The sequence below is a fragment of the Faecalibacterium sp. I3-3-89 genome, from assembly GCF_023347275.1.
GTDB classification, from domain to species: domain Bacteria; phylum Bacillota; class Clostridia; order Oscillospirales; family Ruminococcaceae; genus Faecalibacterium; species Faecalibacterium butyricigenerans.
Genome location: NZ_CP094468.1, coordinates 1,089,040 through 1,146,710, shown reverse-complemented (window position 1 = coordinate 1,146,710; position 57,671 = coordinate 1,089,040). Strand labels below are relative to the sequence as shown.

52 protein-coding genes, 1 tRNA gene, 2 pseudogenes and 1 riboswitch (2 of these 56 only partly in view) are annotated in these 57,671 nt (G+C 56.9%); of the genes and pseudogenes, 19 read left to right on the top strand and 36 right to left on the bottom strand.

Annotated features, from left to right (window positions below):
* The 4 genes from MTP38_RS05350 to MTP38_RS05335 all read right to left on the bottom strand — a co-directional run.
* Positions 1-2,090 carry the 5' portion of an acyl-CoA dehydratase activase gene (locus MTP38_RS05350; protein ID WP_249234489.1) on the bottom strand. Its footprint begins 838 nt before the window's first position, so the window shows 2,090 of its 2,928 coding nt (coding positions 1-2,090); it begins with the start codon at positions 2,088-2,090; its stop codon lies beyond the left edge, outside the window.
* A gap of 357 nt (positions 2,091-2,447) precedes the next feature.
* Positions 2,448-3,179 (bottom strand): sensor histidine kinase, encoded by a 732-nt coding sequence (locus tag MTP38_RS05345; RefSeq protein WP_249234488.1) that lies wholly within the window; start codon positions 3,177-3,179, stop codon positions 2,448-2,450.
* 79 nt (positions 3,180-3,258) lie between these two features.
* Positions 3,259-3,993: a hypothetical protein gene (locus MTP38_RS05340; RefSeq protein WP_227620064.1), complete on the bottom strand. Its 735-nt coding sequence runs from the start codon at positions 3,991-3,993 to the stop codon at positions 3,259-3,261.
* A complete protein-coding gene (locus MTP38_RS05335) occupies positions 3,983-4,300 on the bottom strand; it encodes a hypothetical protein (RefSeq protein ID WP_227620065.1) in 318 nt (105 codons plus the stop codon). Before MTP38_RS05335 ends, MTP38_RS05340 begins: the two co-directional genes overlap by 11 nt.
* Before the next feature lie 423 nt (positions 4,301-4,723).
* On the opposite strand from MTP38_RS05335, the gene MTP38_RS05330 reads away from it, so the two are divergent.
* The 8 genes from MTP38_RS05330 (at position 4,724) to MTP38_RS05295 (ending at position 15,199) form a co-directional block, all read left to right on the top strand.
* Entirely contained in the window at positions 4,724-7,963 is a 3,240-nt protein-coding gene (locus MTP38_RS05330; protein ID WP_249234487.1) for an ABC transporter ATP-binding protein/permease, read from the top strand.
* 399 nt (positions 7,964-8,362) lie between these two features.
* A complete protein-coding gene (locus tag MTP38_RS05325) occupies positions 8,363-9,370 on the top strand; it encodes a LacI family DNA-binding transcriptional regulator (RefSeq protein ID WP_249234486.1) in 1,008 nt (335 codons plus the stop codon).
* A gap of 67 nt (positions 9,371-9,437) precedes the next feature.
* Positions 9,438-10,775 (top strand): ABC transporter substrate-binding protein, encoded by a 1,338-nt coding sequence (locus tag MTP38_RS05320; protein WP_249234485.1) that lies wholly within the window; start codon positions 9,438-9,440, stop codon positions 10,773-10,775.
* 83 nt (positions 10,776-10,858) lie between these two features.
* Entirely contained in the window at positions 10,859-11,710 is an 852-nt protein-coding gene (locus MTP38_RS05315; protein WP_227620069.1) for a carbohydrate ABC transporter permease, read from the top strand.
* Positions 11,710-12,552, top strand: coding sequence for a carbohydrate ABC transporter permease (locus MTP38_RS05310; protein ID WP_249234484.1), 843 nt, complete (start codon positions 11,710-11,712; stop codon positions 12,550-12,552). The genes MTP38_RS05315 and MTP38_RS05310 overlap by 1 nt, the downstream gene beginning before the upstream one ends.
* Before the next feature lie 18 nt (positions 12,553-12,570).
* Positions 12,571-14,046: a 4-alpha-glucanotransferase gene (gene malQ / locus MTP38_RS05305; protein WP_249234483.1), complete on the top strand. Its 1,476-nt coding sequence runs from the start codon at positions 12,571-12,573 to the stop codon at positions 14,044-14,046.
* A gap of 323 nt (positions 14,047-14,369) precedes the next feature.
* On the top strand, positions 14,370-14,825 hold the full coding sequence (locus tag MTP38_RS05300; protein WP_249234482.1) for a hypothetical protein: 456 nt from the start codon (positions 14,370-14,372) through the stop codon (positions 14,823-14,825).
* Between the two features lie 44 nt (positions 14,826-14,869).
* Positions 14,870-15,199: a hypothetical protein gene (locus tag MTP38_RS05295; RefSeq protein ID WP_249234481.1), complete on the top strand. Its 330-nt coding sequence runs from the start codon at positions 14,870-14,872 to the stop codon at positions 15,197-15,199.
* Positions 15,200-15,269: 70 nt separating this feature from the next.
* Here the strand turns inward: MTP38_RS05295 and MTP38_RS05290 are convergent, their stop codons facing one another.
* On the bottom strand, positions 15,270-16,562 hold the full coding sequence (locus MTP38_RS05290) for a galactokinase (protein ID WP_249234480.1): 1,293 nt from the start codon (positions 16,560-16,562) through the stop codon (positions 15,270-15,272).
* Positions 16,563-16,765: 203 nt separating this feature from the next.
* Between MTP38_RS05290 and MTP38_RS05285 the strand changes: the two genes are divergently transcribed.
* Both MTP38_RS05285 and rlmD read left to right on the top strand, forming a co-directional pair.
* Positions 16,766-17,629 (top strand): AraC family transcriptional regulator, encoded by an 864-nt coding sequence (locus tag MTP38_RS05285; protein WP_249234479.1) that lies wholly within the window; start codon positions 16,766-16,768, stop codon positions 17,627-17,629.
* 14 nt (positions 17,630-17,643) lie between these two features.
* A complete protein-coding gene (rlmD, locus tag MTP38_RS05280) occupies positions 17,644-19,017 on the top strand; it encodes a 23S rRNA (uracil(1939)-C(5))-methyltransferase RlmD (RefSeq protein ID WP_249234478.1) in 1,374 nt (457 codons plus the stop codon).
* 184 nt (positions 19,018-19,201) lie between these two features.
* On the opposite strand, the gene MTP38_RS05275 is transcribed toward rlmD, so the two are convergent.
* The 18 genes and pseudogenes from MTP38_RS05275 to MTP38_RS05195 form a co-directional block, all read right to left on the bottom strand.
* The gene (locus MTP38_RS05275) at positions 19,202-19,942 is read right to left on the bottom strand and encodes an energy-coupling factor transporter transmembrane component T family protein (protein ID WP_249234477.1); all 741 of its coding nucleotides are present in this window, start codon (positions 19,940-19,942) and stop codon (positions 19,202-19,204) included.
* Entirely contained in the window at positions 19,943-21,454 is a 1,512-nt protein-coding gene (locus tag MTP38_RS05270; RefSeq protein ID WP_249234476.1) for an ABC transporter ATP-binding protein, read from the bottom strand.
* Positions 21,455-21,457: 3 nt separating this feature from the next.
* Positions 21,458-22,057, bottom strand: a complete 600-nt coding sequence (locus MTP38_RS05265; protein WP_227620973.1) for an ECF transporter S component — start codon at positions 22,055-22,057, stop codon at positions 21,458-21,460.
* 1 nt (position 22,058) lies between these two features.
* Positions 22,059-22,703, bottom strand: coding sequence for a Ykof family thiamine-binding protein (locus MTP38_RS05260; RefSeq protein ID WP_249234475.1), 645 nt, complete (start codon positions 22,701-22,703; stop codon positions 22,059-22,061).
* Between the two features lie 94 nt (positions 22,704-22,797).
* Positions 22,798-22,896: riboswitch (TPP riboswitch) on the bottom strand.
* Positions 22,897-23,026: 130 nt separating this feature from the next.
* On the bottom strand, positions 23,027-23,797 hold the full coding sequence (locus MTP38_RS05255; RefSeq protein ID WP_227620971.1) for a TraX family protein: 771 nt from the start codon (positions 23,795-23,797) through the stop codon (positions 23,027-23,029).
* Between the two features lie 36 nt (positions 23,798-23,833).
* A complete protein-coding gene (locus MTP38_RS05250; RefSeq protein WP_249234474.1) occupies positions 23,834-24,640 on the bottom strand; it encodes an AAC(3) family N-acetyltransferase in 807 nt (268 codons plus the stop codon).
* A gap of 178 nt (positions 24,641-24,818) precedes the next feature.
* Positions 24,819-25,289 (bottom strand): GNAT family N-acetyltransferase, encoded by a 471-nt coding sequence (locus MTP38_RS05245; protein WP_249234473.1) that lies wholly within the window; start codon positions 25,287-25,289, stop codon positions 24,819-24,821.
* A gap of 80 nt (positions 25,290-25,369) precedes the next feature.
* A complete protein-coding gene (locus tag MTP38_RS05240) occupies positions 25,370-25,810 on the bottom strand; it encodes a PPC domain-containing DNA-binding protein (protein WP_249234472.1) in 441 nt (146 codons plus the stop codon).
* Between the two features lie 76 nt (positions 25,811-25,886).
* Positions 25,887-26,489, bottom strand: a complete 603-nt coding sequence (locus MTP38_RS05235) for a Type 1 glutamine amidotransferase-like domain-containing protein (protein ID WP_015563755.1) — start codon at positions 26,487-26,489, stop codon at positions 25,887-25,889.
* Positions 26,490-26,684: 195 nt separating this feature from the next.
* Entirely contained in the window at positions 26,685-27,977 is a 1,293-nt protein-coding gene (locus MTP38_RS05230) for a recombinase family protein (protein WP_249234471.1), read from the bottom strand.
* Between the two features lie 18 nt (positions 27,978-27,995).
* Positions 27,996-28,535: a transcriptional regulator gene (locus MTP38_RS05225; protein ID WP_249234662.1), complete on the bottom strand. Its 540-nt coding sequence runs from the start codon at positions 28,533-28,535 to the stop codon at positions 27,996-27,998.
* Positions 28,523-28,651, bottom strand: a complete 129-nt coding sequence (locus MTP38_RS13635) for a hypothetical protein (protein ID WP_256466386.1) — start codon at positions 28,649-28,651, stop codon at positions 28,523-28,525. Before MTP38_RS13635 ends, MTP38_RS05225 begins: the two co-directional genes overlap by 13 nt.
* Positions 28,652-28,771: 120 nt before the next feature.
* A pseudogene (locus MTP38_RS13710) lies at positions 28,772-28,906 on the bottom strand (type I restriction enzyme endonuclease domain-containing protein); the annotation flags it as partial.
* Positions 28,907-29,055: 149 nt separating this feature from the next.
* Complete coding sequence (gnpA, locus tag MTP38_RS05215) at positions 29,056-31,215, bottom strand: 1,3-beta-galactosyl-N-acetylhexosamine phosphorylase (protein ID WP_249234470.1); 2,160 nt, start codon at positions 31,213-31,215, stop codon at positions 29,056-29,058.
* 29 nt (positions 31,216-31,244) lie between these two features.
* On the bottom strand, positions 31,245-31,436 hold the full coding sequence (locus MTP38_RS05210; protein ID WP_149794688.1) for a DUF6903 family protein: 192 nt from the start codon (positions 31,434-31,436) through the stop codon (positions 31,245-31,247).
* Between the two features lie 11 nt (positions 31,437-31,447).
* Positions 31,448-32,344, bottom strand: coding sequence for a carbohydrate ABC transporter permease (locus MTP38_RS05205; protein ID WP_158396891.1), 897 nt, complete (start codon positions 32,342-32,344; stop codon positions 31,448-31,450).
* 12 nt (positions 32,345-32,356) lie between these two features.
* Complete coding sequence (locus tag MTP38_RS05200) at positions 32,357-33,241, bottom strand: carbohydrate ABC transporter permease (protein WP_158396889.1); 885 nt, start codon at positions 33,239-33,241, stop codon at positions 32,357-32,359.
* A gap of 87 nt (positions 33,242-33,328) precedes the next feature.
* Complete coding sequence (locus tag MTP38_RS05195; protein WP_249234469.1) at positions 33,329-34,699, bottom strand: carbohydrate ABC transporter substrate-binding protein; 1,371 nt, start codon at positions 34,697-34,699, stop codon at positions 33,329-33,331.
* Positions 34,700-35,116: 417 nt separating this feature from the next.
* Here MTP38_RS05195 and MTP38_RS05190 point away from each other — a divergent pair, with 417 nt between their 5' ends.
* From MTP38_RS05190 to MTP38_RS05155, 9 genes are all read left to right on the top strand, one after another.
* Complete coding sequence (locus tag MTP38_RS05190; RefSeq protein ID WP_249234468.1) at positions 35,117-35,983, top strand: helix-turn-helix domain-containing protein; 867 nt, start codon at positions 35,117-35,119, stop codon at positions 35,981-35,983.
* A 16-nt stretch (positions 35,984-35,999) separates the two neighbouring features.
* On the top strand, positions 36,000-36,125 hold the full coding sequence (locus MTP38_RS13705; RefSeq protein ID WP_442900556.1) for a hypothetical protein: 126 nt from the start codon (positions 36,000-36,002) through the stop codon (positions 36,123-36,125).
* A 27-nt stretch (positions 36,126-36,152) separates the two neighbouring features.
* Complete coding sequence (locus MTP38_RS05185) at positions 36,153-37,112, top strand: phosphotransferase enzyme family protein (RefSeq protein ID WP_442900554.1); 960 nt, start codon at positions 36,153-36,155, stop codon at positions 37,110-37,112.
* 1,091 nt (positions 37,113-38,203) lie between these two features.
* Positions 38,204-38,638, top strand: coding sequence for a plasmid mobilization protein (locus MTP38_RS05180; RefSeq protein ID WP_249234467.1), 435 nt, complete (start codon positions 38,204-38,206; stop codon positions 38,636-38,638).
* A complete protein-coding gene (locus MTP38_RS05175; RefSeq protein WP_249234466.1) occupies positions 38,610-40,145 on the top strand; it encodes a relaxase/mobilization nuclease domain-containing protein in 1,536 nt (511 codons plus the stop codon). The genes MTP38_RS05180 and MTP38_RS05175 overlap by 29 nt, the downstream gene beginning before the upstream one ends.
* A 12-nt stretch (positions 40,146-40,157) precedes the next feature.
* Positions 40,158-41,093: a hypothetical protein gene (locus MTP38_RS05170; RefSeq protein WP_207685135.1), complete on the top strand. Its 936-nt coding sequence runs from the start codon at positions 40,158-40,160 to the stop codon at positions 41,091-41,093.
* 138 nt (positions 41,094-41,231) lie between these two features.
* Positions 41,232-41,609 carry a hypothetical protein gene (locus MTP38_RS05165; RefSeq protein WP_243130225.1) on the top strand — a complete coding sequence of 126 codons (378 nt, stop codon included), beginning with the start codon at positions 41,232-41,234 and terminating at the stop codon, positions 41,607-41,609.
* A gap of 389 nt (positions 41,610-41,998) precedes the next feature.
* Entirely contained in the window at positions 41,999-42,271 is a 273-nt protein-coding gene (locus tag MTP38_RS05160) for a hypothetical protein (RefSeq protein WP_249234465.1), read from the top strand.
* The gene (locus tag MTP38_RS05155; protein ID WP_249234464.1) at positions 42,201-43,751 is read left to right on the top strand and encodes a recombinase family protein; all 1,551 of its coding nucleotides are present in this window, start codon (positions 42,201-42,203) and stop codon (positions 43,749-43,751) included. The genes MTP38_RS05160 and MTP38_RS05155 overlap by 71 nt, the downstream gene beginning before the upstream one ends.
* Positions 43,752-43,915: 164 nt before the next feature.
* Here the strand turns inward: MTP38_RS05155 and MTP38_RS05150 are convergent, their stop codons facing one another.
* From MTP38_RS05150 to MTP38_RS05090, 13 genes and pseudogenes are all read right to left on the bottom strand, one after another.
* Positions 43,916-45,058 carry a helix-turn-helix domain-containing protein gene (locus MTP38_RS05150; protein WP_249234463.1) on the bottom strand — a complete coding sequence of 381 codons (1,143 nt, stop codon included), beginning with the start codon at positions 45,056-45,058 and terminating at the stop codon, positions 43,916-43,918.
* A gap of 29 nt (positions 45,059-45,087) precedes the next feature.
* A pseudogene (locus MTP38_RS05145) lies at positions 45,088-45,843 on the bottom strand (DUF5986 family protein).
* Positions 45,844-46,061: 218 nt separating this feature from the next.
* Positions 46,062-46,298, bottom strand: coding sequence for a DUF6061 family protein (locus tag MTP38_RS05140; protein ID WP_249234462.1), 237 nt, complete (start codon positions 46,296-46,298; stop codon positions 46,062-46,064).
* Between the two features lie 152 nt (positions 46,299-46,450).
* Positions 46,451-46,528 (bottom strand) — tRNA-Pro (locus MTP38_RS05135).
* A gap of 105 nt (positions 46,529-46,633) precedes the next feature.
* On the bottom strand, positions 46,634-47,398 hold the full coding sequence (locus MTP38_RS05130) for a ComF family protein (protein ID WP_249234461.1): 765 nt from the start codon (positions 47,396-47,398) through the stop codon (positions 46,634-46,636).
* Entirely contained in the window at positions 47,398-49,494 is a 2,097-nt protein-coding gene (locus MTP38_RS05125) for an S-layer homology domain-containing protein (protein ID WP_249234460.1), read from the bottom strand. The genes MTP38_RS05130 and MTP38_RS05125 overlap by 1 nt, the downstream gene beginning before the upstream one ends.
* Before the next feature lie 264 nt (positions 49,495-49,758).
* Positions 49,759-50,961, bottom strand: a complete 1,203-nt coding sequence (locus tag MTP38_RS05120; protein ID WP_249234459.1) for an ABC transporter permease — start codon at positions 50,959-50,961, stop codon at positions 49,759-49,761.
* Positions 50,958-51,704, bottom strand: coding sequence for an ABC transporter ATP-binding protein (locus MTP38_RS05115; protein ID WP_227619782.1), 747 nt, complete (start codon positions 51,702-51,704; stop codon positions 50,958-50,960). Before MTP38_RS05115 ends, MTP38_RS05120 begins: the two co-directional genes overlap by 4 nt.
* Before the next feature lie 11 nt (positions 51,705-51,715).
* A complete protein-coding gene (locus MTP38_RS05110; protein ID WP_249234458.1) occupies positions 51,716-53,344 on the bottom strand; it encodes an HlyD family efflux transporter periplasmic adaptor subunit in 1,629 nt (542 codons plus the stop codon).
* A gap of 211 nt (positions 53,345-53,555) precedes the next feature.
* Positions 53,556-53,960, bottom strand: coding sequence for a NusG domain II-containing protein (locus MTP38_RS05105; RefSeq protein ID WP_249234457.1), 405 nt, complete (start codon positions 53,958-53,960; stop codon positions 53,556-53,558).
* Positions 53,957-55,867 (bottom strand): flavocytochrome c, encoded by a 1,911-nt coding sequence (locus MTP38_RS05100; protein ID WP_249234456.1) that lies wholly within the window; start codon positions 55,865-55,867, stop codon positions 53,957-53,959. Before MTP38_RS05100 ends, MTP38_RS05105 begins: the two co-directional genes overlap by 4 nt.
* Positions 55,868-55,976: 109 nt before the next feature.
* Positions 55,977-56,975, bottom strand: coding sequence for a GGGtGRT protein (locus MTP38_RS05095; protein WP_227619786.1), 999 nt, complete (start codon positions 56,973-56,975; stop codon positions 55,977-55,979).
* Between the two features lie 17 nt (positions 56,976-56,992).
* Positions 56,993-57,671, bottom strand: partial view of an iron-sulfur cluster assembly scaffold protein gene (locus MTP38_RS05090; RefSeq protein ID WP_227619787.1) — the 3' portion only. 23 nt of this gene lie beyond the right edge of the window; the window shows 679 of its 702 coding nt (coding positions 24-702); its start codon lies beyond the right edge, outside the window — the gene reads right to left on this strand; the stop codon is at positions 56,993-56,995.

Here is a 57,671-nt window from a genome sequence, read left to right as displayed (position 1 = left end):
AGATAGAGGCCGCGGCTGGACACCGGGCTGGTGTGGACGGCAAAGCCCAGCTTTGTCCAGAAAGCGTGCCAGAAGGGCAGCAGCTCGTACATATTCAGGCAGAGCGGGATGCCGATGGAGCCGCGCTTACCGGGCACAGGCTTATAGCCTGCCAGAAGCTGCTGCTTGTAGGCGTAGAGGTTGAGGCTGTTGTCCTCGCTCTTACCGGTGACGGGCTTATCGCAGCGGTTGCCGGAGATGAACTTGCGGCCGTCGGCGAAGGTGTTGACGGTGAGCTGGCAGTGGTTGCCGCAGCCGCCGCACTTGACGCTGACCACCTTCTGGTCGAAGCTTTCCAGCTCCTCCTCGCTCATCATGGCGGAGGTGGTCTGGCCGTTCTTGCGGCACTGGCGCAGGCCGAAGAGGGCCGCGCCGTAAGCGCCCATCAGGCCGGCGATGTCGGGGCGGATGACCTCGACGCCCATCTCCTTTTCGAAGGCACGGAGGACGGCTTCGTTGTAGAAGGTGCCGCCCTGCACGACGATCTTCCGGCCCAGCTCCTCGGGGCTGGAGGCGCGGATGACCTTATACAGGGCATTCTTGACGACGCTGATGGACAGGCCCGCCGAGATGTTCTCGATGGATGCGCCATCCTTCTGGGCCTGCTTGACCGAGCTGTTCATGAACACGGTGCAGCGGCTGCCGAGATCCACAGGACGGTCGGCAAAGAGGCCGAGGGCCGCAAACTCCTTGACGTCGTAGCCCAGCGCCTGCGCAAAGGTCTGCAAAAAGCTGCCGCAGCCGGAGGAGCACGCCTCGTTCAGGAAGATGTTGCTGATGGCACCGTCCTCGATCTTGAAGCACTTCATGTCCTGACCGCCGATGTCGATGATGAAATCCACGTCCGGCATGAAGTATTTCGCCGCCGTGAAGTGGGCCACCGTCTCCACGAGGCCGAAGTCGCAGCGGAATGCGTTCTTCACCAGCTCTTCGCCGTAGCCGGTGGTGGTCACGCTGGCCACCTTGAGGCCGGAGTGCTCTTTATAGAGCTTCAGCAGCTGCTCCCGGATGAGGGGCAGCGGGTTGCCGAGGTTGGGCTGATAGTTGGTGTAGAGGATCTGACTCTGCTCGTCCACGACCACCAGCTTGACGGTCGTCGAGCCGGAGTCGATGCCGATGTGCACCGGGCCGCACTGGGCGCTGAATGCCACCCGGGGCACGCTGTGGGACATATGGCGGGCGTGGAAAGCCTCATACTCCTCCTTGCTGGCGAACAGCGGCGGCTCGCTGGCATAGGTGGCCGTAGCGGCGTACTCGTCCAGCGCGGCGGCCACGTCTGACAGGACGAACTCCTTGTCGGCGTAGAGGGCAGCGCCCAGCGCGACATAGAGCAGGCTATGCTCGGGGCAGGTGCCGGTGACGCCCAGTGCCTCATCGAAGCTCTTGCGCAGCACGGTGCTGAAGGTCAGAGGCCCGCCCAGATAGAGGATGTTGCCCTGAATGGGTCGGCCCTGCGCCAGACCGGCGATGGTCTGGTTGACCACGGCCTTGTAGATGCTGGCGGCGACGTCCTCGGTCCTCGCGCCCTGATTGATGAGGGGCTGCACGTCGCTCTTGGCAAAGACGCCGCAGCGGGAGGCGATGGTGTATGTACGGGTGGCCTGTTCCGCCGCCTTGTTCATCTCATCTGCGCTCATCTTGAGCAGGGTCGCCATCTGGTCGATAAAAGCACCCGTACCGCCGGCACAGCTTCCGTTCATCCGGACTTCGGTGCCGTTGGTCAGGAACAGGATCTTCGCATCCTCACCGCCCAGCTCGATGACGCAGTCCGTCGCCGGGACGAACTTTTTGACCGCCACCCGGGTGGAGAACACCTCCTGCACGAAGGGCACGCCGCAGCTGTCGGCCAGACCCATGCCTGCCGAGCCGGAGATGCTGAGCAGCGCTTTCCGGCCGTGCAGCTGCTCTGCGTCGATGCGGCGCAGCAGCTCCTGCGCCTTCTCCAGAATATGGCTGTAGTGGCGCTCATATGTCGAATATAAAAGGGTATCGTTTTCATCCAGCACCACGCACTTGATGGTAGTGCTGCCGATGTCAAGACCTACTCTCACAGTTGTTTTTCCTCCTGAAGGACAATGCACTCTCCCTCTGCGCGCAAAGCGTTCCTGCCCGGGCAGAAGTTGTTTGCTAACGAATCAAATACTTGACCCGCATACACAGATATTATAGTCCAAATCCGTCCGACAATCAATCATTCGGGATTATTTTACACCTTAAAAACAGTAAATTCTTCTTCTAAAGTTAAACATTTTGTTAAATCTGCAAACTTTTCTGGGGATTTTTCGCCGTTTCTGCTAAGATTCTTTACCGTCCGTCAATTTTGCAGCGTTCCCCTCCCACTCTCCCGCACAACGCAAAAGGCATCTGTCCTCTGCCCTACCGGCAGCAGTACAGATGCCTTTTTTCGTTCAGTATCTCCGCAGCAGGAGGATCTCCTGCGCTGCCCGGCTGGCGAATCGCGCCGCCCGGATGGCCTCTCCCTCACCGGAGTGCAGCACCAGCTCCGGCGGGATGGCCTCGCCGGAGGCCAGCGGGAAAGCCACCTGCGCCCGGGTGCCGCCGCCGGGGCGGGCGGTCAGGGTCAGCTTCCAGCCGGCGCGGCGGCAGATGAGCCTGCAAATGCGCAGGCCCAGCTTTACGCCGCTGAGGAAGCGCCGGTTGTTCTCGATGGGGTCTTCTTCCATCAGGCCGCAGCCGTCATCCTCCACCCGGAGCACAGCACCGGTCTTTTTCTGCTTCAGGCTCACCCAGACCCTTCCGCCCGGGTCGCAGGCGCACAGGGCGTTGGAGATGAGGTGGAGCAGCAGCTGCTCTGCCTCGTCGGGTGCTCCCATGACGACGCAGTGCCCGGCGCCCTCCCGCTCGGTCATGAGCTGGATCTCCAAGGACTTCTCGATGTCCGGGGCCATCCGTTCTGCCTTTTCCAGCAACTCGCTCACATCGAAGGGCTGCAGTTCGCACGGCTCTCCATTTTCCAGCCGATAGAGCAGCATGGCGTTGTGTACGGTGCGGCTCACCCGGGCAGACTCTATCTGGATGTCCGAAAGCGCCTGCCGGGTGGGCAGATCGGCCGACGCCAGCAGATGCATCTGAAGATATTCCCGGTTTTGGTCGATGATGCTGAGGGCATGAAAGCACACATCCTCAAACTCCCCTTGGGGGGAGCTGCCTGCTCCATCGTTTCGCCTGCGCATTCTGCTCTACCTCCGCGTCGTGTGGTCAGCCTTCCTGCTGACTCAGTTTACTTTCCAGCGCATAGATCAGGCGGCCGATGGTCACCCGCTTGCGCTCCAGGCCATACTCTTTCCGAAAATCCAGCCATGCCTGCGTGCCGGTCGCGTCCAGCGTATCCAGCAGCCGCCGGAGCGCACTGTCCACCGCCGCGATGGTCAGGTGATGCTCCTGCGCCACCGCCCCGAGGATCTCCTTACGGATGGCCAGACGGTGGTCGGAAGCCATCATCACCCGGACGGCACCGGTCAGGTAGCGCTTGTTGGCGTCGCTGGTGTTCAGGCCCCAGCTGCGGTAGATGCGCTCGCAGCGCTTTTCCAGACTCTCCGCCGGGCTGTGGGCCGGGGCACGCAGCTCCCGCAGCATATCCTCCAGTGTGGCCTGACGGATGAGGTAACATGCATCCTCCTGACTCAGGCTCTCCACGGCGGCCTTCTCATTCCGTCCGTCGTCCCGCAGAAGCACCAGAGGCTTGCGGGCCAGACCCCGCAGCCGGGGCAGGAACTGGATGCTGTCCACATCCTCGAGCCTGCCGCCCAGCACAAGAACATCCACATCGCCCTGCTCGAGCCGACGCAGCAGCGTCTGGCTGGTGCGGTAGCCGGTGCAGCGGATAGCCGGGTTGCACTCCTCAAGATAGCGCATCCAGACCCGCATCTCCCGCGGGTCATAGCTGGCCAGAGCGACGCGCCAGACAGCTTCCTGTTGTTCCTCAAAGCTCACACGACGCGCCCCCTTCCCGCAGGACTTCTGCCGCCGCTGTCTGTGGATACCAGTTGGAAATGGCATCCCGCCACAGCTCCGGCTGGACGGAATTCTCGTATAAAAATCGCAGCAGCCGCGCACATTCTTCCTGTGGGGCCGGGACCCATGCACGGGCGGCGTCCGCCGAGCCGTCCCTTGCCATCGTCCGGCTCACGCTCAGCCAGCAGCCCGGCCCTGTCGGCTCCAGAGAGCAGACGAGAGTATATGCCTCCTGATATGGCTCCAGCTTCGAAAATCTTCTGACCAATGGGACATTTTGTTCCATTCTGCTTCCTCCTTGCCCCGTCTGTCCGGCCTATTCTTCCGCCGGACAAATTTTTACACATTCTCCTAATATAATATTGTAGAAAGGGCAAAAAGCAGATTCAACTTTTACTTTGCGTCATATTTCGTCGAACCATGACGAAATTCAAGTTTAAAATTCAACGCTATACCAAGGATACCATCCACAAGGCCAAAAATCAAGAGATTTCCGGCTCATTTTCCGCATTTCAACGCTTTTCTGCTCCGGGCGCGGCGCATTTCCATCCTTCGGCAGAAATCACAGAACTTGGCACCCGTTACGACATACTTTGTTCACATTATTCTGATAAAATCATACAGATACTACGTTTTCCCGCTCCGTCCACAGACGCCGGGCGGAATAGGCCGCAGACGCTCCCCGTCCTGCTGCCGGAAAGGCAGGCCAATGCTTCAGCTTATCAACATCGAAAAGAAATACACCACCGGCGATCTGACACAGGCAGCGCTCAACGGGGTCAGCCTCAACCTCCGCGACAGTGAATTTGTCGCCATCCTCGGCCCCAGCGGCTCGGGCAAGACCACCCTGCTCAACATCATCGGCGGCCTTGACCGCTACGACAGCGGCGAACTTATCATCAACGGCATCTCCACCCGCCGCTACACTGACCGGGACTGGGACTCCTACCGCAACCACACCGTCGGCTTCGTGTTCCAGAGCTACAACCTCATCCCCCACCAGACCGTCCTCGCCAACGTCGAGCTGGCCCTGACCATCTCGGGCGTGTCAGGGGCCGAGCGCCGCCGCCGTGCGGCCGAAGCGCTACGGCAGGTGGGTCTGGGCGACCAGCTCCACAAGCGCCCCACCGAGATGTCAGGCGGACAGATGCAGCGCGTGGCCATCGCCCGCGCCCTTGTCAACAACCCCGACATCCTGCTGGCCGACGAGCCGACCGGCGCACTGGACAGTGAGACCAGCATTCAGGTCATGGAGCTGCTGAAGGACGTCGCCAAAGACCGTCTCGTGGTCATGGTCACCCACAACCCCGAGTTGGCCGAGCAGTACGCCAACCGCATCGTCCGCCTGCGGGACGGCCTCATCACCGACGACACCCGCCCCTTCGAGCCGGACGACACCAAGCTTGCCCCGCCCATCCACAAAAACATGGGCCGCTCCTCCATGTCCCTGCTCACCTCGCTGGCCCTGAGCTTCAACAACCTGCGCACCAAAAAGGCCCGCACCCTCCTCACCGCCTTTGCGGGCAGCATCGGCATCATCGGCATCGCCCTCATCATCTCCCTGTCCGCCGGCGTCAACGCCTACATCGCCGACATGGAGCGCTCCACCCTGAGCGAATACCCGCTCCAGATCCTGAGCAGCGGCGTGGACATCACGAGCTTTCTGTCCTCGGGCAGCAGCGACGGCACCACCGCCACCGGCCTGCCCACCGATGAGGACGGCAAAAAGGACACCTCCGGCGGCGTAGAGGGGATGGTCTCGGTGCGCCAGCTCATCACCAAGATGGTATCGGGCCTGACCTCCAACGACCTCACCTCCCTGAAGAAGTACCTCGAGAGCGACGAGTCCACCATCGCGGAGGACGCCACCTCCATCGAGTATTCCTACAGCGCCCAGCCCCAGATCTACCGGCAGGACGCCGACGGCAGCGTGCATCAGGTCAACCCGGACTCCACCCTCTCGATGCTGGGTCTGGGCAATTCTGGCTCCAGCTCCACCTCCGTCACCAGCAGCCTCATGAACAGCGTGGGCAGCAACACCAGCGTCTTTTACCAGCTGCCCGCCAACAGCGATCTCTACCGCTCGCAGTATGAGGTCAAGGCCGGGCGCTGGCCCGAAAAGCCCACCGAGTGCGTCATGGTCCTGAGCAAATACGGCACCGTCACCGATTATGCCCTCTACTCCATGGGCCTGCGGGATTCTGCCGAGCTGGACAAGATGATCCAGCAGTTTGCCCAGAACCAGAGCGTCGATGTGCCCAGCGATTTTCGCACCTACAGCTACGACGAGCTGCTGGGCCTCAAGTTCAAGCTGGTGAACAGTGCCGACACCTATGTCTACGATGAAACCTACAAGGTCTGGAAGAGCAAGGCCGACGACAAGGAGTATATGCGGCAGCTGGTGGAAAACGGCGAGGACATCACCATCGTGGGCATCGTCCAGCCGGACTACACCGCCTCGGCCTCTATGCTCACCTCCGGTATCGCCTACCCCGCCTCCCTCACCGAGAAGGTCATGGAGGACGCCGCCGACAGCGACATCGTGAAGCAGCAGATGGCTGACCCCACCACCAACGTCCTCACCGGCGAGAGCTTCGGCAAAGCCGAGAGCATCCGCGACTTCGACCTCGCAAGCCTCTTCTCCATCGACACCAATGCACTGAAGGATGCGTTCCAGTTCGACGCCGCTGCCCTCGATTTCGACCTGAACGGGGCTTTCGACCTCAGCAGCGGCAGCTTCGACCTGAGCAGCCTGCTGGACTTCTCCGACTTCTCCCTCAACATCGACGAGCTGCCCGACATCGACCTCAGCGAAGCCCTCTCCGGGCTTGACCTCTCCGTCTCGCCGGAGGCGCTGCAGGACCTCGTGCAGAAGATCTTCAAGGACTACAAAAAATATATCATCGGCAACGGCATCCTCAACTTCAAGAATTGGAGCTTCTCTGCCTACCTCAAGACCGAGCGGTTCCAGAAGCTGCTGGCCGAATCCATGAAGGAACTGGTGGACCCGGACAAGCTGCAGGGCCAGCTTTCGGAGGCTCTACAGGCCACCATCCGGACCGTGATGGACACCTACTCCGACCAGATCACCGCTGTGCTGAAAGAGCAGCTCGACGCCGCCCTCCAGAAGGGCATCGTCACCTTCCAGGATCAGATCCAGACCCAGCTCAAGACGGCCATCCAGCAGAACATCGGCAAGCTGAGCAGCCAGATGGAGGGTGCCATCAAGATCGATTCGTCGGCCTTCCAGAAAGCCATCCAGCTCAACATGACCACCTCCGAGCTGACGGAGCTGATGCGCTCCACCCTCCGCTCCTCTTCGGCCACCTACGAAGCCAACCTGACGGCCTTCGGCTATGCAGATGAGGACACCCCCAGCCAGATTAAGATCTACCCGAAGGACTTCGCCAGCAAGGCGGTCATTCTGGAAAAGCTGGACGCCTACAACGCAGGGATGTCCGCGAAGGGCGAGGACGAAAAAGTGGTGCAGTACACCGACCTCGTGGGCACCCTGATGACCAGTGTGACCGAGATCGTGAACATGATCAGCAGCATGATGGTGGCCTTCGTCTCCATCTCGCTGGCCGTCTCCTCCATCATGATCGGCGTCATCACCTATATCAGCGTCCTTGAGCGCCGGAAGGAGATCGGCATCCTCCGGGCCATCGGTGCCTCCAAGCGGAACATCTCCGAGGTGTTCAACGCAGAGACCTTCATCATCGGCCTCTGCTCGGGCATCATGGGCATCGTCCTCAGCGAGATCCTCCTCATCCCCGGCAATATCATCATCCAGAAAGTCTCGGGCACCTCGACCCTCGTGGCCGCCCTGCCCGTGGACGCGGCCCTCTTCCTCGTGGCGCTGGCCACCCTGCTGACCATTCTGGCCGGCATCATCCCGGCCCGCGGCGCAGCCAAGAGCAACCCCGTCAAGGCCCTGCGCTCCGAGTAAATCTCCCCAGATTCCATTCCCGGTATCCTTTCCGCTCCGGCGGCAGGGATACCGGGAATTTTTGCCTGTTTTCCTTCTGTGCACATCCGTTAGCTTGTATCCATCCCACATGAGAACGTATTTTTTGGTCTTAAAAGTTACAAAAATGTACGGTCGCGCCGGGAGTTTCCGGTAGTTTCCGGGAACTACCGGAAATCTGTTTCTATTTTGCTTTGCGGGCAGATCAACCTGCACAAAAGAGGGTTGATTCATTATGCACTTCTGCCAAAAGTGTTTCAGAGTTATTGATTTATTCCACAAAATGTGCCATACTATAGTCACTGAAACCGTTCCCGACATCGTTCCCATACAGTTTCAGAGAAAAAACCGTTTTCGACAAAAAGAGAGGGGTCTCCCGGAATGCCGAATCTGACCATCAAAGACATCGCACGGTTGAGCGGCTGCTCGGTGAGCACCATTTCCCGGGTCATCAACGACCGGCCCGATGTGCGGCCCGAAACGAAGGAGAAGGTGCTTCAGGTGATGCGGGAGTCGGGCTTCGTGCCCAACACCAACGCCCGTCAGCTGAAGATCCAGCAGTCTCGCAGCCTCGTCTTCGTGGTCAAGGGCACCCGGAACCTCTTCTTCTCCGACTTTCTCGTCCAGCTGCAGCGGGCCGCGACCCTTTACGGGTACAACGGCATCGTCTCCTATCTGGACGAGAACGCCAACGAGATCGACGCCGCCGAAAAGATCCTCCGGGAGATCAAGCCGAAGGGGATGATCTTCCTCGGCGGCAGTGTGGCGAACTTCCGGCAGGGCTTCTCGAACATCACAGTGCCCTCGGTGCTGGCCACGCTGGTGTCCGACGAGCTGGACTTCCCGAACCTCTCGATGGTGGGAGTGGACGACCGGGCTGCGGCCCGCACGGCCGTCTCCCACCTCCTCGCACAGGGACACCGGAAGATCGCCGTGCTGGGCGGCCCGGCCACCAGCTACCCCAGCCGGATGCGCCGCCTCGGCGCACAGGAGGCGATGGAGGACGCCGGGCTGGCCTTCGACGACCGGCTCTATGGCCTGTCAAACTACGATTTTGAGTCCGCCTATCACGCCATGAACAGTCTGCTGGCCCGCCGGGCCGAGTTCACTGCCCTGTTCGCCATGAGCGACGTCATCGCCTTCGGTGCCATCCGGGCGCTGGTAAGCGCCGGGCTTCGGGTGCCGGAAGATGTCTCGGTCATCGGCTTCGACGGCATCACGATGTCCCGCTACTGCGTGCCGGTGATGACCACCATCGTCCAGCCCAGCGAGCAGATCGCCCTCCAGAGCGTCGAGCTGCTGATGCGGCAGATCGAGCATGGTGCCCCGGCCCAGAAGATCACGCTCCAGCCCGAGCTTCAGTTCGGCGAGAGCGTCCGGGCCATCTGAGTTATTTCGTCTCATTTCCGCCGCAGGGCGGAATGTATATATCACATGATGAAGAAGGAGAACAATTATGAAAAAGATGATCTCTCGTCGTAACTTCCTGAAAGCCGCCGGCATCTCTGCTGCTGCCCTCGGTCTGGCTGCCTGCGGCGGCTCTTCCAGCAGCACTGCTGCCTCCACGGCCAGTTCCACCGCCGCCTCTGCCGCTCCCACTGCTTCCGGTAAGGTCTACTACCTGAACTTCAAGCCCGAGCAGGATCAGGATTGGCAGGATCTGGCCGCTGAGTACACCAAGGAGACCGGCGTGCCTGTCACCGTCGTGACCGCAGCTTCCGGCCAGTACGAGACCACCCTGATGAGCGAGATGGAGAAGAGCGAAGCTCCTACCCTGTTCCAGGTCAACGGCCCTGTGGGTCTGGCAAACTGGAAGGACTACTGCCTCGACCTGTCCGGCAGCGACGTCTACGGCCAGCTGACCAGCGACTCCTTCGCCCTGAAGGACGGCGACGCCGTCACCAGCATCGCCTACGTCATCGAGACCTACGGCATCATCTACAACAAGGAGCTGCTGACTGCCGCCGGTTACACGCAGGACGACATCAAGGGCTTCGCTGACCTGAAGAAGGTCGCCGACGACATTCAGGCCCGCAAGGCTGAGCTGGGCGTCGATGGTGCATTCACCTCTGCCGGTATGGATGGCTCTTCCGACTGGCGCTTCAAGACCCATCTGGCAAACCTGCCCATCTACTACGAGTACAAGGCTGACGGCATCGGCTCCACCGACGCCATCAAGGGCACCTACCTCGACAACTACAAGCAGATCTGGGATCTGTACATCACCGACTCCACCTGCGACCCCAAGCTGCTGGCTTCCAAGACCGGCAACGACGCTGTTGCTGAGTTCGTGGGCAAGAAGGCCGTCTTCTATCAGAACGGCACCTGGGCTTACAATGACGTGAAGGATCTGGGCGACGACAACCTGGGTATGCTGCCCATCTACATCGGCGCTGAGGGCGAGGAGAACCAGGGCCTGTGCACCGGTTCCGAGAACTTCTGGTGTGTCAACAACACCTCTTCTGAGGAAGATATTCAGGCCACTCTGGACTTCCTGTACTGGTGTGTCACCTCTGAGGCCGGCACCAGCGCGATGGCTGACAAGATGGGCTTCGTCATCCCCTTCAAGAAGGCTAAGGACTCCACCAACCCCCTGATCACCATTGCAAACCAGTATGTGGCCGACGGCAAGACCAGTGTGGACTGGTGCTTCTCCACCATGCCTTCCGAGGAGTGGAAGAATGGCGTCGGCTCCGCTCTGACCGCTTACGCCGCAGGCACCGGCGACTGGAATGCTGTCGTCACCGCCTTCGTGGATGGCTGGGCCAAGGAGTACAAGCTGGCCAACGGCTAAGCACTCTCTTTCTTCCGCAACAGTTTGACTAACGGGGGCGGGCGATTGGTTCGCCCGCCCCCTTCTTTTTCGGGAGGTATATCATGCAAAAGGCCATCAGCAAATACTGGCCGGTGTTCGTCCTGCCCACCCTGCTGGCGTTCATCATCGGCTTCATCTGGCCCTTCATCTGGGGCGTCTACCTGTCCTTCCAGCGGTTTACCACCGTCAGCAAGACCACCTTCGTGGGCTTGCAGAACTACCTCAGCGTCTTCTCGGACTCCACCTTCCTTCACGCCTTCGGCTTCACGGCGGCGTTCACCGTGGTGTCCACCGTCCTCATCAACGTCTGCGCATTCGCCATCGCACTGGTGCTCACCCGGGGCATCCGGGGCACCAACCTCTTCCGCACCGTCTACTTCATGCCGAACCTCATCGGCGGCATCCTGCTGGGCTACATCTGGCAGATCCTGCTGAACGGCGTGCTGGCCAACCTCCAGAAACCCCTGCTGGCGCTGGACGCCAAGGCGGGCTTCGTGGGTCTGGTCATCCTGATGTGCTGGCAGCAGATCGGCTACATGATGATCATCTATGTCGCGGGCCTGCAGAGCGTCCCCGGCGACCTCATCGAGGCAGCCAAGATCGACGGTGCCAACGACCGTGAGATCCTCTTCAAGATCAAGATCCCGATGGTCATGCCCAGCGTCACCATCTGCACCTTCCTTACCCTGACCAACAGCTTCAAGCTCTTCGACCAGAACGTGGCTCTGACCGCCGGTGAGCCTGCAAACGCCAGTGAGATGCTGGCCCTGAACATCTACAACACCTTCTACGGCCGCTCCGGCGCTCAGTGGAAGGGCATCGGTCAGGCAAAGGCCGTGGTGTTCTTCCTCGTCGTCGTGGTCATCTCGCTCATCCAGCTTAAATTTACCCGCTCCAAGGAGGTGCAGCAGTAATGCCGAAAGAGAAAAAAATGTGGGACAACGTCCTCACCGTCATCATGAGCCTGCTGTGCCTGCTCTGGATCTACCCCATCGTCCTTATCCTGCTGAACAGTCTGAAGAAGGAGGGCACCTTCACCACCTCCACGGTCTTTAAGCTGCCCACTGCGGAGACCTTCGCAGGCCTGTCCAACTACATCTACGGCGTCACCAAGATGGGCTTCCTGTCCAGCCTCGGCTACAGCCTCGTCATCACCGTGTCCAGCGTGGCCCTCATCCTGCTGTGCTGCTCCATGACCGGCTGGTATCTCACCCGCGTGAACAACAAGCTCAGCAAGTTCATGAACCTGCTCATCGTCTTCTCGATGGTCGTCCCCTTCCAGATGGTCATGTTCACCCTTTCCAAGACCGCTGATACCCTCAATCTGAATACCCCGTGGAACATCTGCATCATCTATCTGGGCTTCGGTGCCGGTCTGGCCGTCTTCATGTTCACCGGCTTCATGAAGAGCGTCCCCATGGAGATCGAGGAAGCCGCCATGATCGACGGCTGCAACCCCATCCAGATCTTCTTCAAGGTCGTCTTCCCCATCCTCAAGCCCACCATGATCTCCACCGCCATCCTTGAGACGATGTGGGTCTGGAACGACTACCTGCTGCCCACGCTGGTGCTGGACATCAAGAAGTACCGCACCATCCCCATGGCCATCCAGTACTTCCGCGGCGGCTATGGCCGCGTGGAGCTGGCTCCCATGATGGCCTGCATCATCATCGCCATCATCCCCATCATCATCCTTTACATGACCTGCCAGAAGTACATCATCGAAGGTGTCGTGGCAGGTGCAGTCAAGGGCTAAGACAAGGAGGTTTCATCCATGCGTGCGAGCGGCATTCTGATGCCCGTTTTCAGCCTGCCGGGGCCTTACGGCATCGGCACGCTGGGAGGCGAAGCCTTCGCCTTTGTCGATTTCCTTGCAGCTGCAAAGCAGACCTACTGGCAGATCTTACCCATCGGCCCCACAGGCTACGGAGACAGCCCCTACCAGAGCTTCTCTGCCTTTGCAGGCAACCCCTACTTCATTGATTACCGGCTGCTGGCAGCAGATGGTCTGCTGACGGAGGACGAACTTCCCTCCCCTCAGCCCGCAGAGCGCATCGATTATGGCGCGCTCTACCAGCAGCGGCCCGTCGTCCTTCGCAAGGCGGCGGAGCGTCTGCTGGCGGCCCCCACTCCGGCCTACAAGGCCTTCTGCGAGGCCCAGAGCGACTGGCTTGAGGACTATGCCCTCTTCATGGCCGTCAAGGCCGAGCAGCAGCAGGCCGGACTTTCCGACTGGCCCGATGACCTGCGCACCCGGGAGCCTGCGGCTCTCGCCGCCGCCAAGGCACGGCTGGCCGCTGAGGTGGACTACCACAAGGCCGTGCAGTTCTTCTTCTACACCCAGTGGAATGCCCTCAAGGCCTACGCCAACGGCCACGGCATCCAGCTGGTGGGAGACATCCCCATCTATGTCAGCCCGGACTCCAGCGACCTCTGGACGCGTCCGGAATTGTTCCAGACCGATGGAGCCGTCCATCTGACCAATGTGGCCGGGTGCCCGCCCGACGCCTTTGCCGCCGACGGCCAGCTCTGGGGCAATCCGCTCTACGACTGGCCCCGCCATGAGGCCGAGGATTTCCGCTGGTGGAAACGGCGTATCAAGCACGCCACCTCCATCTACGATGTCGTCCGCATCGACCATTTCCGGGGCTTCGAGAGCTATTATTCCATCCCCGCCGGGAACAAGACCGCTGCGGGCGGCCACTGGGAGAAGGGGCCTGACCGGGCCTTCATCGACGCCATGCACAAGGCGCTGGGCGAGGGCGGCATCATCGCCGAGGACCTCGGCTACCTTACCCCCGAGGTCAAGACCATGCTGGCCGCCAGCGGCTACCCGGGCATGAAGATCATGCAGTTCGCCTTCGACAGCCGCGAGCCGGGCAACTATCTGCCCTACACCTACCCCCGCAACAGCGTGGTCTACACCGGCACCCACGACAACGTGACCACCGAGGGCTGGCGTCAGAGCGCCAGCCCCGAGGACGTGGCCTACGCCTGCCGTTACCTGCGCTGTACGCCGGAAGACCTCACCGAAGCCATGATCTGCGCCTGCCTCTCCTGCGTATCGGATATGGCCATCATCCCGCTGGCCGACTGGCTCCATCTGGACGCCGAGGCCCGCATCAACACCCCCAGTACGCAGGGTGCGAACTGGCAGTGGCGGCTCACCCAGCCGCTCACCCCAGCCCTCAGTGCCCACATCGCCGCGCTGACCGCGCTGTACCACCGCGTACCGGGCGAGGAACTCTGAGCTTTCCCCATTCTCCGCTTCATCCTGATAGCAGCAGCGCCCCGCCTGCCTCTCCCTTACCGGAACGCAGATGGGGCGCTGCTGTTTTCTGTGTTTTCAGCGAAATTTTAACACAACATTTTTTCGGAGCCTTTACCGGGGCATCCTCTTTATATTTTAGCGTTTTTCCGTCCGTTTCACTTGATTTTTATGCTTTGGTGTCCCAAATCCCGTTCCGATTCTGTTTCTGCGCTCTCTTGTTGTTTTTCGGCAGTTATGCTATAATCCAGATAGTTTAGTCTCCGTCTCCGGCGGAGCGTATGTGTGAAAGGAGCATTCCCCCTATGGAACTTACATATCAGAGTCCGATGATGCCGGCTGCTTATGCCGTCATCTCTGCCGACGAGATGACCTACATCGACGGCGGTGCCCTTCAGATCGGTTCTTACCTCATCGAATTTCACCCCGAGAACCTTCTCACTGCCGCTGTGAACTTCACGGTCAACTTCGCCCAGTTGATGGGCAAGGCTGCCCTTACGGCGGCTGTGGGCGGTCTGCTTCTGATGCACGAGGACGGCCTGACCCTGTCCCAGTCCGTCTCCTATTACTGGGACGGCCAGAGCAAGGCCGGTAAGGTCGGCACCGTGGTCGTCGGCGGTCTCGCCGGCTGGTACGGCGTCCTCAAGGGCATCCAGATCTATAATACGGCAAAGTCCCTCTACATCGAGCTGAAGAACGCTTACGAGCAGACCAAGGCCAACCGCGCAGCGGCACAGGCCGGCGTTCTGGCGGCTGCATAAGCGCTTCTGCCTGACCCGATGGAGCGATAGAAAGGAGTCGTTGTATGAAACGTATCCAGATGCCTTCTTCCTATGCTGTTGTGACGGAAGAAGAAAAGGAGCTTCTGGGCGGCGGCGGAGCCTTCCGCGACGCTTGGGACTCATTTACGGACCACCTCCGCCTCAATGATTTCTTCTTTAGAGGCGGGCTGCTGTCTCTTTCCATTTCGTTCATCCCGATGCTGCTGTTCAATGTGGTCAAAGCCGGATTCCATGTGGCAGAAAACGTCCACACCTTCCTGTTCGGCGGCCCCAGCAAGGCAGCGACGGACATCGAGAACTACAGAAATGATATGCACGCTCTGCGCGAGGACATGAAAGCCCAGCACCTGTGAGCTTCCCCCAAACGAAACGATGCCCTGCGGCGGTGGGTCTCCACCATGCCGCAGGGCATTTTCTTTGTGTTCACAGGACCTGCATCGCCCCCTGCTCCCGCAGACAGAGCAGATAGCAGCAGCCCGGGCCGAATATGGATTCCATTGCGGCACAGTAGCGCTCCACCAGTGCATCCGGCACAAAGGCCTGTATCGTCCCGGCAAAGCCGCCGCCCTGCATCCGCCATGCTCCCCCGCTCCCTGCGAGGATGCTCTGGCTGAGGGCCAGCGCCGCCGACAGGCCCTGACATTGGGGCGAGGCGGCGCAGTAGACGTTCTGACAGAGTTCAAAGGAGGAGTGGCCGCTCGCCTCCACCAGCCGGACAAAGGCGGCGAAGTCCCCCGCCGTGAGCGCTTCTCTCTGGGCGAGGGTGCGGGCGTTCTCCTCAAAATAGTGGATGGCCCGCAGCACGGCACGGTCGCCGCAGCACGCCCGCAGCCGGGGCAGCTCCTGCCAGAAGCGGGCCTCGCTGACCTCGCCCAGCACCTTTCCGCCCAGACAGGCCGCCACTGCCTCCATCTCCTTCCGGATGGCCGCGAACTCGCCGGTCAGCTCGCTGTGGCTGGCCCGGGTGTCGGTGACGCAGAGGGTCATCCCCTCCGGCAGGACACCGTCGGCGTGGATCTTTTCGATCTTTGGCGCAGCCGGGTCGGCAAAATCGGCAAAGAGGACGCCGCCCACGGCGCTGGTCAGCTGGTCCAGCAGGCCGCTGGGCTTTCCGAAATAAGCATTCTCCGCAAACTGGCAGATCCGGGCCAGCGCCGGGGCATCAAGGCCGCAGCCATACTCCGTGTTGAGGATGACCGCCATCCCCATCTCAAAGGCCGCCGAGCTGGAAAGCCCTGAGCCGCGGAGCACATCGCTGGCTGTGTAGGCATCGAAGCCGCCGATGCCGAACCCCTTGGTGCGGAAGCCATCGGCGATGCCCCGGATGAGGCTTGCCGAGTGGGTGCTCTCGCCCTGCTGCGGCTCGGCCTCGGTCAAATCGATGACGTCCAGTTTGTTGAAGCCCCGGGACTTGACCCGGATGAAGCCGTCCTCGTTCCGGGACGCCACCGCCACGAGGTCAAGGGTGACAGCGCCCGCAAGGCCGTAGCCGTGCTGGTGGTCGGTGTGGTTGCCGCCCAGCTCGGTGCGCCCGGGGGCAGAATAGACCCGCACCTGCCGCCCCGGCCCATAGTAAAGTTCGAACTGGTCGAGTGCCGCGCAGTAGCGGCTGCGCTGACGGTCAAGCACGCTCTTGCTGCCGCCGTAAAGCGCGGCCAGCGCGGCGTCCCGCCTTCCCGCTGCGATCTCGTCTCTGAGCTGTCTGCTGGTTGCCATCCAGAACCCCTCCCCCTGCGCTCTCTGAGATGTTCGGTTTGTTACCGCTATTGTAATGCATCCGATGCCATTTTGCAATTTCAACCCGCAAAAAAAGTAATTTTTGGTGTCCAGCCCAAAGAATAAGATGTACTTTTGTTGAATTTGCAGGGGCAAATGTGGTATACTTTGGCTATAGAGCCAACAGGCAGGAGGGAACCGCAATGGCAGACGTCTATAAACAGTCCTTCAAACAGAATTACACCAACAACATCGAGCTGTCCATCTTCAACTGCGGTCTGGAGCGCTGCGCTCCGGGGCAGACATGGGGACCCGGCATCCGGGACCACTACCTCATCCATCTGGTCGTCTCCGGCAAGGGGGTATTCGAGGTCGGCGGGCGCACCTACGAGGTGACGCCGGGCGATCTGTTCTTCGCCCGCCCCAGCCAGCTCATCCGCTATACGGCCGACGAGACCCAGCCCTGGGAGTACAGCTGGGTCGGCTTCAACGGAGCCTGCGCCCATAAGCTGGCCGCGCAGCTGCCCTTTACGGACACTGCCCCCGTCCACCATACGCAGGACCTTGAGGGGATGCGGGCTGCCCTGAGCAGCATCTACTCCTCTCGCGGATTGCAGCCGCAGGATGAGGCCGCAATGGTGGGCTACCTCTACCTGTTCATCTCCGCCCTGATGCGGGAGACCAGCGAGAGCCGCCCCCACAGCACCTCTTCCTCCAGCCAGTACGTCTTGAACGCCATCAAGTACATCCAGTTCAACTACTCCCACGACATCTCCATCGACGACGTCGCCAAGAGCGTCGGCGTCTCCCGCAGCCACCTCTACCGGGTGTTCATGCTCAACGTGGGCAAAAGCCCCATTGATTACCTGACCGAATACCGGGTCAACGAGGCCTGCAAGCTGCTGCGGGGCGGCACCCTGTCCATCGCCGAGGTGGCGGCGTCCGTGGGCTTCCTCGACCAGTTCTATTTTTCGCGGGTGTTCAAGCGCGCCAAGGGTGTGCCGCCCAGCAAGTATATGACCTCGCAGGCTGACGCAGACGTCCAGCCCGCCCCTGACGAGACATAAGGAGAAATTCATCCATGCCCTTACAAAAAAATCAGCTTCTCACCCTGCGCATCGAGCGCCTTTCCAACGACGGCAGCGGCGTAGCCCATTCGTCGGAGGGCGAGGCCGTCTTTGTCCCGGGCACTGCCCCCGGCGACGAGGCGCAGGTGCGCATCGTCAAGGACTGCGGCCGGTACGCCTTCGGCATTCTGGACAAGCTGCTCACCCCCTCGCCGGACCGCATCCCGGTGGACTGCGCGGTAGCCGGCCCCTGCGGCGGCTGCAGCCTGCGGCATCTGGATTATGCTGCCGAACTGCGTGCCAAGCAGGAGAGCGTCGCCGACGCCTTCCGCCGCATCGGCGGGCTGGATGTGCCTGTGCTGGACGCCCTCCCCTCCCCTGAGGTAGACCGCTACCGCAACAAAGTCCAGTTCCCGGTGGGCCGCGATAAGGACGGCGCACCCTGCATCGGTTTTTACGCCGGGCGCACCCACCGAATCGTCCCCTGCCCCGACTGCAAGCTGCAGCCCGGCGTCCTGAACGACATCGGCAACACTCTCTGCGCCTTCTTCGCTGCCCACGGCATCCAGCCCTATGACGAAGAGCGCGGCAAGGGCCTCGTGCGGCACATCTTCCTGCGCCGGGGCGCACACAGCGGCCAGATCATGGTCTGCCTCGTCTGCACCCGCCCGAAGCTCCCCCACAGCGATGAGTTGGTAGCTCTGCTCCGGGAAAAGTTCCGCGATATTGCCACCATCCTCATCAATGTCAACGCCAAAAAGACCAATGTCATCCTCGGCGAGGAGAGCGTGACCCTCTATGGCCCGGGCTGCATCGAGGACACCCTCTGCGGCGTGCCCGTCCGCCTCGGCCCCCTTTCCTTCTATCAGGTCAACACGCTGGCTGCCGAGCGCCTCTACGGCGTCGCTGCCGAATACGCCCAGCTTGAGCCGGACGATGTCCTGCTCGACCTCTACTGCGGCATGGGCACCATCGGCCTCTCGATGGCCGGCCACTGCCGCGAGCTGATCGGCGTGGAGATCATTCCCGAGGCCATCGACAGTGCCAAGGCCAATGCCGCCCGGATGGGCGATGCCGTCGCCGCCAAGAGCCGCTTCTTCTGTGCCGATGCCGGCGAGGCCGCTGCCCGCCTCGCCGCCGAGGGCCTGCGGCCTGACGTCATTATGCTCGACCCGCCCCGCAAGGGCTGCGATGAGACGACCCTTTCCGCCGTCGTCCAGATGTCCCCCCGCCGGGTGGTCTACGTCAGCTGCAACCCCTCCACCGCCGCCCGCGACGCCGCGTGGCTCGGACAGCATGGGTATCGCGCCGAGAAGGTGCAGCCCGTGGATCTGTTTCCGCGGACGAAGCACGTCGAGTGCGTACTCTTGATGTCAAAAGTGCAGTAATATCGTGCGGTGATTCGTTCAATATCGTTCGGACATCATTTTACAGTCTGAACCGTTTTCGTCCAGTGTAGGATTTGGATGCCAGCGAAATACAGACACAAAAATACCCCTCCTGGCCATCATGGTCAGGAGGGTTTTGATTTGTCCTGTTCTTACTTAAAAAGTCGGGTAGTGAAAGCCCACCTCAGAGCTTTAGAAACAGCATTCCAAGCACCACGCCGCCCACCATAAGCGCAGCAGCGGCCAAGTCATACCAGTGCACCCGGGGCACTGTATAATAGGTACGCGGTGCCTCCCCGCAGAAGCCCTTGGACTCCATGGCCATGGCGATGGACTCCGACCATCGGACGCTGTTGACCAGCATCGTGAAGACCGGCTTCATGGAGAGCGGCCCCATTTTCAGACCACGCACCGCAAAAGCTGTGCGCACCTGCGCATACTCCCGCGCCATTCCCGGCATCAGGTGGAACGCCGCCAAGATGCCATAGGCAAACTTAGGCGGGAGGCGGCACTGGTGGAGCAGGCTCGCAATAAAGAAATCGCCCTCGGTGGAAAGCGCGAACAGGATGCCCAGCCCCGCATAGGCCAGCAGACGGGTCGCCAGCTGCAATGCCGTATACAGGTTCTGAGACATTGCCGCACGCACGCTGTAAGGCATGGCCGACAGACTGCTCATATCTACGGTCTGCGTGCTGCCGCCCCGGGCATAGTAAAGACCCATTACAAACAAGCCAAATGCCGCGACGCAGGCGGGAAGCAGGATGACACCGATCTTTTTCAGACTTACCCGGGAGCAGAACACCAACAGCAGCAGGCAGACGGCCAGTACCAGCAGGTTCAGGCTGACCAGATACTCGAATGAGAGCAGAATGACACAGACCAGCACCGTAAATGCTTTTACGGTAGGGTTCCAGCGTTCCAGCATTTACAGCACCTCCCCGGCGGTTTTTTCCACCAGCATGGTGTCTTCCAGCCGGTAGATTTTATCGGCCCAAGCCGCAGCCAGCTCGGTATCGTGGGTGATGAAGATCACCGTCAGTCCCTCCTGCTCCACTTTCTCCCGCAGATGCTCCATGATCGCGTTCACCGAGCGGGAATCCTGACCATAGGTAGGTTCATCCAGTAAGAGCAGCTCCTGTCCGCCTGCCAACACCGAGAGGACAGCCAGCCGCCGCTGCTGGCCCTGACTGAGCATATAGGGCGAATAGCGCCGCTGCCGTTTCAGGCCGTAGCGGTCCAGCAGTTCCTCGGCACGCTGGCGGCAGGCTTCGTCAGAGAGGCCCGGCTCCCAGAGTCGCAGCCCCACACAGACCTCGTCCTCCACATTCTGGGTGACGAATTGGTTCGCAGGGTTCTGGAAAACGATGCCAATATGGCGATACAGCTCTTTGAGCTTCATTTTTTCAATGTCCCGCCCCTGAAACAAGATCTGTCCCGTGTAGGGGTGCTGCCTGAGGACCGAGAGAAACGTGGTGGTCTTTCCGGTGCCGCTGGGGCCAAGAACAGCGGTCATACAGCCCGCCGGGAAATCCGCATCCGTATTCTGCACCAAAAAAGGAGCATCGTACACCGGTCGGCCCCACTTGCGCCGGGTGGGCAGCCCCTTGCGGATGCTGACTCCCCGGAACTGCAGCAGCGGTTTTCCCTCTGCCGGGCGGGCCACAGTCCGTTCCGACCGGGAACCCGGGTAAAACAGGCCAAGCCGCTCAAAATCCGCGCGGTGCTCCGACAGGTTTTTGCGGTTGATGCTCCGGGCAGCCACTCTGCCGCCTTCTTCCAGCAGGATGATCTCATCCGCAGCCTCCAGCCAGAGGTCTGCCTTATGGTCGATGGCCAGAATGGTCCGGCCGGAGGCTTTCATTCTGAGCAGCATCTCCAGCAGCTGGATCGCCGCCTCGTGGTCCAGATTTGCAAAGCTTTCGTCCAGCAGGATGCAGCGGCTCTCCATGACATAGAGGCAGGAGAGGGCCGCTTTCTGCTTTTCGCCGCCGGACAGGGTCGAAAGGGGCTGATCCAGCAGCGGCGCGATGCCAAGCTCTGCGGCGGCCTGTTCGATTCGTTCATCCATCTTCCCGGCAGGGATACAGATGTTTTCCAGACAGAAGCGCATCTCCTCCCGCAGGGTATTCATGCAGAACTGCAAGTCGGGATTCTGGAACAGCACCGTCAGGTAGGCGGCACGCTTCTGGGGGTCCAGCGTCTTTAGATCCTGCCTGTACAGCCGGATGATGCCGCTTTCCAAAAAGCCGCCGTTCTCAGGGTAGAGTCCTGCGGCCACCGCAGCCAGCGTGCTTTTTCCGCAGCCGCTGCCGCCCATCAGGACCGTAAGCGTCCCAGCCGGAATGGTCAGGCTGGTATGATCCAGAATGTTGCGCCTGCCTTTTTCCTGATAGCGGAACACGACATCTTCCAGCTCCAGCGCGAGATCAGCCGACATTCCTTAGTCCTCCAGATCCATGTCCTGCCCCTGTGCCACAGCATAGCCCTTCAGGACGCCTGCCTTGACGAGGCCATCGGCCAGCATCGGGGTGATGAAGCCATCAAAGACGATGGCGCTGATGATCCGCACCACCAGCATGATGGCCAGCACGGGAACCGCGATCTTGCTGTAGCCGCTGATGAACAGGTTGTAGATCAGGGTGAGGACAGAGCAGATGACTGCGCCTTGGATCATGGTCAACCGGTCAAACTTTTTGTAGCGTTTCAGCGCAATGATAAGCTCAAAGCCAAGGCCCTGCACCAGACCGGACAGGATGATGATGGGTCCGAAATAGTTGCCGTACAGGCATTCCAGTACAGCCGCCAGCAGCTCAGCGATGAGGCCGGTGCCGGGCTTGCGCATGACATAGATGCCGAATGCGCCTGCCATGAAGTAGATGCCGTAGAACGGCTCATAGCCCAGAGAGGCCATGCCGAACGGGGTCAGCATCCCGTACAGGACGCCGCCGATGTAGGTGCAGCCAAGGTAGACCACGCCAAACAGCACGGCGCTGATGGCGATCAACAGAACATCTTTCAGTTTCCAATTCTTCGTATTCATTTTAGTTTTCCTCCGTCGGGCTGTTGCAGTTCATGGTAAAGTGCAGGACATAGTGGTGGACTGCCGGGGCATTCTCCATCAGCTCACACACATGGGTCAGGTAGGTGAACACATCCTGCACGTCGCCGTCAATGCGGGTAGCGTAGTGAATGGTCTTGGGGTTCAGGCCCTCCTCCTGTGCCATATACCACACCTTGGCGATCTCGTCGATATACTGGGCATCGCCCAGCGGATACAGAGCCAGCTTGCAGTGGACCGGGAAGTGGATGTCCTTCACCAGCTCTGCATTGGGGGCTTCGCCCTCACGATTCAGCACTGTATCCCCGGACACGTCCCCCGGGCAGCCCTTGGAGAACTGTCCTTCCAGCGCCATGTGGACGCCGGGGCGGTAAGCATTCAGGAACAGGGCCTGTACAGCGTCTGCCACATAGGGCAGCTTGCCGCGGTAGACCGTCGAAAGGGCATCCGTCTCGCTCCACACGGCGGAGGTGTCCGTCTTTTCCAGCGCGCCCAGAATAATCTCGATGTATTTGTCCGACATCGGGTACAGGGTAAAGCGGCAGCCTGCAATGGGCAGTTCCGTGCCACGGCCTGCCCAAGGCAGGTCCGGACGGTTGCAGCCGGTACAGCAGTTTTCAGTTTTCATAGTCTTTCCTTCTTTTTTGTTTGTGCAAAATAAAAGGGATGCTTTTCGTCCGGAAAGCATCCCCCTTGCCAGCGAGTCCAACGGCCCACTGTATCAAGCAGCAGAAATGCATTTCCTACGCCGGTATTATCCGGATCAGGTGCAGGGAGTCGGGTGTGAACCCTCTCAGCATAAGGCCCCTCCAGCATTCTGATGATTCTCTTTTTATTGCCACTGCATAGCATACCGCAGCCGTGCAGAAATGTCAAATATTTGTTGCACTTTGGTGAAGGGTGGCGGCTTCCACTGTGATCATGGAGATGTTCATGGGCTTCTGGCGATGTCTATCGGTTCACGAAATTCAGCGCCAGCACAAGCACCAGCATATGCACAGGGTAAAAGGCATAGCAGGCATACTGGAATGGTTTGCTGTGGCAGCCCTGCCGCCCGCGATACAGCCAGATGGGCACCAGCGCCAGCAGCGCAAACCCCTGCTGGCAAAGCTCAAACTCCATGCCGAACAGCCGGATGGGGTACATCAACCCGCCCAGAAGCTCCACATTGATCCAGTACAGGGTCAACGCCTGTCCCAGCAGGCACCACCATTTCCGGCCCCGGAAGAGGTAGAAGGCGAATACAGTCAGCACGCCAGCGCCGTAGTAATCCGTCATGCCCAGCGTTCCCAGCAGCGCTCCTGCTGCCACTACTACGGCACACACCGGCAGTGAGACCCAGAGCTTTTGCTTTTTGCGCACCGTTTCCATCAGATGCACACCCAAAAGCCCCAGCAGCAGCGTCCAGATCACGTTCTGGTGCACCGGGTAGAACCATGTCCCGCCATACATCAGGTCAAAGGGCACTTCCGAAAGCAGTGCAAACAGCAGCAGCCGCAGGGCATAACGCTTCAGGTTTCGGGTGTAAAAGTAGCCTTCTACCGCCATAAACGCAAAGATGGGAAACGCCAGCCGCCCAGCACAGGTCAGCCAGTCCTGCGCCGGCAGAAGGGTCGCCCAGAGGTGATCCATCAGCATCAGTGCCATGGCAATGATATGAAGTGCTGCTGCGCTAAGCTCAAAGCGGCTGACAGCAGAGGGTCTGCGGCTGTATGTCTGCATTCTGTTCTCCTCTTTCTCTTGTCGGGATCCTGTCTCTTATCGTGTTTCCGTGCACAGTTCCTTCCAGCGCTGCGCCGGGATCACCGGCTCGGTGACAAACGCCTCCGGGTCAGGGGCAAGGACGTGCCGCGTCACTCGAAAAAGCTCGTTCGCGTCGCACAAGATGCACGCCGCGTCGCCAAATTTTGTGTTTTTCGCTGCGCCACAGTCCAGATACGCCTGCTCCAGCTTGACGAAATCCTCCGAGATGTGGGGCTGCTGCGCATTGTAGTGGCGGCGCATATAAACGGTGTGCTCTGCCCCGGCTTCATCCACCACAGTGAGCTGCAAGGGCTTGTCGGTAAGCCGGTTGGGGACGTTCAGCACCTCCTCCACGCTGTGAAGGAAGGTGTTCCGGGCATGGCTGACGCCCAGCAGCAGGATCTTTCCGCCGACCGCCCGTAGACGGTCGTAGCAGCCACCGGGGGTGCAGGGGGTGTTGTTTTCCAGTTCCCCTGCCAGATATTCTGCTGCGCCCCTGCCGCAGGCCGCGATGCTGTGCGTAGGATGAAGAGAACGCACTACCCCGGGCCGCTGCCGGAACAGTTCCGGCAGGATGCCCACGCAGCAGGGACTGCGGCGGACATCGAACACCGGGTGGTCATGGTCGATGGACTGCCATGTGTGGGTGGGCAGCAACAGCAGCCCCTCCGCAAAGAACTCCATCAGCGCGTCCAGAACCGTGTCTGCGCCGCCCTCGACAGCACCAATGGACTTCATGGAGGAGTGGATAAGAATGGTCTCAGTGCCAGTCAGCCCCATGGCAGCAAGATCCTGCTGAAGGGTCTGTTTTGTGTATGTCATGCGGTTTCTCCTTTTTCACATCGCGGTTTTATCGCAATTTTCAAAAATATAGCAATTCAACTTTTTAATGCAACAGCAACAGCGTTGAATTGCATATCGCAAATATGCTGTTTTCATGCTGCACTAATTTCTTGCCTTGCGATAGTGCCCGATCGGAGCGTCATCGCTCTCACCCGATTCACAGGATGTACTCCATCTGCCGTTCCTTTGTTTTCATACCCATCTTTTCGTAGAAGTGCTCTGCCGGGGTATTTCCTGCCCAGACGTTCAGGGTCACTTCATAGCAGCCCAGCTCTTTTGCCTGCTGCTTCACATATTCAAACAGACTTTCTCCGATGTGCTGCCCCCGTGCCTGCCGGTCAACGCAAAGGTCATCAATAAACAACGACTTGAAGGGCACCATGTTGGTGGAAAAAGGCTGCTCCTGCATCTGACAGAAGGCATAGCCTCTGCACACATCATCCTCGTCTACGGCAACGTAGATGGGTTTATCCTCCTGCTTCAGAAGCTCTGCCAGTTCACAGACGGTGTATTTGGTGGTGTCGGGAATAAAAATATCCGGGCGGATCTCTGCATGGATCTGCAATACCTGCCCCAGCAGGGCAAGGAGTCTTGGAATATCTTTTTTCTCTGCTTTCCGAATCTTCATTTCACTTTCCCTCAAAGCTTTTTTAAAGCTGCCCGTTTTCCTCGGTGGTTCCTATGTCGGCATCCACCGGCAGCTTATCCTCAAACATTCTCTTTATCAGACTGGAATTGGAACAGGTTCAGCCCGGTAACAGGGTCATACGCACGGTCTACCGTTCCGTCCAGAACATCGACCACCATCTCGCAGGTGGCGCTGACCACTGCCCGGTTCAGATGTCCGCCGAACACCTCGCCCTTGTCGTTCCCGGCGCTCATGTGCAGGTGGGTGTAAAATTCACCGTTCATGGTGTTGATGGTGCCGGTCAGAGAAACGATCTCAAAGCTGCCGCTGAAGGTGTTGGCGTAGTATTTCTTTTCCGCCACATTGTACACGCCCACCGTAAAGCTGTCGGTGGCACCCAGTGCCTGAACGGCGGCGAGGCGGATGTTTTCCTTCAGCGCAAGCTCTTTTACTTTTTCAAGGATCTCCTCGTCCTTATCGATGCGGACAATGATCTTACTGCCAAAGCGTTTGTATTCCATCGTAAAGCGTCTCCTTTTATGTATTTTTATGATCTGCCTCTTGTCAGGAACAAGTGCGCAAACTGGAATTTTCAAATTAGTCTTTGCAAATAACCTTTGAACCTTCACCATCAATTACAATTCCCTGACGGTTGTTAATTGGGCATAGATTCAAATCCGAAAACTCAGTCATTATTTTCTCGGTAACTTTCTTAAATGGTGCTGTAAGATAATGCGGAAGAACATAGAAATCAATCAAATCAAGCCCTGCATCATCTTCTTGTGAGTAGTCCTCCGGCTTTTCATCCATTTGCTCGATATATTGGATGCTTGGAGCGCATATAATCGCACCTGCCGATTCACCAATCATCAGTTTTCCCTTTGCCAATTCTTTCTTCAACAGCTCATCCGTTCCCGTTTTACGGAGCTGGTCTATAAGGAAAAAAGAATTTCCGCCGGTAAAATATATCACATCCGCATCTTCAAAAACAGACTGTATCGTTGAATAAGCCTCCGTTGAAATATCAATTTCAGTTACGATTGCTCCCAACTTTTTGAATAATTTTCGAGCCGAGCCGACATAACCGGTGTAGCCTTCACGCAGCGAAGCTGTTGGAATAAATGCGACTTTTTTATTTTCAATTTCTTCCTTTATCAGACTTCCTACACTTGAAAAGTGCGAACATAAAAACAGTTTCATCAATATTCTCCTTTATATATAAATTCTGAGTTGTTGCGTTCAGTATACCACATTGAACTACATTGTAAAGAAGAAACTGTCCGGACGAGCATTTCTCCCCTGCCCGGATTCGGGGGTCAAAATTGTGGTCAAAACCAAATGAGGCCAGCCTACAAACAAAAAAATCCAACGATTTCTAACGTGAAATCGTTGGATTTATGGTCCAGCAGAGCTGGACAAATCCGAACTTTTTTCCTCCGCAGAATCAGCGGTCAAAGTGTCCTCAAAACGGACGGTTTGGGTACCATCCTTGTAGTTGAACGTAATCAGCATCCGGTCATCGTACAGGAAAATGGCATTTACAAAAACTTCAATCAGTGCTTTCCGCTGCTTTTTCTGCGAAATATCGAACTTTCTGAATTTCATCAGCCAGAATCGGATGAAATCCTCATTGAAGCTGGGCTTCTTCAATTTTTCATCTGCGATTTTTACAGTCAGCTCATCTTTCTGGATTTCCAGCGCTTCCAGACGCTCTTTCGTTGTCCGGGTGTACAAGCCGTCCTCGATTGCCTTCATCAGGTTGTCCAACTTTTTGTTGACCTCTCGCAGTTGCTTTTCCAGCAGCGGGATCGTGGTGTTCTCCTGATTCTGGACATCCATGACCAGTTGAACGATCTTGTCGATCATCGCATCGTCCTGAATCAGCTTCATGGTCTCCCGGACGACCAGATCTTCCAGCCAGTCCTTCTGCACGGTCTTTTTATTGCAGCCCTTGCGGCGCTTGACGTTGGCGCATTTATAATAATAGTAGGTGCGTCCGGTGGCACTGGTTCCGCTTTCGCCGAACATCAGCGCACCACACTTGCCGCAGAGCAGCTTGGTGGTCAGCAGATATTCCTCGTCTGCCTTGCCACAGGCAGGAGCACGCTTGTTCTTATCCAGACGCTTCTGCACCCGGTCAAACAGGTCTTTCGGAACAATAACCGGAATTGCATCCGGCACAACGATATCCCGGAAAGACAGTTCGCCAATGTACCGGCGGTTCTTGAGCATGGTGTTCACGCTACTGTGGGTCATTTTGCCGCCCAACATATTGCGGACACCCTTGTCATTGAGGAAGTTTACGATCTCCACCATTTTATCGCCGTTGTCATACCTCTGAAAGGCTTCCAGCACCAGCGGCGAGGTCAGCGGGTCAAGATGATAAAACTTGTCCTCGTCGATTTTGTAGCCGATGGTTCCCGTACCACCAGTGCACTTACCATTCAGGGCGTTTTCGATCTGACCACGAATCACCTTTTCGGACAGCTCTGCCGAGTAGTATTCTGCCATGCCTTCCAGCAGCGTTTCCGCCAGAATGCCCTGTGAACCCTCGGCAATGGGTTTCATAACGGAAATCAGGTGGGCACCGTTCTTTTCCGCATAGGCGGTACATTCCCGAATCTGCCCCTCGATAGATTCTTCACGCTGGTTATCTGATGAATAGCGGGCATAGATTACGGCGGTCATAGACTCACTTCCTTTTTCTTATCGAACAGACGGGTAGCTTTTTGCGTACTTGTAAATCTGCCGTGCACAGTCAAGGCTTATTTTGCTGGAATCGTTGTGTTTGAGCCATGCGTTCACGTTGCCCGGATTCAGCTTCAAGTCCTTGTAAAGACGGTAATTCGTCAATTTCTTTTTCTGCTGAAGTTCCAATACCCGGCGATGGATCAGCTCTTTTGTGTCATTGTCTGCAAGGACGGCATCCCGCACCGAACAATAGCTGCGCCAAACCTTCAAATAGCCTTCCGGCAGTTCTGATGATTGCTTTTCAAGAAGCACCAGCATTTGCTCCAGCGAATAGAGATTAGAAAGCTGCTCATATTCCGCAGCAATCGTGCTGTTTGCGGTGTAGCGGAGCAGCAGTTCTACTTTATCAAAGGTCAGCGTATAGAGAAACAGCGGTTCTTTCAGGCGGGGATTTTCGTTCAGACAATCCGCCAGCTTATGGACGCTTGCCGTCTGTACCCCGGCAAGCTCTGCCACATACTGCTTCAAAAAGCCTTCGAATGTCAGCTTTCGCATGGTCTCCACTTCTCCACATACTCCTGATAGCGGTCGTTATTGTCGATCATCAGATCTGCGTCTTCGTCCAGACGTTCCAGACGCTTGCGGAGGTCATCTAAGATCATCTTGCCCATAAAACAGCCTTTCGTATTTTCAATAATAGTATTTTCTAAAATCATTTTACAGAAAAGGAATCCGATTGTCAAGCACAAATCAACGACATTTCATACAATTCATACTACCATGTTGTCAGTTCACATCTCACACTGGCTAATGACCGTGCTGATTGCCGTATCATATGCCACCGGTGGATACTTAAATTTTTTCAGTAAGTGTTTCACCATCTTACGCATACTCGCACGGGCAGTTTCTTTTTTCTGCAGGTCTATTACGCTCGCATTACTGAATTTCTGCGTTTCCAGCCATCTCCATTGCAGCGTTCGATTGACACAGGTTGAGTTATCGGCAGATACAGCAAACACAACGGGCAGCTCTGGTAACAGAGCTGCCCGTTGTGTTCGTTTATGAAAAGGAGAACTTAGATCTCATACCACTTGATCTCGTTGGCATCCAGATGCAGAGCAAAGCTGCTGCCGTCTGTGGTGTAAACGGTGGTGTCCTGCGGCTCGTACGTGTTGTTCACCACGCAGTACTTGCCGTTCTTGACGTAGGCGTGAACTTCTACATTATAATTGGAGCTGAACCATGTATGCAGTTCCTCCTCGCTGTGGGCACTCCACAGGATAGCGCGGTAAAGGGTGCGGCTGTTGGCAAAACTGTAAGGCACACCGCTGATGTACACGGCACGACCCTTGCCGAAGTCGTGGGCAGCCATCTGTACTTCCTTGTTCCGCTGCACCAGCACCTCGGTGCCCTCAAGGGCGTAGATGTTCTTTTTGCCCTCGCCAAAGTCCACGGGTTGGTCGGCGTCCTGCAAGATAAAGTGGTCGGGGTGCTCCTCCCAGTTGTATTTGTCGTAGTTGAGGGTGAAGCCGTTTTCTTCCTCCACGCCCAGCACGCTGGCAAGCTGGAGAATGTGGCCCTGATACGGGTGACCGGAAGGCTCACCCACGCCGATAAAGCCGCCGCCGTTCCAGACGAACTTGCGGATAGCGGAGGAGATCTCCGGGTCTTCCCACCAGATGCCGCCGGTGTGTGCGGTGTCGGCATCGCCGACATTGATAATGACATCCAACGAGTCCAGCAGATGCGGGTCGTTCTTGATGTCCTCAAAGCTGATGAACTTCACATCAAAGGGCGCACCGGACAGCATCTCAATGACACCGGCATAGCTATAGTTCTGCTTGTAATAGAGGGCGTGATGCACCATGTGACAGCCCCAAGCCCGCATTTTACCCCAACAGTTCAGCACGGCCACTCGCTTGACACAGTAGGGTGTGGTGCCCTTGATGTTCTCGTACAGTTCGCGGAACTCGTTGCAGACGCTCTCCACGTAATCCACGAACTCCGGGAACTGCAAGGCCAGTTTCAGATAGCCGCCATAGCCGATGCGGTCGATGGGCTTGCGCAGGATAGCGCGGCGGGCTGTAACCCAGTTCTCCTTGGCTTCCCGCACCGGGTCGCCGCCCTCGTGGAAGGTGTCGGGGAAGAAGTAGGGCAGGAAACGGCCCTCGGTGTACTTCACGCCCTCAATGTCAGAGATCAGGCGCAGGGTGGAGCCGTTGCCCACGCTGCCCACTACGGCATCCAGTCCGATGGTCTTGAACTCCGGCATGAAAGGTTCGGTGCCGATCCAGTGGTCGCCGAGGAACATCATGGCTTCGCACCCGCACTCGTGGGTGATGTCCACCATCTCCTTGGCAAGCTTTGCCACCTCGCGGCGCTGGAAGGCCTGAAAATCCCGGAATTCCTTGCTGGGCACCCGGTACTGGTTGTTATAGTAGCCCTGATCGATGATGTACTCCGGGCGGAACTTGTAGCCCACTTCCTGCTCAAACTGGTTGAGGATATAAGGGCTGACCGAAGCAGAGTATCCATACCAGTCCACGAACTTCTCCCGCTTCAGCTCGTCGAAGATCAGGGTGAACTGGTGGAAGAAGGTGGTGTAGCGGATGACGTTCACATACGGATGCTCCTGGATGAACTTGCGCAGGCGCTCCATGGAATACTTGTGGGTCTTGGGCTGACGCACATCAAAAGTAATCTGGTGCTCAAAGTTCGTCCAGCCGTTGGTGGTAGCGTTGTACATATGCACCGGGTCCCAGATGAGGTAGGCCAGAAAGCTGACCGTATATTCATGGAACGGCACGGCCTGCACGGTCACGCTGCCGTCCGCATAGCTCCACTTTTCCGGCGGCACGGGCTGGCCGGTGGTTCGGTCCATGACCTCCCACCAGCGGGTGATGTCATCGTTGGTGTTCACCTGCATCAGCTCCGGGCTGATGCCCTTCATCAGCGGGATGGTCACGGTGTCGCCGGGAGCGGTGTAGAAGCCGGTCATGATGTAGCACTGCTGTACCTCGTCCGGGTTCGCCTTGGCCCATGCGTTGTCCTTGCGGGTGGTATAATAGGTGGAGTAGATCTTTGCATCGGCATCCTTCAGCTGCTGCGGAAAGTCGGTGCCGTCGCAGTCGCGGATGGCGTCTGCACCCCACTTTTTCAGAATTTCCAGCGTTTCGGGCACCACGTCCAAGTCGGTGGGGATTGTCACGCGCCCGGACTTTCTTGTTTCATCCATAGGGATTCTCCTTTACCTCTCTCTTATCCTCAATCCTGATAGGTCGCATTGTAGATGGCCAGCACTGCCAGCAGCAACGCCACGCCCAAGAGCATAATGCCAAGACCAGCCAGCTGCCCGGTCATTTTCCAGCCTGCGACCACCAGTGCAATGGACAGCACAAACAGCACGATCATCAGCACGATGCGCAGGGCAGGATTGTTTTTCCAGAATGCTTTCATCGTTTGTCACCTTACCCTTTCAGACCGCCCACGGTCATGCCCTGCGTCAGCTGCCGCTGCACGCAGATGTACAAAATCAGGGTGGGCAGCATCACCAGCACTAAACCGGCATACATGGTGCCGTACTGCGCCGCACTCTGCTGGGCCTGCATCAGGTTCAGCAGGCCGACCGGCAGGGTGCGGGGTGCGCTGGTAGAACTCATGAGGGTCATGGAAATGATATACTCGTTCCAGAAGGACAGGAAGTTGAACAGGATAATGGTGATGATGGACGGCTTTGCCATGGGGAAGATGATGCGGGTCATGGTGGAGAAATAGCTCGCACCGTCGATGTAGGCCGCCTCCTCAAAGTCGTGGGGCAGGGTGGCAAAGTAGCCCGACAGCAGGTAGATGGTAAAGGGCAGCGCGGTGGCGGCGTATACCACCGCCAGCACCACCAGATTGTTCAGCAGAAAGCCGCTGCCGAAATGGCCTTTCAGCCACACATCGCTGTCCCGCAGCATCAAAAAGATGGGCACCACGATGTAGTTCACGTTGATGAACAGGCCCGCCATGAACAAGGTGTTCAGTATCTTGCGCCCCTTGAAGTGGAAGCGGGACAGACAGTAGGCGGCGGGCAGGGCAACGACCAGCAACAGTGCCAGCGCCAGCGCGGTGACGATGACCGAGTTGAGCATATATTCGCCCATTTTCGCGCCGTTCCATGCGTTGACGAAGTTCTGCCAGTAGAATCCGGCGGGCAGTGCCCAGGGGTTGCCGTAGAACTCGGCGTTCTGCTTGATGGAGGCCATGAACACCCATGCCACCGGCACGATGATGGTCACGGCCAGCAGAACCAGCACAAAATAGATGAAAAACTTGTACAGACCTTCCGCAGAGCGGGAAGATTTTTCGGTGGTATTCTGCATCTTCTTCCCTCCTTAAAATTCCAGCGGGTCACGGCTGGTGGCCTTGTTGACACAGGCGGACAGCGCAAACGAGAACAGGAAAATGACGACGCCGATGGCCATACTATAGCCATACAGGCCAGCGTCCTTCTGGCTGTACATATAGCTCAGCGCCACATCCGATGCGCCGTTGGGGCCGCCGCTTGTCATGGCCTTGACGAAGAGGAAGGCCATGTTGATGGTGGAGATGATAAAGAAGGTGAGGGTGGTGCGGATATTCGTCCAGATGAGGGGGATGGTAATCTGGAAGAACTGGGTCAGCCGCCCGGCACCGTCCAGATTGGCGCTCTCGTACAGGCTGATGGGCACGGCAGACATGGAGGCCATGTACATGACCATGTAGTAGCCGATGGCCTGCCACACCATGGCAATGATGATGGAGGGGATGACCAGTTTTTCGCCCTTCCACAGGATGGGGTCGCTCATGTTGCGGAACAGGCCGATGATGCTGTTCAGCATGCCGTTTTCCGGCTTATAGATGGCAGAGAAGATGCCGGAGATGACGACCACCGACAGGATGTTGGGGATGTAGAAGATGACCCGAAAGAAGTTCTGCCCTTTGATCTTTTCGCGGGTCAGGATGGCTGCAAACACCAGCGCAAACGCAAAGGTGACGATGGTGACCACCACCACGAGCAGGATCATATTCTGCATCGAGCGGATGAACTGGGTATCTTTCAGCAGATGCTGGAAGTTTTTGAGCCCCACAAAGGTCTCGTTGGGAGAATAGGCACCCCGCTCATACAAACTCATGCGGAACACGTTGAGGGTGGGCAGGATCATAAAGAGAAAAAACAGGATGGTAGCCGGTGCCACACAGAGGAATACGAACCGTTTGCGGCTTTTATCCGTTCTCATAGGGGATTGACCGCTCCTTTCTTGATGGTACTGTACAGCCCAAAAAAGCGGAGGCGGTAAAAACCGCCCCCGCTGGGCAGGGCTTAATTACTCGATGATGTTGGCGCGCATCTGGTCGCTGGCGGACTTGATGCCGTCGATCCACTGCTGCTCGGTCATGCTGCCGGACACCAGAGAGTTGACAGGATCGAAGAACACGGTGCGGACTTCCACGCCGGGGATGGCACTAAAGGCTGCAAAGTTGCCCATGGCGGCCTTTGCGCCGTTGTCGTAGATGGAGTAGAACATCTTGTTGTCGCCTTCCAGACTGTCGGCGATGCCCAGCACAGGCTGGATCGCGCCGCTCTCGGCAAACAGCTTGCAGGCTTCGTCGCTGTACAGGTAAGCCACGAACTGCTTGGCTGCATCCAGATGCTCAGCACCCGCCGGGATCCATGCCTGCTCGAACCAGGTGTAGCTGTAGCTGTCGCCGCCGGCCTTGACAGCGGGCAGAGCGGTCATGCCCCACTCAAAGCCGTCTGCACGGGGTGCTTCGGCCATCTCGCCCACGATCCAGGTGCCGTTGGGCATGAACAGGGCCTTGTTGTCCAGCACCAGCTGCTGGTTCTGGGTAAAGTCCTGATCGTTGGCCTGTGCGGGGGTGATGGGGTTGGTGTAGGAAGCCAGCTTTGCCACGATATCAAAGCAGGTCTTTGCCTCGGGGGTGTCCCAGATGCCTTCTTCGTAGTGGGTAGCCTTGTTGAAGAAGTCGGGGCCACCTGCGGCGTACATCAGCGCATAGAAGAAGGCGTCGAAGTAGCCGGTGGTGGGGTAGGTGAACAGGTAGGTGCCCTCAGCGGCAGCCTTGTCGCCCAGTGCCCACATCTCGTCCCAGGTCTTGGGCACGTCCCAGCCCTTTTCCTTCAGGAAACCGGCGTTGTAGAACAGGCCGCAGGGGCTGTAGAACATGGGAGCCAGATAGGTTTTGCCGTCGCCGTAGGGGTTGGTCAGGGAGGTGTCGGTAAAGCCGCCGGCGATCTTCTCGCTCACCTTCTTGCTCTCGCCGGGCACGGTCATGCTCAGAACATCGGTGATGTCCGCGATCAGGTTGCCCTTGATGAACTGCTCGGTCAGGGCAGCCTCACGGCCGGTGGCCAGATGGATCACATCGGGGTAATCGCCGCCCTGCATGGAGGGGCCGATGACGTCCTCCAGCTTCTTGTCGGTGGTCAGCTCCACCTTGATGCCGGTCTCAGCAGTAAAGGCCTCGGTGACCTTCTTCCACATCTCAGCGCCATAGCCGGTCTCGATGGCGGCAACCTTGATGGTGACGTCCGCAGCCACTGCGGAAGAAGTAGCGGCAGAAGATGCCGTGCTGGACGCGGTGGAGCTGGCAGCACCACCACAGGCAGCCAGGCTCAGTGCAGCGGCACCCACGCCAGCCACTTTCAGAAAATTGCGACGAGAAATGCGTTTCATAGTGTATCCTCCATCATAAAGTTCCGTTCAAAACACAGCCGGGGCAAACAGGCTTCGTCCGAAGGGGCTGTGGTTTTTTCTGCTTCCAATATAGAGGTTTTCACGGTTTGCAACAAGGTCTTTGTTGTTTCGTTTTTTAGAAATATTGCTTTTCGAAAATTTCTTTCAGCAAAAGCAATAAAATTTGTACTGTAGTTTTGGTGCATTTTCCCCGCCTGTAACCAGTTTGACATATTTTTGCACGCTATCGAAGGCAAAAGTATTGAACCCGTCCAAAAATCAGGGCTTGCATTTTTTCTTCATTGCCTCTATAATGAGAAAAAACGCACGAAAAAACGCATCGTTTTTAGGCTTGTATTTTTAGTATCTTGCTTTTATTTTTATAGTTTTTGCGCTTTGCCTCAAAAGGAGCCATTTATGAGTACCGAGCGATTTGATATCCGCCATGCTCCCGCTCCACGGGAATCCTTCCGGTTGCTGTACATCAGCAAAAGCAAATTTGGCGGCGATTGGAACAGCACTGCCCACACCCATTCCTGCACAGAGCTGTTCTACTGTCTGAGCGGAGAAGGTCAGTTTTATTTAAGCGGTCAGCTTTATCCGGTCAAACCGGATGATATGATTATCGTCAATCCGCAGGTAGAGCATACCGAGTTGAGCCTGAATGCTTCACCGCTGGAATACATTGTATTGGGCGTTGCTGGCATCGAGATCTTATTTGGAAAATCAGATTCTTCCTACGCCATATTCAACTGCCGGGAAAATCGGGAGCGGATGGTGACGCTGCTCCATATGCTGCTGGCCGAAGCAGACCGCAGTCTGGACGGCTGCGAAACGGTCTGTCAGGATCTGCTGGAAGTGCTGCTCATCTGGCTGGTGCGGTGTACCACGCTTTCTTTGCAGGTAGAGGAAACGCCCCGCTCCGACAGCCGGGAGTGTGTGGAGATCAAGCGGTATCTGGACAGCAACTATCGCGAAGATATCTCGCTGGATATCCTTGCTGAAATCGCCCACATCAACAAATACTATCTGGCCCATACCTTCCAAAAAGAGTATGGCATCTCTCCCATCACCTATCTGAACCGCCGTCGCATTGAGGAAAGCAAGTATATGCTGGGCAACACCGGTTACAGTCTGGCGCAGATCAGCGAGTTGATGGGTTTTTCCTCTCCCAGCTATTTTTCGCAATGCTTCCGCAAGGCGGAAGGCTTGACCCCCAATGAATACCGCCGTCAGGTGCGGCAGGGACAACGCCCTGCCCTGTCAAAACGGCATGAAGTATAATGAAAATGAGGAATTTATGATGAAATCCGTTACCCTTTCTCTGCTCCAGTCTGCTGCAAATGCTTTTGATTTTGGCGGGCCCGTGGTCTGCAATGCCAACCACTATGGTGAGGGGCATATCAACGACACCTTTGTGGCCTAGCGGGAAGATCATTCCAAACGCTTTATTTTGCAGCGCATCAACACAGATACCTTTACTAACCCGGTGGGCCTGATGGAGAATATCTGCGGCGTGACCCGGCATCTGCGGGCGAAAATTCTTGCCGAGGGCGGCGACCTAGCACGGGAAACGCTGAATGTCATCCCAACTTTGTCGGGGTCGACTTACTATCTGGATGCAGACGGCGGCGCATGGCGTGCCTATGACTTTGTAGAAGATACCATCTGTTTGCAGCAGGTCGGCAGCGAAACCGACTTCCGCACCGTGGCCGAGACGCTGGGCAAGTTCCAGAACCAGCTGGCGGATTACCCGGCCTCCACCCTCCACGAGACCATTGCCCGTTTCCACGACACGCCCAACCGCTATGCCAATTTTGAAAAAGCCCTCGCCGCCGATGCACTGGGCCGGGCAAAAAATATCACATCGGAAATCGAATTTATCTATGCGAGGGAGCAGGACTGCCATGTCCTGCTGGATCAGCTGGCAGCTGGCGAAATTCCTCTGCGCGTCACCCACAATGACACCAAGATCAACAATGTCCTCATCGATGCCGCTACCGGAAAAGGCATCTGTGTCATTGACCTCGACACCGTGATGCCGGGACTTTCGGCCTACGACTTCGGCGATTCCATCCGCACCGGTGCCAACGACTGCGCTGAGGACGAACCTGACCAGAGCAAAGTCCATTTTGACCTGCATCTGTACGAAGTGTTCGCCAAAGGGTATCTCTCCACTGCCGGGGCATCCATGAGCATGGCAGAAAAAAAGAGCCTTGCATGGGGTGCAAGGCTCATGACGCTGGAATGCGGCATCCGTTTTCTGACTGACTATCTGGAGGGCGACCATTATTTCCACATTGCCCGCCCGGATCACAACCTCGACCGCGCCCGCACCCAGTTCACGCTGGTGCGGCAGATGGAAGAGGTTTTCGATCAGATGCTGGAAATCGTCTGCCCGGACAATCACTGATTTCGCAATCTCCTCCATTCGGATACAGCAAGAAGCATGGACGCTCTCCTTTTCGGGGGCGTCCATGCTTCTTTTTACAGCTTATCCCTACACACCCATCAAATCGTCCTTTGAGGACGCTGGGAGCGTCGAGGACATGATGCGCTGCAGCAAATTATAAAAGCCCTTTTCAGCCCTGACCCATCACAATCCCCCAATGGCTATCATTGTAGCTATAAATAGAAAAAACAGCTCAAACAGCCTCCTATAAGTCCTACTATCACCGCTTTGCCGCAATAATTTTTTTCAAATTATCTTGACGCACCGTTCAATGCGTGATATTCTCTGTCACAAATCCCGCTGCTTTTGTGGATTGGCTTGAAGCCATCCACAAGATGTGGTCGTGTTCATTTTGAACACAGCCTCGCCATGGATCATCCCTAAAAGATCAACCGCCCCGCAACACACCCGATCTATTTTGCCGCCGTTTCACCCGACAAAATCATCGCTGCGCTGCGTGGGCGGTATTTTTCTTTTTCACAAATAAAATCTTATGTAGTTGTTAAATCTTTAAAAATTTGTTTTTAGTTGTTGACCGTACAACCCCAAAGTGTTATTCTTGCGTTTGAAAGAAGCAGGTTGTAGTGTCCGCACTGCGCCCGGCTTTCTTCATACTGTACCTTGAATCCTTCATAAGCCGTCTGAACGAGATACTGCGCCATGACCTCACACTTTCTGTGAACGAGCCGGACAACGCCGCTGCAAAACAGGGGCAGGAACTGCGTTCGGAGCAAACGGCGACCCCATTACATGAGCAGCACAACTTCTACTTATTTTTGCGCCTTAACAATTCGGAAACATTTGTTAAAAATACGTTTCGAGCGCAGCGGTAGAGGGCAAGAACCGTCCCGTGGCCACAAATTTTCAATTCTTGAAAATGTTGTGCTCCACCGGGACTTCACTTCTGCAATGCGTCTGCATTTCCGAAGTGATCTTGTTGGGGCGTGCCTGCCCCAAACCCTGCTCATCATTCGTGCCTTGCGGCACGAATGGAACGGCGTGTCGTGCTTACATAACTTCACCGAGGAGTTATCGAACAGACAGGAGGTACAATGACCAAAACGAATGTTCAATCGACCCCTAGCAATTCCCAGCACCACGACACGCCGAACAGCAAAACGCACGTCATCAAGTTCCGTGTGGCAGCGGAGGAAAAAGCGTCACTGGAACTCACTTGCAAACTCCTGAATCTCTCCCTCTCCACCTTCATCCGCCGCGCCATCCACAACGTCAAGATCGAGAAAACGGTCATCGTTGCAGGCGGCAGCGAAGAAACCCTGACCGCTGTTTCCACCCTGCTTGCCCAGTGCAGCAAGATGGGCAGCAATCTCAACCAGCTTGCAAGGCACTTCAATTCCGGCGGTGCAGACACCGAGCAGATCCGGGCGAAACTCCTTGACGAACTTGCAGACCTGACCGCATTCCGGCTGCACGCCGAGAAAGTTCTGGGTGAACTGTATGGCAACGCTCAAGCATATCGCCTCTAAAAACTCGGACTACACCGCCATCGAAGCGTACCTCGTTTACCAGCACGATACGTTCACCGGGAAGCAACTTCTGGATGAACAGAGCAAGCCGAAGCTGCGGGATTCGTACCTGCTCGACACCCTTGAGTGTGGCGATTTCTCGTTTGCAACAGCTTGTCTGCTGGCAAACCGCAAGTATGGTAAGAATACCCAGCATGGTGATATCAAGAGTCACCAGTATATCATCAGCTTTGACCCCAGAGATGCAGCCGACAACGGACTGACCATGGAAAAGGCACAGGCCCTTGGTCTGGAATTCTGTTCTGAAAACTTCCCCGGTCATCCCACCATCGTCTGCACTCACCCCGATGGGCACAACCATTCGGGAAATATCCACGTCCACATCGTGATCGGCAGCATCCGAACACGAGAGGTGGAGCGCAAGCCCTATATGCAGAAGCCCCGCGACTGGCTAGAGGGCATGAAGCACTCCAGCACAGCCCAGACCATGCGGCACTTGCGTGTCGAGGTCATGGAGCTGTGCGAGGGTGCCGGACTGTACCAGATCGATCTGCTCAACGGCTCGAAAGAGCGCGTGAGCGAAGCGGAGTATTGGGCGCGCAGGCGTGGTCAGCAGAAGCTCGACCTTGCAAACGCAGCCCTTACCGTAGCCGGACAGCAGCCCCGGCAGAAGAAGTTTGAAACCGTAAAGGACACTTTGCGGAAACAGATTTCTTCGGTGTTGTACCGCACAACGAGCTTTGAAGATTTCTCTGACAAGCTCATGCAGCAGTACGGCATCACCGTCAAGGAAAGCCGTGGACAGCTCAGCTATCTGCCCTCTGGCAGAACGAAGTTCATCCGGGCAAAAAAGCTCGGTGACAAGTTCGATAAGGCGGCAGTGCTTGCCACCCTGACCGCAAACGCAGAGCACAAACCCAAGGCGCAGTTCAAGCAGGATACCATCGGGAAACTGATCGACATCCAGTCGAGGATGACCGAAGGCAAGGGCATTGGCTATAAGCGTTGGCTCACGAAACACAATCTCAAAGTTATGGCACAGACCGTGCAGCTTCTGCAGGAAAAGGGCTTGACCGACGAGGACGCCCTGAATCAGCGCATCGCCGAACTGGAAACCAAGTATCACGACTCGCTGGCGGTGGTGAAAGACCTCGAAGGTCGCATGAAATTCAACAAAGAGCTGCGCTATCATGTCGCAGTCTATGCCAGCACCAAGGGTATCGTACAGCAGTTCAATACTGCCAAGCGACCCGTAGCCTTTGAGGAACAGCATCGTGCAGAGCTGACAGCGTACCGGGCGGCAGCAGACTATTTCAAGGCAAACGACATCACCAAGCTGCCCAGCCCGAAAAAGCTGGAAGCCGAGTATGCGCAGCTGGCATCCGAAAAAGCGAAGTTCTACGAGCAGTACAAAGAAGCGAAAGAAGAACTGCTCAAACTGAAAACCGCAAAGCAGAATGTTGCGTCCTTTTTCCGGGAGGAAGAACCGGCGCAGCAGGAGAGATAAAGGAGTGTGCGAATGATCAACTTGAAAATCGACCCGGAGTTTCAGTCCCAGATTCCCCCTCTGACCGATGATGAATTTAAGCAGCTTGAAGAAAACATCCTCAAAGAGGGCAAGTTGCTCTCTCCTTTGATCGTGTGGAACAACACCCTTGTTGACGGCCACAATCGTTATGAAATCGTTCAGGAGCATCCCGAAATCTCTTTCTCTACCATGCCGCTCCCGTTTGAAAGCAGAGAAGAAGTCCTCGCATGGATCTGCAAGAATCAGTTAGGGCGGCGTAATCTGACCCCGGAGCAGAAGAAGTTCCTTATGGGTAAGCAGTATTCCTCTGAAAAGCGCACCGAAGCATTTCGCGGCAATCAGCATACTGCAAAGAAATCTGGCAGTGTTCAATCTGAACACAACCAGAAGCCCATGAAAACCTGTGAGCGCATTGCACAGGAAAATCACAGCAGCGCAAGTTCAGTCCGCCGAGCAGAATACTATGCCCACGGCGTTGACGTTGCGGATGAACTGTCTCCCGGTTTCCGTGATCGGTTCTTCCGCGAGGAACTGCACATTCCCGATTATCTTCTCGAAAATCTCGGCAAGGCCAAGCCCGAAGAGCAGGCTGAAATCTTTAAAGAAATCAAGAATTATGTGCCGAAGCCGAAGAAAGTCAAGCCCAACAAAGTAACGGTGAAGCAGGCAGAAAAAGCCGCCAGCAACACCATTGATGAAAACTATGATGTTCCCCAAAAGTTTCTCGAACTGTACTATCGGCTCCACAATGCTGAATCTCTCATGCGAAAGAGTTGGGAAGTTACGTTCGACTTGAACCCGAAACTTCTTACGCATCCGGAACAGGTCAAAGTTCTTCGCTTTGCCTTGAAACCTCACCTTGAATTTTTGAAAACGCTGGACGAAGTTCTTGCAGAATCCAGCGGTGAATCCTCTAAAACGGCATAACGACAGGCACTTGTAAGCCATCAACGAGCCACCAGCCGCAAGTGCAGGGCGGAAACTATCCGCGCCCTTGCGCCTGATATGAAATTGGAACTTTGATTTTCTCGCCCGGCTTTGCCACGGTGGGACGATCAAAGGAGCGTGCGTTTGAACAAAAAGAAAAAGTCCACAAACATTTCCCCTTATCCCGATGAAGTCATCGACCGTCTGGCACGGGCATTCTACCCGGCCATCCTTGCCTGCTGGAACAGCGAGGAAGGCCAACGAGAGTTTGCCGCATGGCAGGCGGAACAGGCTCATCATACCCCTAGCAAAGAAAAACAGAGCGTTCCCGACTGCTGGGTATCCGTAAAACAGTTTTCGAAAAATGACACGGCAACTGCCTGTCAGGATTGGTTACGGAGTACCCGGCTAGGCCGAGGAAGCATCAAGTCCCATGTCCGCACCGTTAAGGTGTTGGGTATGGGGCTTTTTGCATTTCAGGAACGTGTACATCTCTGGAAAGGTGTAACACACTAGACTTTGTACCAAAGTCGTGTGCCAAGGGTGCTGCGCCCCTTTGGAATCCCTGCTCACATCGCCTGTGGGCGATGTGGATTCGCCGGACAGAAAGCTCTCACAAAGGTGCACCGGGCTGTCTGCGGCGAGGAAAAGGCACTTCTGCGGAAGTGTAATAACCCATTATGACGCTTTCAGCCCTGCGGTCTGCAAAGTGTAGTGGGCTCTCCGAGGGGGAAACGGCTATATAGGGTGCGCTTCGGGCAAATCGCTGCGTACGTGCGTACCAATCTCTCGTACGCACGTACGCAGTAAAACGGCTAAAATCTCCTATATAGGGGTGTTCTTCTGGAAATCAATATGATATACTCAACTTAACCAACCATCAACTAATAGGAGGCGGTAATATTATGGGAAAAACTTTTGTGTGTAGCTTATGCCGTAATGGAATCATTGGCGGTGGTTTGTACATTGATGAACAGAGCATTACATATTCAACTCAAAAGCTCACAGTCAGTCCACTGTATCGCAACCTTGTATTGCCCATGAACGAGATAAGGGAGCTTTCATGGAGTCAGATGGTCGTTCCTGTTGCAGCAATTTCCATGAAAGATGGAGAATGTTATAAATTTATCATACGCCAAAAAGAACCACTTCCCGAACCCGGTGTTCTTTGTGGATGATGGCTACTCCGGCACGAACTATGACCGTCCCGGCTTTCAGAGTATGCTGGTCGAGATCGAAGCAGGGCGTGTAGGAATCGTTATCACGAAGGATTTGTCCCGACTGGGGCGCAATTCTGCCTTGACTGGTCTGTACACCAACTTCACCTTTCCCCAGTATGGCGTTCGCTACATCGCCATTAACGACAACTACGACACCATTGACCCGAACAGCGTAAACAACGATTTTGCGGGCATTAAGAACTGGTTCAACGAGTTTTACGCCCGCGATACCAGCCGCAAGATTCGGGCCGTTCAGAAGGCCAAGGGAGAGCGTGGAGTACCGCTGACGGTTAATGTTCCGTACGGCTATGTAAAAGACCCGGAGAACCCGAAGCATTGGCTTGTTGACCCGGAAGCGGCTGCAATCGTGAAGCGCATCTTCTCCATGTGCATGGAAGGCCGTGGCCCGACCCAAATTGCAAACCAACTGTGGGTGGACAAAGTTCTGACTCCCACCGCCTATAAGTTGAGCCATGGCCTGAGTACGAACTCACCCGCCCCGGAAGACCCTTATCGCTGGGATAAAAGAGCAGTAAGTTTGATTCTGGAACGCCGGGAGTACACTGGCTGCACAGTCAACTTCAAGACCTATACTAACTCTATCTGGGATAAAAAGAGACATCTGAATCCTGTGGAAAATCAGGCTATCTTCCCGGATACACATGAGCGCATTATTGACGATGATGTGTTTGAAAAGGTTCAGGAGATTCGCAGCCAGCGTCACCGTATGACCCGAACAGGCAAGAGCAGCATTTTCTCCGGTATGGTCTACTGCGCTGACTGCGGTTCCAAGATGCAATATGGTTCGTCCAATAACAGGGACTTCAGTCAAGACTTCTTTGATTGCTCTCTGCACAAGAAGAACGGGAGCAAGTGCAAGGGACATTTCATCCGGGTAAAGGTTCTGGAAGGACGTGTGCTGAGTCATGTTCAGCGGGTGACGGACTACATTCTCCGTCATGAAAACTACTTCCGCAAGGTCATGGAGGAGCAGCTTCGTGTGGAAAGCAGCGAAAAGCTGACCGTCCTGAAGAAGCAGCTTGCCCGGAATGAGAAGCGGATCGCAGACCTCAAACGGCTGTTCATGAAAATCTACGAGGACAACGCCAATGGAAAGCTGAGCGATGACCGCTTCGACATGATGAGCCAGAGCTACGATGCCGAACAGAAGCAGCTGGAAGAGGAATCCCTCTCTATCCAACAGGAAATCGAAGTACAGGAACAGCAAATCGAGAATATTGAAAAATTCGTCCAGAAAGCGCACAAGTACGTTCATATTGAAGAACTCACTCCCTATGCTCTCCGTGAACTGGTGTCGGCTATCTATGTAGATGCCCCGGATAAGTCCAGCGGAAAGCGGGTGCAGCACATCCATATCAAGTACGACGGGCTGGGGTACATCCCTCTGGATGAACTGGAAGCAAAAGAAAAGGCGTGACCGAAGTCACGCCAAATCTTCCCCATTTAGGGAACTTTTGCAAATACTGTTTTATGGGAACTCTGCTCTGGGGAACTCCCTGCCTTACTTATCGTGTGTGGATTTTTGCAGGGTGCGTCCGCAGGGCGCACCCTGTTTTTGTTGCTTTCAATCTATTTGATTACTTATTCTTTTAGTTTCAAATTGCTCAAATAAACTGTTTTCGGCTTTTCTAATGTTCCATTCGGCAAATCTAATAAAGATTCGACTTCTTTTGGATATAAGCTCAAATTATAATTGTACGAAAGTTCATCCATAAACTCTTGAGGGGTGAACACATTCTCGGTCAATAGCATCATAACAGCAGTCTTCAAAAGTGTTGGACTTGCTGTTACTAAAATATTATCTAATGGTTCTTGTTTGCGTATACCTCTTCTCTGCATTGTTCGTATTATTTCTTGGTACTCTTCCATCGTAATAAGACCCAATGAAAAAGATCTCCGTGCCATAGCTTGAATAGAAACCTTCCATTTACGTTTTAACTCTGTATATGCTGGAATTGATTTGGGATTGACTGCTACATCTTTAGCAAAACCTTCTCTAGGTAATAAAAATGCTGCAGCAAATTCGTTTGCCTCCTTTTCACGTTCTTTGAATTCATCTCGATCAATTTTTTCGATATCCTCACTCCAACCATGCAAGCAAATATGTCCAAGTTCGTGAGCAATATCAAAATGAACGCGTGAAGCTGCCGTTTTGTTTTCTGAATAGCCGATTAAATATATATCTTCGTCTCCAATTCTAACCAACTGACTAAACGCATCTATGTCATTCGTTTCAACTGGAAACTTCGTTACAATAATTCCATTTGACTCTACCAGCGCAACGATATTTTCTATCGGGCGAGTTCCAAGGTGCCATTCTCGACGTAGGGTTGCGGCTGCTTCTTCCGGTGTCTGTCCAGAGCAATCTGGTATTGTGCGATGTGGAAATTCTAGATATTCCTGTAGAAATACAAAAATATCGGCTAAAAACTCCATCTTTTGTGTTTGAGCTTCTCTGTATCTAGAACTAGTGGTTAATAATGCACGGAAATATGTCGATCCAATTTCCGCTTTCATATCAGACTCGCAGAAAAAGCGTTCGGGAAAATCCAATGTCCTTGCAAGAGCTTCAATCGCATTCAGGTCCACACGTTTTGTTTTTTCTCTTTCATACATATAAATGCTCTGCCGACTACATCCTGATTTTTCAGCTAGTTCACTAACGGAAAATCCTCTATATATTCTTGCCTTCTTTAGGCGTTCTCCATTCAAATTGCCCTGCATGGCAATCGAGCCCTCTCTTTCTCCTATAATTAGCCTTCTGCGCTTTCATCCCACTTTTTAAGTCCAGCAACCTTTTTCTTACGCTGCTCAGCTTTCTTAGTCAGCTTTATACCCATATCAGGTGTATCAAAGTTGCTATTTTCTTCGTCTACCGTTTCAACCACAGCTACATTATTCAAATCGATGTATCTGCTCCAATTAGCCTGCTCTATGACAGTGAGCATCCGATTTACCGTTACTGCACGAATTGCCGTTAACCCAGTTTCATAGTTTGCATTGAACAGTATCAAAACGTGTCTTTTCAGTTCGTCAAGACTATCTACCAGAGTATACAGCAATTTCAAAAGTTGCTGCTTCATCGCCTCTTGATCAGAAGGTTTTTCAGGGAGCATCGACATCTGATTAAAATCATCATCTCTTAAGTCAGCGTTTATAATACCTGCCAAAAGGTCAAGATAATGCGATTGGTTTCTTCTTGCCTGCGTTCTTTGCAGTTCTGCAAAACGCTTTTCTCTCATAATAGTATAAAGGCAGCCATTCTTTTTGCAGTATATAACAGCCATTTCCCATGGTCAACGTGCAACAACATACGCCTGGCATTCTTCATTATAGAAAGCCTTACATAACGCCGTATTAATAAAATCCCATACAGCCGACGGAGATCTATTATGCGTCCGGATTTTTCTATTATGCTCTTGACTATCATTTCCTGTCGCACTTGACACGCATTCTGTAATTTTACGTGCGATTTCTTCATCTGTCAAGTATGCTGGAATTCTTTTCATGTAAAATATCCTCCATAATTTAATCAGATCGAGTTTATACGGCCGCATATGCTATCTGTATAGCATTATAGGCGTTTTCGATATTTTTGTCAATAGTTTCAAGCATCAAAAGCTCTATTGACATTTCTCATCTTACCTCATATTATAAAAGCAGGATACCCAACAACTGAAAGGCATCCTGCTTCTGTTTAATTATTCTTACTTCTATGTCTCAAATCTCAGTAGTCCACTACTGTTTCCAAATATTCCTCCGGGTCACCATTCAAAATCAAATCAGCATAGCCCAGTGGGTCATTGTAGATGAGATAATCCAGTTCTGACCTCTGCGCCATGGTCACATTCAGCGCATCCTCGACCCCGGTGCAATTGATGGAAATTTTTCTTCCATCCCGGAGCAGCAGCTCCACGCAGCCGGTGTCCATGTTGAAATGGCAAGCTCTTGCATCGTACTTCATGTTCGTATCCTCCTGAAATCATGTTGTGGTTTATATCGGTCAATCTATGATTTCGGATTTCATCTTCCACGGACACCCATATTGAGTTTTCCGAAGAAAACAAATAATCCGAACCCATCTCCTATCGGAAACAAGTTCGGATTATTTTTGTTTGGTCCGAGTGGCGAGAATCGAACTCACGGCCTCTTGAACCCCATTCAAGCGCGCTACCAAAACTGCGCTACACCCGGATATTTGTTGTGGCTCATCGCTCACAGCTCCATTAGTATACCCGTTGCAGGCCGTTTTGTCAAGCACTTTTTGCAATTTTCTTCAATTTTTTCTGGATTTTTCGCTCATGCTTCGGAAGCATTCGATGTTGCGTCCATTTCTCCACCTGACGCAGCCAGTGCCACCGCAAAGACGCTGTGTGCGCCTGCGTCCAAGAGGGCCTGCGCACAGGCTGCGGCTGTCGCGCCGGTAGTGATGACGTCATCCACCAGCAGCACCCGCTTTCCTTCCACAAGCTCCGGCTCCTGCGCACGAAACGCGCCTGCCACATTCACCAGACGTTCCTCCAGCGAAAGCCCGGCCTGATGGCGTCCGGCCCGGGCGCGGCAGAGCGCCTTCGGCAGCAGCGGAAGCCCCAGTGCATGAGACAGCGGCCAGGCCATCCGTTCCGGCACGTTGTAGCCGCGCCGACGGCTGCTGGCAGACACCGGGATGATGCAGTCATACCCGACTGCAGCGCCCGCCACAGGGCCGGGCACCGGCTCGGCAAAGTGCATCTCGACCTTTGCGCCGAACAGCCGGGCTGTCATCTCCAGGCCCAGCTCCACCGCCGTCCAGCTCTCCCCCTCGTATTTGGCGCGGAGGATAGCGTCCCGGACGACGCCCTCATACCGGTAGGGCGCGGCGGCCCCTTCCAGCCTGCCCAGATAGTGGCTGGCCCGGGCCAGCCGCATAGTCGGACTGCGGCGCAGCTCCTCCAGACGGGGCATACACGCCTCACAGCGCAGCAGCGTCCCCAATACCTCGCGGCAGTAGGGACACCGCCGCGGGAGAAGCAGTTGGCGCACCTGACGGCCCAGCCGTGCGGGGCGGCTGTAATAGCCCGGCATCAATCCTTCTTGACCGCGACGATGATGCGCACCTTCTTGCCGGCGGCGCAGCCGAAGTTGTCGTACCAGCCGGTGAGGTAGTAGTCATCGGAGTTCACCGAGGTGAGCTTGGTGTAGTAATACTGGCCCTTGTACCACAGATAGACCTGCGCGTCGTCGGCCATCTCGAACCGCTCCCCATTGGAGGAGAGGACGCTGGCTGCGCCCACCTTGTCGATCTTCATGGGCATCAGCTGCACCATGTTGCGGACTGAGCCGGTGGTCTCCTGACAGACCGCAATGCCGCCTGCCAGAACCGGATACTTGATGGGGGTGCTCAGGCTGACCTGCTGGCCGCCGACGTAGCCGATGTAGGTCGCGCCGCTGCCGATGAAGTTGAAGATCTGACTGAAGGGCGTGCCCGTGATCTGGGCGATCTGCTGGAAGCCGAGGCTCAGCAGGGCACCGGTATTGCTGGTGAGGCGCTCCCACGCCGTGCTGAGGATGTCGCCGGAGATGACGCCCCAGAGGATCTCGGTGGTGGTGGGCACCATGATGCTCTTCACCTGACTGACGACCGCATCGGTGTCGATGGTGCCGTCGCCCGGCTCAGCCTTGATGGCGCTGAGGAGGGTGCTGTAGTTGGTAGCGACATTTTTCACGTCGTCCAGCACACCGTAATACCACAGGTCACCGGTAACGTCGTTCAGGATGAGCTTATCGATCTGGCCCTGCGGATTGGTGGTGTAGTAGCGGACATCGGAAGCATCTAACTTTACCCCCGATAGGCGGCTGGGACGAACCGTCCCAGCCACACCCCCTGTACTCGTATCCAGTATCTGCACGTCGTCTGCAAGGGCCATATCGCCCAGTGCGGTGGCGTTCTCGTTCACGACGCCATTGACGGAGCACTCCGAGATCTTCTCCACGCTCTCGCCGTCGGCGTTGACCTTCACCTCCACCAGCCAGCCGGTGGGAAAGTTCAGGCTTTTGTCCACATTCACGGTGCGGGCGATGCCATCCGTGCACATGACCTTGACGGTCTGGAGCACATCGGCGCTGTTGTCCTCGTCGATGAGGTTGCGGGAAGCCGACTGCACCACGCCGTAAAAGACCTCATCGGCCTCCTCGCCGGTGACGATGCCTGCGGCCACATTGTTCATACCCAGCAGCAGCGTCACGATCTGGCCCACGCCGCCGCCGTTGAGGGAAGACACCTGCGAAGCGATGGCCGTGCTGCCCAGCGTATAGGAGGTGCCTGCCACCGTGATGGACGTGGGCGCACTGGCCGAGGGCGACACCTCGGTGATGCGGCCTGCGGCGCGGCGGGTGTAGACCCACAGGGTCTTGAGGCTCTCGCTGTAGTAATAGACATCGTACTTGTTCAGCTCGGCAGAGTCGGACACCTTATCGTTGCGGTAGACGCTGGCGGGCACGAAGGGCAGCACCGTGCTCTCCGAGGCGACAAAGGGACCCTGCAGGCTGCTGAGCAGGACGGTGGAGCCGTCCACCTGACCGTCGCTCACCGTAAAGCCCAGCGTCGTGCCGTAGGCCGAGCCGCTGGCGTTGTTGGCGGTGAGGGCGTTGTAGAGCAGGATGGCGCAGTCCTCGTAGTTCATCGCCTCGCCCTGACGGCGGTCAAGACCGCTGCGCAGGCCGATCTCGCTGGCCTTGTTGAGCTGGGCGTTGGGGAACGCGCCGCTCAGGTCGGTCATCTTATAGCCCATCAGCTTGAGGACGGCAGTGCAGGCTTCTTCCAGCGTGACGGCGTTGTCCGGGCGGAAGCTGCCGTCAGTGTAGCCGTTCATCCAGCCCTGCTGCACCGCGATGCGGACATAGGGTGCCCATGCCGAGGTGCCGGGCAGGTCGGTGTAAAGGGTGCCCACGGCCCCCTGAGAGGAGACGCTCTCCCGGAAGGTGGAGTAGGATGTGAGCATCTTGGCGAATGCGCCGCGGGTCACGGCTGCGTTCAGAGCGCCGGACTGGTCCGCATCCATAGCACCCAGCGTGATGGCAAACTGGACGGCGGTGTTATTGCCCGCAGCCGACACCGGCGCAGCCAGCATCGACACCGCGATGCTGAGCGCCAGCAGAAATGCGAGAAGACGTTTTTTCATGGTGGTTACTCCTTGTATCGCAATTTTTAAAAATAGTGCCTATCAAAATAGCATATTTGCGATATGCAGTTTGCGGATGTTGCTTGTGCATTAAAAGCGCAAACTGCTATAGAAATCAGCGCGAAGCCTCTCCCTTTGGGAGAGGTGGCGAGCGAATGCGAGACGGAGAGGGCAAGCCGCCTGACCAAGGCAAGCATCCTTGCGCTCTCAGTCACCTTCGGTGACAGTTCTCCCAAAGGGAGAGCCTTTCGCATTCCGGGGAGATCAATCATACCGCAGCGCGTCGATGGGGTTGAGCCGCGCTGCACGCTTTGCGGGCAGATAGCCGAACAGCACACCGATGAACACCGAGATGCCGAAGGCCGCCGCGATGGAGTTGAAGGACGGGCTGACCGTGACGTCCATGCCGTCGGTGAACATGGGAAGCACCTGATTGGCGATGGCCGACACGATATAGCCGAGGATGATGCCCAGCGTGCCGCCGAGGGCCGAAGTGGTGGCTGCCTCGGTGACGAACTGGGCCAGAATGGTCCTTTCCTTCGCGCCCATCGCCTTGCGGATGCCGATCTCGCGGGTGCGCTCGGTGACAGACACCAGCATGATGTTCATGATGCCGATGCCGCCCACCAGCAGCGAGATGCTGGCGATGCCGGTGAGGATGACGATGACCATGTTGATCATCTTATTCATCTCTTCCAGCCACTCGCTGGCGCTGTAGACATAGTAGGCACTGTCGCTCTTGAAGATGTCATACAGCCCCTGCTCCACCGCAGCCTTGGCCTCGTTGGCCTGACTCTCGTCCACCATGATGGCGGAGTAGGAGTCCGGCGAGCTTTCGTTGGAAAGGCGCATGGCCGTGGTGTAGGGCAGGTAGACGGCATCGTCGTCGCTGCCCTCCTGCTGGTCGGGATTGGAGATCTTGGCCTTCAGCACGCCCACGATGCGGAACTTGTACGCGCCGAGCTTGATGGTCTGGCCCACCGCATTGCCGCCGTAGGCCGTACGGTTGATGTAATCGCCGATGACGCAGATCTGCTTGTTGTCTGCGATGTCCATATACTGGATGTTCCGGCCCTTGGCGAGGGTGTAGCCCTTCGACTCGATGTAGTTCTCATCCACGCCGTACACCGTACCGTAACGGTAGCGCGTCGTGCCCACCTTGGGGGTGTTGTCGCTGAAATCCAGCTCCGGTGAGATGGAGGAAAGCAGTTCGGGGTTCTTTTTGACGATGTTGTACAGATCATCCACCGTCGCAGTGCGGGAACCATAGCCCCATATCTGGATGGAGAGGGTGCTGGTGCCCATTGCGGAAAAGCTGTCCCGCATACTTCTGGTCATGCCGTTGCCCAGACCGACGATGACGATGACCGCCATAACGCCGATGATGATGCCCAGCATGGTCAGGAAGGTGCGCAGCTTATTGCTCCAGACGTTTTGCAGCGCCTGACGGAAAGTCTCAAGGATCATTTGGTTGCCTCCTGTGCCGGTTCGGCGGACATGGTGGGCTGCACGATGGCCTCGGGCGCGTGGGCGTCGCCGTCATACACCACCTGTCCGTCCTCCAGACGGATGATTCGCTCCGCCTGCACGGCGATGGAATTGTCGTGGGTGATGAGCACCACGGTATGGCCCTCTTTATGGAGCTGCTGAAGCATCCCGATGACCTCGCGGCCGGTGTGGGAGTCCAGAGCACCGGTCGGCTCGTCGGCAAGGATGACCGCCGGGTTGCGCACCAGAGCACGGGCGATGGAAACGCGCTGCTGCTGGCCGCCGGAGAGCTGGTTGGGCAGGTTCTTGAGCTTGTCGCCCAGTCCCACCTTTTCCAGCACATCCTTGGCCAGCTTGTGGCGCTCGGCGCGGGAGATGTTGGCGTAGACCAGCGGCACCTCCACGTTTTCCAGAAGGTTCAGCCGGGGCAGAAGGTTGTACTGCTGGAAGATGAAGCCCAGCATCTCGTTGCGGACATCCGCCAGCTCGTCCCGGTTCATCTTGCCCACATCCCGGCCATTGAGCCGGTAGACGCCGTGGGTGGGCACATCCAGGCAGCCGATGATGTTCATGCAGGTGGACTTGCCCGAGCCGGACTGGCCCACAATGGCCACGAACTCCCCCTTCTCGATCTTCATCGAGATGTGGTCGGCAGCTTTCACCAGCGTGTCGCCCATCTGATAATACTTACACACCTGATCAAATTCGATAAGAGCGCTCATGGGCCACCTCCTTACCAGATACTGTCGCTGTCGCTGTAATAGTCATCCGACACAGAGCTGGTATCGTAGGCCACCGTGTCGTCCTCCTGCAGACCGCTCTTGATCTGGGTATAGCTGTCGTCGCTGACGCCGGTCTCGACCTTGACGTAGACATAGCCCTCCGGAGCGTCCATGTCCTCCACAGCGTTGGCCGCGCTGGGCGATTTTTTCGTCACCAGCACATAGCCGCCGCGGATGACAGCGGCGTTGGGCACAACGAGGGCGTTGCTGGCCTCTGCCACGACGATCTCTGCGTTGGCGTTCATGCCGGGGCGCAGGCCGTCGGTCTCATCGATGCGGATGGTGATGGGGTAAGTGGTGGTGCCGCCGCTGGAGCTGCCCTTCATGGACACGCGGGTCACGGTGCCCACATAGGTCTTGTCGGTGACGGCGTCGGCGGTCAGCTGGACCTTCTGGCCCACGGAGAGGGAGCTGATCTGCAGCTCGTCCACATTGATGACCATTTCCAGATAGTTCAGGTCATAGATGACGCAGAGGGTGCTGCCGGAGGTGAGGGCCTCGCCCTGCTGTGCGTCCTTCTCGATGATGGTGCCGCTGATGGGCGAGGTGATGATGTAGTTGGACATGGTATCCTGTTGGTTCTGCATCGAGATCTCGGCGCTGCGCAGGGTCTCAGAAGCAGACTGGATGGATTCGGTCAGGTCGTCGCCCGACAGCTCGATGAGGATGTCACCCTTGGTGACGTCGTCGCCCTCCTGCACATTGATGGAGGAGACCGTACCGGCAGCGGGAGCGGTCAGGGTGCGCTCTGCCTGATAGGCAAAGGTCGCGGAGGCGATGGAGCTGACGCCGTTGACGTTGGCAGTCGCTGCCTGTGCGGTGGTCAGACCGCCTGCATTGTTGACGCGGATGGTGACGGTTCGCACCAGCAGGTTTCCGGTGCTCAGCTCATCGGTGCCGGTGACGGCGGTGATGGTGCCCTTCAGGCTCTCGAAGGTGCCGTCCAGCACCACGTCGGCGCTCTGCCCCACCGAGAAGTTGGCGGCGTCGGCTGCGGGGAACTGCAGGCTCAGCATCATCTTGGAGCTGTCGCGGATGACCGCCACCTCCTGACCGCTGCTCACCTCGTCGCCCTTGGCGACCTTGAGGCTGCTGACGGTGCCGTCCACCTCAGCGTGGACGAACTGGCGGTCTACGGTCTTGTCGTAGCTGCGCTGGGCCTGCTGCAGGGCGATGCTGGCCTTTTCCAGATTGGTGGAAGCGTCCGAGCTGTCGATGGTGTAGAGCACATCGCCCTCCCCCACCTTGTCGCCCTCTTCAATATTGCTGGTGAGGATCTTGCCGTCCACCAGCGACTTGACGGTATAGGTATTGGCCGGGTTCAGGGTGCCGGTGCCGCTCAGGGAGTTGGAGACATCCTGACGGGTGGGGGTCGTCTCGGTGTAGGTCACATCACGGCTCGCAGCGCCCCTGCTGCCGCCGCCCACGACCAGCACGACGGCCGCCACCAGCACGACAGCCAGCGGGGCAAGCCATTTCCAGTTTTTCTTGGCGAATGCGGCTGCGCCGGACGAGGTCTTTGCCTCCGACGCCTCCCCAGCGGACTGGTTTGCTGCATCCTTTTTCTTTTTCCAGATCATGCTTTTCCTCCTATGGTAGGCAAACGGGCATACGATCCCCTTTGCACAAAAAATCTGTTATTGGTAGTGTATCGCATTTTGCCGAAATACACAAGCGTCCAAATTTCATTTCACCCATTATTTACAAAATATCCGGTCATTTTTGCGCAAAAAAAGACACCCGCAAAGCTCTTTGCAGAGTCTTGCGGGTGTCTTCATTCCTTTTGACCGGTCAGGATGCTGTGTCGGCCTCGCTCTGCGGAGCCAGCTGCACATACACCCCGGCAGGGACGCAGGCCGCCCATGCGCCCTCCTCGCTCAGCCAGCCAAACTGCTCACAGACATGGTCCGGACACTGGCTGTCCTGAAACGCAACCGCGCCGTCTTTCACCTGTAGATGGACGACATAGCCGCCCACCTCGTACAGGTAATCGTAGTCCTTGTCCAGTGGCAGCACCTCGGTGATGCCGTCGCCGAAATCCACGACTGCTTCCAGCGGCTCGGCCTTGCTGCGGGGACGCAGCAGCCAGAACAGCAGGGCTGCGGCCGCCAGAACGACGGCGGCGAAGAGGAGGTTCGCCTTCCAGCTCAGGCGCTTTCCGCCTTTGGCCGGTTCAGGCTGCTTGCGGATGCTCATGCAGCGTAGTCGCTGGCAGCAGCACCGGCGATGCGGCCAAAGACGGTAAAGTCGGCCACAGCGTTGCCGCCCAGACGGTTTGCACCGTGGACGCCGCCAGTCACCTCACCGGCTGCGAACAGGCCCGGGATGACCTCGCCGTTCTCGTTCAGCACCTCGGTGTTGGGGTTGATCTTCAGACCGCCCATGGTGTGGTGGACGCCGGCAGTGACCTTGATGGCATAGTAGGGAGCGGTGTTCAGGGGGTCGGCGAAGCTGGTGCGGCCAAAGTCGGGGTCGTTCTTTGCCTCCACATAGCCGTTCCAGTTGTTCATGGTCTCAGCGAGAGCAGCCTCATCGACGCCCATGGCCTTGGCCAGCTCCTCGTAGGTAGCACCGGTGACGGTGTAGCCCTTCTTGATGTAGCCCTGAATGACGCTGGAGTTGTCGACCATCGCCTGATCGACGACCAGCCAGCTGTAGCTGCCGGTCTGAGCGATCTCAGCAGCAGAGACGACGTCGCGGGTGCCGACCTCGTCGATGAAGCGCTTGCCCTCGGCGTTGATGAGGACCGCGCCGTCGCCGCGCAGACCCTCGGTGATGAGGGCAGCGGTGTTGGCCTCAACGGTGGGGTGGATCTGGATCTGGTCCATGTCCACGGTAGCAGCGCCGATGGCCTCTGCCATCTCGATGCCCTGACCCTGGATGCCAGCGGCGTTGGTGGTCATGAAGCCCTTCAGCTCAGGCTTGTACTTGACGACCATATCGAGGTTTGCGCCGAAGCCGCCGGTGGTCAGCACCACAGCCTTGGCGTTCACAGTGACGGTCTCGCCGGTAGAACCGGTGGCCTTGACGCCCACGGCAGCGCCGTTGGCATCGGTCAGGATCTCGTTGGCGGTGGTGTTCAGCAGGATCTGAACGCCAGCCTTCTTGCAGTTCTCCTCCAGCAGGGGGATCATGTAGGAACCGACGGAGACGACCTTGCCCTCGTCGTTCACGGGGCGATGGATGCGCTTGACGGATGCGCCGCCGAAGCTGGAGACGTTGTGCAGGGTGATGCCGTGCTCGTCCAGCCAGTCGATGGCGTCAGCAGAGTTTGCGCACAGAGTCTCGACCAGAGCAGGGTCGTTGATGCCCTTGCCGCCGATCATGGTATCCAGCTCCATCAGCTCGACCGAGTCGAAGTAGCCGGTGGGGTTGGCCTGATAGGCAGCCCACTGCTCGGAGACGGTCTTGGCCAGAGCGGTGATGGTCTCGTTGTCGGCATACTTTTCGGCAGCGGTCTTCAGGGTCTTCTCGACACCGGCAGACTCGCCGAACTCGTTCTCATCCTGATACACGGTCTTGCCGGCGTTCATGCCGCCGGTAGCGCGCACAGAGTTGCCGCCCACCATAGGCTGGCTCTCGAGGATGACGACGCTCTTGCCCTCACCGGCAGCGGTGATGGCAGCGGTCATGCCTGCGCCGCCTGCACCCACGATGACAACGTCAGCGTCAACGGTGGAGTCCTCGGCCTTGGTCTCGTCGGCCTTGACCTCGATCTTATAGTCGTCAGCGTTCAGGCCGGCGGCAGTCAGAGCAGCGGCTGCTGCCTCCTTGATGGCGTCAGAGGTGATGGTCGCGGTGGACACGCCGTCCACGGCGATGCTGCCGGTCTCAGCGATCTGAGCGGGCAGCTGCTCCAGTGCCAGCGTACCGATGCCAGGGGTCTCATCCTTGCCCTCAGCGATGCAGTCGGTGATCTTGCCGTCTTCCAGCGTCAGGGTAACGGTAACGTCGCCGCCCATGCCCTTGGCAGTGCCGGTGAAATCACCGGACACCCCTGCGGAGGTAGACTTCGTGCCGCAGCCATAGCCGAACAGGCTGACTGCGATGACAGCCGCCATCGCCAGTGCAGACACGCTCTTCTTGATCTGAGCTTTCTTCATGTTTTTCCTTCCTTGTTTGCTTCGTGGTTTGTTGGTGTGAACATATATCAGCATAAAAAGGGGGCTGCCCTTTTACAAGCAGCCCCCTCTGCCGAACTTAGAAAGTGATTCAGGCGTTGGCCTGTGCAGCAGCGACAGCGCAGGCGACGGTAGCGCCGACCATCGGGTTGTTGCCCATACCGATGAGGCCCATCATCTCGACGTGTGCAGGCACAGAAGAAGAACCTGCGAACTGAGCATCGCCATGGACGCGGCCCAGCGAGTCGGTCAGGCCGTAGCTGGCGGGGCCGGCTGCGACGTTATCGGGGTGCAGGGTACGGCCCGTGCCGCCGCCGGAAGCGACGGAGAAGTACTTCTTGCCGTTCTCGTTGGCCCACTTCTTATAGGTGCCGGCGACCAGATGCTGGAAGCGGACGGGGTTGGTGGAGTTGCCGGTGATGGAGCACTGGACGTCCTCCTTCTTCATGATGGCAACGCCCTCCATGACATCGTTTGCGCCGTAGCACTTGACGGCTGCGCGCTCACCCTCGGAGAAGGGGATCTCCTTGACGACCTTCAGGGTCTGGGTGGGGATGTCGTACTCGGTCTGCACATAGGTGAAGCCGTTGATGCGGGAGATGATGTAAGCGGCATCCTTGCCCAGACCGTTCAGGATGACGCGCAGGGGGGTCTTGCGGACCTTGTTTGCGGTGCGGGCGATGCCGATGGCACCCTCAGCAGCGGCGAAGGACTCGTGGCCTGCGAGGAAAGCGAAGCAGGTGGTGTCCTCGCTCAGCAGACGAGCGCCCAGATTGCCGTGGCCCAGACCGACCTGACGCTGCTCAGCGACAGAGCCGGGGATAGTGAAAGCTTCCAGACCTTCGCCGATGGCGGCTGCACACTCGGCAGCATCGGTCAGGCCGCGCTTGACAGCGATGGCGGTGCCCAGCGTGTAGGCCCAGACAGCGTTATCAAAGCAGATGGGCTGCACACCGCGGACGATCTTGTCGCAGTCGATGCCCTTAGCGAGGAGCATCTCGTTGCAGGCGTCCAGAGACTCGAGGCCGTTGGCCTTCAGGCATGCCTCGATCTTCGGCATGCGGCGATCCATAGATTCAAAAGTTGCCATGAGTTGTTCCTCCTCTCTTATTCCTCACGCGGGTCGATGTACTTGACAGCGCCCTGATCCTTGCTGAAGCGGCCGTAGGTACCCACGTTCTTCTCGTAAGCCTCGTTGGGGGTCTTGCCGTGACGGATGTCCTCCATCATCTTGCCCAGCTTGACGAACTGATAGCCGATGACCTCATCGTTGGAATCGAGAGCCAGCTTATTGATATAGCCCTCGGTCAGCTCCAGATAGCGGACGCCCTTCTCCTTGGTGGAGAAGATGGTGCCGGTCATAGAGCGCAGGCCCTTGCCCAGATCGTCCAGACCTGCGCCGATGGGCAGACCGTCCTCAGAGAAAGCGGTCTGGCTGCGGCCGTAGACGATCTGGAGGAACAGCTCGCGCATTGCCACGTTGATGGCGTCGCAGACGAGGTCGGTGTTCAGAGCTTCCAGAATGGTCTTGCCGGGCAGGATCTCGCCTGCCATAGCAGCGGAGTGGGTCATGCCGGAGCAGCCGATGGTCTCCACCAGAGCTTCCTCGATGACGCCGTTCTTGATGTTCAGAGACAGCTTGCAGGTGCCCTGCTGAGGTGCACACCAGCCCACACCGTGGGTGTAGCCGCTGATGTCCTTGATCTCATAGGCCTTGACCCATGCGCCCTCCTCGGGGATGGGAGCCGGACCATGCTTAGGACCTTTGGTGATCGGGCACATATTC

What these genes read in the sequence shown, in the direction of transcription:
- MTP38_RS05315 (WP_227620069.1), top strand. Translation starts at nt 10,859, where the DNA reads ATGCAAAAGGCCATCAGCAAATACTGGCCGGTGTTCGTCCTGCCCACC.
- MTP38_RS05120 (WP_249234459.1), bottom strand. Translation starts at nt 50,961, where the DNA reads ATGATCCTTGAGACTTTCCGTCAGGCGCTGCAAAACGTCTGGAGCAAT.
- MTP38_RS05095 (WP_227619786.1), bottom strand. Translation starts at nt 56,975, where the DNA reads ATGGCAACTTTTGAATCTATGGATCGCCGCATGCCGAAGATCGAGGCA.
- MTP38_RS05270 (WP_249234476.1), bottom strand. Translation starts at nt 21,454, where the DNA reads ATGTCGGCTGATCTCGCGCTGGAGCTGGAAGATGTCGTGTTCCGCTAT.
- MTP38_RS05160 (WP_249234465.1), top strand. Translation starts at nt 41,999, where the DNA reads ATGGGAAAAACTTTTGTGTGTAGCTTATGCCGTAATGGAATCATTGGC.
- MTP38_RS05250 (WP_249234474.1), bottom strand. Translation starts at nt 24,640, where the DNA reads ATGACATACACAAAACAGACCCTTCAGCAGGATCTTGCTGCCATGGGG.
- MTP38_RS05115 (WP_227619782.1), bottom strand. Translation starts at nt 51,704, where the DNA reads ATGAGCGCTCTTATCGAATTTGATCAGGTGTGTAAGTATTATCAGATG.
- MTP38_RS05175 (WP_249234466.1), top strand. Translation starts at nt 38,610, where the DNA reads ATGGCAACGCTCAAGCATATCGCCTCTAAAAACTCGGACTACACCGCC.
- MTP38_RS05320 (WP_249234485.1), top strand. Translation starts at nt 9,438, where the DNA reads ATGAAAAAGATGATCTCTCGTCGTAACTTCCTGAAAGCCGCCGGCATC.
- MTP38_RS05295 (WP_249234481.1), top strand. Translation starts at nt 14,870, where the DNA reads ATGAAACGTATCCAGATGCCTTCTTCCTATGCTGTTGTGACGGAAGAA.
- MTP38_RS05205 (WP_158396891.1), bottom strand. Translation starts at nt 32,344, where the DNA reads ATGCAGAATACCACCGAAAAATCTTCCCGCTCTGCGGAAGGTCTGTAC.
- MTP38_RS05130 (WP_249234461.1), bottom strand. Translation starts at nt 47,398, where the DNA reads ATGCCGGGCTATTACAGCCGCCCCGCACGGCTGGGCCGTCAGGTGCGC.
- MTP38_RS05240 (WP_249234472.1), bottom strand. Translation starts at nt 25,810, where the DNA reads ATGGAATACAAACGCTTTGGCAGTAAGATCATTGTCCGCATCGATAAG.
- MTP38_RS05100 (WP_249234456.1), bottom strand. Translation starts at nt 55,867, where the DNA reads ATGAAGAAAGCTCAGATCAAGAAGAGCGTGTCTGCACTGGCGATGGCG.
- MTP38_RS05335 (WP_227620065.1), bottom strand. Translation starts at nt 4,300, where the DNA reads ATGGAACAAAATGTCCCATTGGTCAGAAGATTTTCGAAGCTGGAGCCA.
- rlmD (WP_249234478.1), top strand. Translation starts at nt 17,644, where the DNA reads ATGCCCTTACAAAAAAATCAGCTTCTCACCCTGCGCATCGAGCGCCTT.
- MTP38_RS05150 (WP_249234463.1), bottom strand. Translation starts at nt 45,058, where the DNA reads ATGCAGGGCAATTTGAATGGAGAACGCCTAAAGAAGGCAAGAATATAT.
- MTP38_RS05200 (WP_158396889.1), bottom strand. Translation starts at nt 33,241, where the DNA reads ATGAGAACGGATAAAAGCCGCAAACGGTTCGTATTCCTCTGTGTGGCA.
- MTP38_RS05310 (WP_249234484.1), top strand. Translation starts at nt 11,710, where the DNA reads ATGCCGAAAGAGAAAAAAATGTGGGACAACGTCCTCACCGTCATCATG.
- MTP38_RS05105 (WP_249234457.1), bottom strand. Translation starts at nt 53,960, where the DNA reads ATGAGCATCCGCAAGCAGCCTGAACCGGCCAAAGGCGGAAAGCGCCTG.
- MTP38_RS05190 (WP_249234468.1), top strand. Translation starts at nt 35,117, where the DNA reads ATGAGTACCGAGCGATTTGATATCCGCCATGCTCCCGCTCCACGGGAA.
- MTP38_RS05300 (WP_249234482.1), top strand. Translation starts at nt 14,370, where the DNA reads ATGGAACTTACATATCAGAGTCCGATGATGCCGGCTGCTTATGCCGTC.
- MTP38_RS05225 (WP_249234662.1), bottom strand. Translation starts at nt 28,535, where the DNA reads ATGCGAAAGCTGACATTCGAAGGCTTTTTGAAGCAGTATGTGGCAGAG.
- MTP38_RS05180 (WP_249234467.1), top strand. Translation starts at nt 38,204, where the DNA reads ATGACCAAAACGAATGTTCAATCGACCCCTAGCAATTCCCAGCACCAC.
- MTP38_RS05260 (WP_249234475.1), bottom strand. Translation starts at nt 22,703, where the DNA reads ATGAAAACTGAAAACTGCTGTACCGGCTGCAACCGTCCGGACCTGCCT.
- MTP38_RS05290 (WP_249234480.1), bottom strand. Translation starts at nt 16,562, where the DNA reads ATGGCAACCAGCAGACAGCTCAGAGACGAGATCGCAGCGGGAAGGCGG.
- MTP38_RS05265 (WP_227620973.1), bottom strand. Translation starts at nt 22,057, where the DNA reads ATGAATACGAAGAATTGGAAACTGAAAGATGTTCTGTTGATCGCCATC.
- MTP38_RS05255 (WP_227620971.1), bottom strand. Translation starts at nt 23,797, where the DNA reads ATGCAGACATACAGCCGCAGACCCTCTGCTGTCAGCCGCTTTGAGCTT.
- MTP38_RS05325 (WP_249234486.1), top strand. Translation starts at nt 8,363, where the DNA reads ATGCCGAATCTGACCATCAAAGACATCGCACGGTTGAGCGGCTGCTCG.
- MTP38_RS05195 (WP_249234469.1), bottom strand. Translation starts at nt 34,699, where the DNA reads ATGAAACGCATTTCTCGTCGCAATTTTCTGAAAGTGGCTGGCGTGGGT.
- MTP38_RS05170 (WP_207685135.1), top strand. Translation starts at nt 40,158, where the DNA reads ATGATCAACTTGAAAATCGACCCGGAGTTTCAGTCCCAGATTCCCCCT.
- MTP38_RS05245 (WP_249234473.1), bottom strand. Translation starts at nt 25,289, where the DNA reads ATGAAGATTCGGAAAGCAGAGAAAAAAGATATTCCAAGACTCCTTGCC.
- MTP38_RS05235 (WP_015563755.1), bottom strand. Translation starts at nt 26,489, where the DNA reads ATGAAACTGTTTTTATGTTCGCACTTTTCAAGTGTAGGAAGTCTGATA.
- MTP38_RS05285 (WP_249234479.1), top strand. Translation starts at nt 16,766, where the DNA reads ATGGCAGACGTCTATAAACAGTCCTTCAAACAGAATTACACCAACAAC.
- MTP38_RS05125 (WP_249234460.1), bottom strand. Translation starts at nt 49,494, where the DNA reads ATGAAAAAACGTCTTCTCGCATTTCTGCTGGCGCTCAGCATCGCGGTG.
- MTP38_RS05155 (WP_249234464.1), top strand. Translation starts at nt 42,201, where the DNA reads ATGGAGAATGTTATAAATTTATCATACGCCAAAAAGAACCACTTCCCG.
- MTP38_RS13635 (WP_256466386.1), bottom strand. Translation starts at nt 28,651, where the DNA reads ATGGGCAAGATGATCTTAGATGACCTCCGCAAGCGTCTGGAACGTCTG.
- MTP38_RS05110 (WP_249234458.1), bottom strand. Translation starts at nt 53,344, where the DNA reads ATGATCTGGAAAAAGAAAAAGGATGCAGCAAACCAGTCCGCTGGGGAG.
- MTP38_RS13705 (WP_442900556.1), top strand. Translation starts at nt 36,000, where the DNA reads ATGATGAAATCCGTTACCCTTTCTCTGCTCCAGTCTGCTGCAAATGCT.
- MTP38_RS05140 (WP_249234462.1), bottom strand. Translation starts at nt 46,298, where the DNA reads ATGAAGTACGATGCAAGAGCTTGCCATTTCAACATGGACACCGGCTGC.
- MTP38_RS05330 (WP_249234487.1), top strand. Translation starts at nt 4,724, where the DNA reads ATGCTTCAGCTTATCAACATCGAAAAGAAATACACCACCGGCGATCTG.
- MTP38_RS05230 (WP_249234471.1), bottom strand. Translation starts at nt 27,977, where the DNA reads ATGACCGCCGTAATCTATGCCCGCTATTCATCAGATAACCAGCGTGAA.
- gnpA (WP_249234470.1), bottom strand. Translation starts at nt 31,215, where the DNA reads ATGGATGAAACAAGAAAGTCCGGGCGCGTGACAATCCCCACCGACTTG.
- malQ (WP_249234483.1), top strand. Translation starts at nt 12,571, where the DNA reads ATGCGTGCGAGCGGCATTCTGATGCCCGTTTTCAGCCTGCCGGGGCCT.
- MTP38_RS05210 (WP_149794688.1), bottom strand. Translation starts at nt 31,436, where the DNA reads ATGAAAGCATTCTGGAAAAACAATCCTGCCCTGCGCATCGTGCTGATG.
- MTP38_RS05275 (WP_249234477.1), bottom strand. Translation starts at nt 19,942, where the DNA reads ATGCTGGAACGCTGGAACCCTACCGTAAAAGCATTTACGGTGCTGGTC.